Source organism: Flavobacterium phragmitis (genome assembly GCF_900112575.1).
GTDB lineage: Bacteria > Bacteroidota > Bacteroidia > Flavobacteriales > Flavobacteriaceae > Flavobacterium > Flavobacterium phragmitis.
Genome location: NZ_FOMH01000002.1, coordinates 576715 through 619666, shown reverse-complemented (window position 1 = coordinate 619666; position 42952 = coordinate 576715). Strand labels below are relative to the sequence as shown.

42 protein-coding genes (1 of these 42 cut by a window edge) are annotated in these 42952 nt (G+C 33.3%); 14 read left to right on the top strand and 28 right to left on the bottom strand.

The annotated features are described in order from the left end of the window. Positions 1–355: 355 nt before the first annotated feature. The gene (locus tag BM289_RS05585) at positions 356–1687 is read left to right on the top strand and encodes a DUF5723 family protein (protein WP_091491522.1); all 1332 of its coding nucleotides are present in this window, start codon (positions 356–358) and stop codon (positions 1685–1687) included. A 332-nt stretch (positions 1688–2019) separates the two neighbouring features. Here the strand turns inward: BM289_RS05585 and BM289_RS05580 are convergent, their stop codons facing one another. The 11 genes from BM289_RS05580 to BM289_RS05535 all read right to left on the bottom strand — a co-directional run bounded on the left by BM289_RS05580 (position 2020) and on the right by BM289_RS05535 (position 8657). Continuing rightward, positions 2020–2382 carry a hypothetical protein gene (locus BM289_RS05580; RefSeq protein ID WP_091491521.1) on the bottom strand — a complete coding sequence of 121 codons (363 nt, stop codon included), beginning with the start codon at positions 2380–2382 and terminating at the stop codon, positions 2020–2022. Between the two features lie 35 nt (positions 2383–2417). After that, positions 2418–2777, bottom strand: coding sequence for a hypothetical protein (locus BM289_RS05575; protein WP_091491519.1), 360 nt, complete (start codon positions 2775–2777; stop codon positions 2418–2420). 45 nt (positions 2778–2822) lie between these two features. Further along, positions 2823–3107: a YtxH domain-containing protein gene (locus tag BM289_RS05570; RefSeq protein ID WP_091491518.1), complete on the bottom strand. Its 285-nt coding sequence runs from the start codon at positions 3105–3107 to the stop codon at positions 2823–2825. Between the two features lie 53 nt (positions 3108–3160). Then, on the bottom strand, positions 3161–3313 hold the full coding sequence (locus BM289_RS25290) for a lmo0937 family membrane protein (RefSeq protein WP_143102046.1): 153 nt from the start codon (positions 3311–3313) through the stop codon (positions 3161–3163). A 38-nt stretch (positions 3314–3351) separates the two neighbouring features. After that, positions 3352–3996, bottom strand: a complete 645-nt coding sequence (locus BM289_RS05565; RefSeq protein WP_091491516.1) for a porin family protein — start codon at positions 3994–3996, stop codon at positions 3352–3354. A gap of 36 nt (positions 3997–4032) precedes the next feature. Then, a complete protein-coding gene (locus BM289_RS05560) occupies positions 4033–4602 on the bottom strand; it encodes a DUF4142 domain-containing protein (RefSeq protein WP_091491515.1) in 570 nt (189 codons plus the stop codon). 280 nt (positions 4603–4882) lie between these two features. Continuing rightward, on the bottom strand, positions 4883–6667 hold the full coding sequence (locus BM289_RS05555) for a sensor histidine kinase (RefSeq protein ID WP_091491513.1): 1785 nt from the start codon (positions 6665–6667) through the stop codon (positions 4883–4885). A gap of 10 nt (positions 6668–6677) precedes the next feature. Next, the gene (locus tag BM289_RS05550) at positions 6678–7127 is read right to left on the bottom strand and encodes a response regulator (protein WP_091491512.1); all 450 of its coding nucleotides are present in this window, start codon (positions 7125–7127) and stop codon (positions 6678–6680) included. A 21-nt stretch (positions 7128–7148) separates the two neighbouring features. Then, positions 7149–7700, bottom strand: a complete 552-nt coding sequence (locus BM289_RS05545; RefSeq protein WP_091491510.1) for a helix-turn-helix domain-containing protein — start codon at positions 7698–7700, stop codon at positions 7149–7151. Positions 7701–7857: 157 nt separating this feature from the next. Further along, positions 7858–8043, bottom strand: coding sequence for a CsbD family protein (locus BM289_RS05540; RefSeq protein WP_091491509.1), 186 nt, complete (start codon positions 8041–8043; stop codon positions 7858–7860). Between the two features lie 140 nt (positions 8044–8183). Beyond that, complete coding sequence (locus BM289_RS05535; RefSeq protein WP_091491507.1) at positions 8184–8657, bottom strand: Dps family protein; 474 nt, start codon at positions 8655–8657, stop codon at positions 8184–8186. A gap of 387 nt (positions 8658–9044) precedes the next feature. On the opposite strand from BM289_RS05535, the gene pyrF reads away from it, so the two are divergent. Further along, complete coding sequence (gene pyrF / locus BM289_RS05525; RefSeq protein WP_091491504.1) at positions 9045–9863, top strand: orotidine-5'-phosphate decarboxylase; 819 nt, start codon at positions 9045–9047, stop codon at positions 9861–9863. A 69-nt stretch (positions 9864–9932) separates the two neighbouring features. Beyond that, positions 9933–10733: an ABC transporter substrate-binding protein gene (locus BM289_RS05520; RefSeq protein ID WP_091491503.1), complete on the top strand. Its 801-nt coding sequence runs from the start codon at positions 9933–9935 to the stop codon at positions 10731–10733. A gap of 1027 nt (positions 10734–11760) precedes the next feature. Here BM289_RS05520 and purU read toward each other — a convergent pair. The 3 genes from purU to BM289_RS05505 form a co-directional block, all read right to left on the bottom strand. Then, on the bottom strand, positions 11761–12615 hold the full coding sequence (gene purU, locus BM289_RS05515; RefSeq protein WP_091491501.1) for a formyltetrahydrofolate deformylase: 855 nt from the start codon (positions 12613–12615) through the stop codon (positions 11761–11763). Positions 12616–12714: 99 nt separating this feature from the next. Next, positions 12715–13434, bottom strand: a complete 720-nt coding sequence (locus BM289_RS05510; RefSeq protein ID WP_091491500.1) for a DUF4197 domain-containing protein — start codon at positions 13432–13434, stop codon at positions 12715–12717. A 377-nt stretch (positions 13435–13811) separates the two neighbouring features. Continuing rightward, positions 13812–15371 (bottom strand): L,D-transpeptidase family protein, encoded by a 1560-nt coding sequence (locus tag BM289_RS05505; RefSeq protein WP_091491498.1) that lies wholly within the window; start codon positions 15369–15371, stop codon positions 13812–13814. A 294-nt stretch (positions 15372–15665) separates the two neighbouring features. Between BM289_RS05505 and BM289_RS05500 the strand changes: the two genes are divergently transcribed. After that, positions 15666–19106: a methylmalonyl-CoA mutase family protein gene (locus BM289_RS05500; protein ID WP_091491496.1), complete on the top strand. Its 3441-nt coding sequence runs from the start codon at positions 15666–15668 to the stop codon at positions 19104–19106. A 504-nt stretch (positions 19107–19610) separates the two neighbouring features. Here the strand turns inward: BM289_RS05500 and BM289_RS05495 are convergent. Next, positions 19611–19925, bottom strand: a complete 315-nt coding sequence (locus BM289_RS05495) for a hypothetical protein (RefSeq protein ID WP_091491495.1) — start codon at positions 19923–19925, stop codon at positions 19611–19613. Positions 19926–20133: 208 nt separating this feature from the next. Between BM289_RS05495 and BM289_RS05490 the strand changes: the two genes are divergently transcribed. Further along, complete coding sequence (locus tag BM289_RS05490; RefSeq protein ID WP_091491493.1) at positions 20134–20550, top strand: helix-turn-helix domain-containing protein; 417 nt, start codon at positions 20134–20136, stop codon at positions 20548–20550. Between the two features lie 268 nt (positions 20551–20818). Here the strand turns inward: BM289_RS05490 and BM289_RS05485 are convergent, their stop codons facing one another. The 4 genes from BM289_RS05485 to BM289_RS05465 form a co-directional block, all read right to left on the bottom strand. Next, the gene (locus BM289_RS05485; RefSeq protein WP_091491492.1) at positions 20819–21205 is read right to left on the bottom strand and encodes a secretion protein; all 387 of its coding nucleotides are present in this window, start codon (positions 21203–21205) and stop codon (positions 20819–20821) included. 400 nt (positions 21206–21605) lie between these two features. Next, on the bottom strand, positions 21606–22007 hold the full coding sequence (locus BM289_RS05480; RefSeq protein ID WP_091491490.1) for a secretion protein: 402 nt from the start codon (positions 22005–22007) through the stop codon (positions 21606–21608). 475 nt (positions 22008–22482) lie between these two features. Then, entirely contained in the window at positions 22483–22884 is a 402-nt protein-coding gene (locus BM289_RS05470) for a T9SS type A sorting domain-containing protein (protein ID WP_091491486.1), read from the bottom strand. A 593-nt stretch (positions 22885–23477) separates the two neighbouring features. After that, a complete protein-coding gene (locus tag BM289_RS05465) occupies positions 23478–23843 on the bottom strand; it encodes a T9SS type A sorting domain-containing protein (protein WP_091491485.1) in 366 nt (121 codons plus the stop codon). Positions 23844–24292: 449 nt separating this feature from the next. Here BM289_RS05465 and BM289_RS05460 point away from each other — a divergent pair, with 449 nt between their 5' ends. The 3 genes from BM289_RS05460 to BM289_RS05450 all read left to right on the top strand — a co-directional run bounded on the left by BM289_RS05460 (position 24293) and on the right by BM289_RS05450 (position 26816). Then, the gene (locus BM289_RS05460; RefSeq protein ID WP_091491483.1) at positions 24293–25165 is read left to right on the top strand and encodes an AraC family transcriptional regulator; all 873 of its coding nucleotides are present in this window, start codon (positions 24293–24295) and stop codon (positions 25163–25165) included. 171 nt (positions 25166–25336) lie between these two features. Then, a complete protein-coding gene (locus BM289_RS05455) occupies positions 25337–26206 on the top strand; it encodes an alpha/beta hydrolase (RefSeq protein WP_091491481.1) in 870 nt (289 codons plus the stop codon). A gap of 91 nt (positions 26207–26297) precedes the next feature. Continuing rightward, positions 26298–26816, top strand: a complete 519-nt coding sequence (locus BM289_RS05450; RefSeq protein WP_091491480.1) for a hypothetical protein — start codon at positions 26298–26300, stop codon at positions 26814–26816. Positions 26817–26886: 70 nt separating this feature from the next. On the opposite strand, the gene BM289_RS05445 is transcribed toward BM289_RS05450, so the two are convergent. After that, entirely contained in the window at positions 26887–27858 is a 972-nt protein-coding gene (locus BM289_RS05445) for a TerC family protein (protein WP_091491478.1), read from the bottom strand. Between the two features lie 342 nt (positions 27859–28200). After that, on the bottom strand, positions 28201–29217 hold the full coding sequence (locus BM289_RS05440) for a glutamine synthetase beta-grasp domain-containing protein (RefSeq protein ID WP_091491476.1): 1017 nt from the start codon (positions 29215–29217) through the stop codon (positions 28201–28203). Positions 29218–29645: 428 nt separating this feature from the next. Between BM289_RS05440 and BM289_RS05435 the strand changes: the two genes are divergently transcribed. From BM289_RS05435 to BM289_RS05420, 3 genes are all read left to right on the top strand, one after another. Further along, positions 29646–31835, top strand: coding sequence for a glutamine synthetase III family protein (locus tag BM289_RS05435; protein ID WP_091491474.1), 2190 nt, complete (start codon positions 29646–29648; stop codon positions 31833–31835). Between the two features lie 417 nt (positions 31836–32252). Beyond that, complete coding sequence (locus BM289_RS05425) at positions 32253–33431, top strand: AIR synthase related protein (protein WP_091491470.1); 1179 nt, start codon at positions 32253–32255, stop codon at positions 33429–33431. A gap of 177 nt (positions 33432–33608) precedes the next feature. Further along, complete coding sequence (locus BM289_RS05420) at positions 33609–33965, top strand: hypothetical protein (RefSeq protein ID WP_091491468.1); 357 nt, start codon at positions 33609–33611, stop codon at positions 33963–33965. Between the two features lie 93 nt (positions 33966–34058). Here the strand turns inward: BM289_RS05420 and BM289_RS05415 are convergent, their stop codons facing one another. Further along, positions 34059–34682 carry a M949_RS01915 family surface polysaccharide biosynthesis protein gene (locus tag BM289_RS05415; protein ID WP_091491467.1) on the bottom strand — a complete coding sequence of 208 codons (624 nt, stop codon included), beginning with the start codon at positions 34680–34682 and terminating at the stop codon, positions 34059–34061. Between the two features lie 128 nt (positions 34683–34810). Here BM289_RS05415 and BM289_RS05410 point away from each other — a divergent pair, with 128 nt between their 5' ends. The 3 genes from BM289_RS05410 to BM289_RS05400 all read left to right on the top strand — a co-directional run bounded on the left by BM289_RS05410 (position 34811) and on the right by BM289_RS05400 (position 38218). After that, the gene (locus BM289_RS05410) at positions 34811–37144 is read left to right on the top strand and encodes a GH92 family glycosyl hydrolase (protein WP_091491465.1); all 2334 of its coding nucleotides are present in this window, start codon (positions 34811–34813) and stop codon (positions 37142–37144) included. 51 nt (positions 37145–37195) lie between these two features. Continuing rightward, positions 37196–37558: a hypothetical protein gene (locus tag BM289_RS05405; protein ID WP_091491464.1), complete on the top strand. Its 363-nt coding sequence runs from the start codon at positions 37196–37198 to the stop codon at positions 37556–37558. A 216-nt stretch (positions 37559–37774) separates the two neighbouring features. Next, entirely contained in the window at positions 37775–38218 is a 444-nt protein-coding gene (locus BM289_RS05400; RefSeq protein WP_091491462.1) for a hypothetical protein, read from the top strand. Positions 38219–38380: 162 nt separating this feature from the next. On the opposite strand, the gene BM289_RS05395 is transcribed toward BM289_RS05400, so the two are convergent. The 6 genes from BM289_RS05395 to BM289_RS05370 all read right to left on the bottom strand — a co-directional run. After that, positions 38381–40237, bottom strand: a complete 1857-nt coding sequence (locus BM289_RS05395; protein WP_091491460.1) for a M61 family metallopeptidase — start codon at positions 40235–40237, stop codon at positions 38381–38383. Positions 40238–40349: 112 nt separating this feature from the next. Further along, positions 40350–40628, bottom strand: coding sequence for a DUF2805 domain-containing protein (locus BM289_RS05390; RefSeq protein WP_091491459.1), 279 nt, complete (start codon positions 40626–40628; stop codon positions 40350–40352). A gap of 120 nt (positions 40629–40748) precedes the next feature. Further along, positions 40749–41576, bottom strand: coding sequence for a sterol desaturase family protein (locus BM289_RS05385; RefSeq protein WP_091491457.1), 828 nt, complete (start codon positions 41574–41576; stop codon positions 40749–40751). Positions 41577–41755: 179 nt separating this feature from the next. Next, on the bottom strand, positions 41756–42463 hold the full coding sequence (gene aqpZ / locus BM289_RS05380) for an aquaporin Z (protein ID WP_091491456.1): 708 nt from the start codon (positions 42461–42463) through the stop codon (positions 41756–41758). A gap of 28 nt (positions 42464–42491) precedes the next feature. Further along, positions 42492–42848 carry a DoxX family protein gene (locus BM289_RS05375; RefSeq protein WP_091491454.1) on the bottom strand — a complete coding sequence of 119 codons (357 nt, stop codon included), beginning with the start codon at positions 42846–42848 and terminating at the stop codon, positions 42492–42494. 87 nt (positions 42849–42935) lie between these two features. Next, a protein-coding gene (locus BM289_RS05370; RefSeq protein ID WP_091491453.1) for an EamA family transporter crosses the window boundary here: on the bottom strand, positions 42936–42952 show its 3' portion. Its footprint extends 883 nt past the window's final position; the window shows 17 of its 900 coding nt (coding positions 884–900); its start codon lies beyond the right edge, outside the window; its stop codon occupies positions 42936–42938.

Genomic DNA, 42952 nt, shown 5'->3' with positions numbered 1-42952 from the left:
TTTCTAGTGTGATCTTTCCTTCGTCAAGATGACAAACAAGGACAAACCTTTGTCACTTTGTCACTTTGTCCTTTGCACCTCTCCAAAAAAAAGTTATTTCTTCAAAAAATTAATGTAAAGTTTTCAAGTAGAAAAAATCATTCATAATGTTTTTTTTCTAAATTTAAATTAAGGACAATACTACAGCTAGTATATAAGCAGTAAGATTTATAAGAGCTTTTAAGTAAAACTTAGAATCTAAGCATCTTAGTAGCTCAGTATCTCAAAAAAACTTCTCGAATCGATGGATTCGAGAAGTTTTTTTTTAACATTTTTTGTTTCATATTTGTAGACCAACCAACCTTAAAATCTAATTATGAAGAAAACTTTACTTTTCTGTTGCTTCTTTGGAAGCTTTTTTTATGCGCGATCACAGTCTTATTTTGGTTTTCGGGACGACAATTATGCCGGAATTCAAGGCGTATTGTTTAATCCGTCTGCTGTTGTAGATTCTAAGTACAGATCGGATGTTACGATTTTTTCTATGAGCGGAACTGGACAAAACGATTTATACGGAATAAACGTTTTAGACGCTTTGGACGGAAATTATGATTTAGACGTTGATGCAAGCAAAAACTTCAAAAGCAATAACAGAGGAAACCTAAACCTGGATATTCTAGGACCTTCGTTTACGCTTAACATTACACCTGTACACAGTATTGCGCTTTTTTCGCGTGTGCGTAGCATCACCAATATGGTGAATGTAAACGGGGAATTAATCGATGAGGTGAATAAAGATATTGATGCCTCAAACAGCTTTATGATTACTGGTGGTAATCCAAACGGAGTTACGAATTCGTGGGCAGAAATTGGCGCTTCTTACGGAACTGTATTGTTAGACCGCGACGATCATTTTGTAAAAGGTGGAATCACTTTAAAATACTTAATGGCAGGTGCAAACGGTTACATCAACGGAAGTGATATTAGTGTCGCATTTAATAAAAACGCTGTTAATCCGGCGTTGAGCGAGTATTATTCTACAGGAACTTTAAGAACCGCTGCAAGTTATGATTATGAAAATGGAGAGAAGATGAAATTCGATCCGTCTTCGGCTGGAGTAGGCGTAGATTTAGGTTTTACGTATGAATACCGCACGAATTGCCATACTTGTATTGGAAACCGTTATAAGTTTAAAGCAGCAGCTTCGGTAACGGATATCGGAAGTTTGAACTATAATAATATTACAGAAAACACATATAACTTAAATGGAAGAGTAACCCAGCAGGATATTGATGATGCCGAAGACATTTTCGAGTTTTTTGATCAAAATTATATTAAAACATCATCAAGAAAAGCAGTCAAAGCTAATTTGCCAACAGCATTGCACACGAATTTTGACTGGAATATCGACAATAGATTTTACCTGAATTTAAGCTGTGATTTCAGTTTAGTGAATGCAAATAAAGTCAACGGAACTACAATTGCTAATTCGGTTACATTTACGCCAAGATATGAGACAAGACAATTTAGTTTTTATCTTCCAGTAACCTATATGGAATACAGCGGAACTCAGATTGGAACTGGTTTTAGAGCAGGTCCAATTTTTGTTGGTTCTGGAACTTTGGTTTCAAACCTGTTTTCAAACAACTCAAAAGGTGCGAACGTATATGTTGGATTGAAATTACCGATTTATCAAAATTATAATTAGAGATGCTAAGTTGCAAAGTAACAAAGTTTTTTAAAACCTATTGTCACTTTGAACCTTTGTCACTTTGAACCTTTGTTACTTTGTTACTAAAAAAAAGGCCAATTATACTCAAAGTATATTTGGCCTTTTTTTAAAAATATATAGTGAAGGTCAAATCTTCATTAACCGCTTCCCCCAAAAGCGTATAATGAAAGTTAGACACCTAAAAATACTCTTGTGTATTCAAAACATTTATATAGGTTCGAGTAAACGTATACACCATTTTTTAATACTATTTCGCTTAACTTTTCCATAATACATAAATTTAGTTTGACAAATTACTCTTGCGATGTTTAATACTGTGATGAATCTTCCTCTTCTTCAGAAGTTTCATTTTGTGGTTTAGAAACCAGATTGGTAACGATAAGCTGAACAATTGAGCCTAAAATGCCTTTGAACATGGTATCGCCTTTTCCGACTATAAATCGTTTGGCGAGATAACCAATTCCGATACTAATGGCCGATTGTGCTAAATGACTTTTAAAACCTACTGTTTCGTTTATTTCTTCGACAGTATTTCTAATCAGATTAATTGGTTTCAAATTCTCTTTAATGTCATCGATATGATCTTTGACAGCACACCATTCTGTATCTTGACGAACTTCTAATTCCTGAATTTTACGATTTAATTGATCAATAGTGTATATAGCCTCCATAGGTTAGTCTTTTATAAGTATTAATAAATTAAATCTCAGTTTTTAGTTTCTTTTAAAATGCTTGAGATTATAGTGTTACCAATAGGCGTTTTGATTAATCTATGATGCGATTTGACCACGATAACGGCAAGGATTAAATAAAACAATGCCATAACAAAAAAACCGTAGTAATACTCTCCCAGCATTTGTCCAACCCATAAACTGATTCCTATATTTAAAAACAGAGTAAAAAATGCAACAACAATCCCGATTGCTATCTTTGATGCCAATGATGAAACACCGTCAGCAACTGAACATACTGTTTTTAGTTTTAGTAATTCTAAACTTGTTTTAGCATAATTTTCAGCTTTTTCATAAAGATTAAGTTCCTCGTTTGTTGTTGCATTTGGTTCCATGATATAGGGTTTTATGGTTTGAAATATTCACTAATTTGATAGCTTTTAGTAGTTTGATTTTACTGCTTTAGCATCGTCTTTTAGTGTATTAAAATCATCTTTAACTTGAGCTAGTTTAGATTTTCCATCTTCGATAATTTCTTTACCGTTTGATTTAATTGTACTAACAATACCGTCAAATTTTGTTTTAATATTATCTCCGTAATCTTTCGATTTATCTTTGATTTTTTTTCTTGTGTTAGAACCTTTGTCTGGTGCAAATAAAACACCTATTGCTGCTCCCGCCGCTGCGGCTCCTAAAATTCCTAAAATTGTTGTGCTAGTTTTCATAATAATTAATTTTAAATTGGATTAATATTTATAATTTGTTGATTTTAAAAGTTTTAAATTTCTCGACCTTTAATAAGTCTAAGAAGAATGGCAATGATGGCAATTACTAAAAGGATATGGATAATGCTTCCAAAGCTGTAAACAAAGAACCCTAAAGCCCAAAGTATAACCAGAATCACTGCGATTGTATATAATAAATTAGACATGGTTTCTTATTTTAATGGTTAATAATTAATTCTCTTTTTTAATTTAACTTATACGAAAGGTATAAAGTCAAATTGCTGTTTTTGGCATCTGGAAAGGTGTAAGTTGTACCAGCAATCGTTCTTTCTTTCCCAACAGTTGTTAAACCGTAATTGTATCGTAAGCCAATGCTAATTGGATTAAAATCTACTCCAATACCTGCAGATACACCTGCATCAAATTTCGCTAGATCATCTGTATCAATGTCTTCATTAAAGTCTATAGAACCGCTTCCAGTAACTTTAGAACTTACCAAGTAAGAAGCATATCCACCGGCATGTATATTAAAGTTTTTAGTCACATTCACTCTCACTAATAAAGGAACCTCGATATAGTTTAATTTGAATTTTGTGTTTCCACTTCCAAAAGCGTTATTGTATTCGTATTCAGTACCTTTTGTTGTAAACAGAATCTCTGGCTGAATGGCTACGAAATCTGAAATAGGAAGTGTAGCGTAAAGTCCGGCATTAAAACCGTATAAAATATTGTTATCATCAACGTTGTCGTCTTTGGTTAGATTCGACATATTGAATCCCCCCTTTACACCGAACTCGGTATTTACATTATTGTCCTGAGCGTGCAGCGTTCCAAATGTTGCTGCTAAAAAAAGTGTTAAGGCGCATAAAAAATTGGCTTGTAATTTCATAGTAAAAAATTTAGTTAATTGATAGATAATAGGCTTTTATACATTTTGTTTTCGTATTCTTTCGGTTTCCCTTAAAAGCTTGTATTGTTCAGGCAAAAATCTCAAGACTAGTTCCAGAATCTGTTTGTCGTTTGTTTCTCTAGAAATGGTTTCGAATAATTCAATCTGGTCGCTTAAAGCTTCTTTCATGGCGTTTAAATAGACATCGTTAAAATCGTTGCCTTTTGCATCAATGAGATTGTACAGGTCTCTTTTGTGTGTGGCGTTTATTTCAGTAATGACAATGAGCTTCATGGCGGCCATTTTTGATACTTCGTCCAAAACTTGATTTTCTTGGATTTCGATTCTTTTTCCTAATTCTTGGACGATGGCGTCTGAACTTTTTTGTTGTGCAATTTGACTTTTAGAAATAATTGACTTACTCGCATTTGCCGTCGAAATAAAGAAATAGGTTTCTGTCTCTTCTTTTTCTGTTATCACAAAAGCTTGGTTTTTAAAAGAATTTTCAATCGGATTAATTTTTCTGCATGACGTAATGCATAGTACTAATACGATTAAGAAAAAGACTTTAAATATTGAAGCTTTTAAGGGGATAATTGCTTTCATTGTTATTTCCTCAAGTATTACATTACAAAGATGCTAACGAATGAAAGATTTTGCTTTACAGCATAAAAACGAAACGTTATATAATTCCCATAGCCGAATTATTTTTATCCTTTATCCTTTATAATTCAACGGTTTAATCCGTTTTGGTTTGGGGCAAAAAAAAAGAAACCATAGTTTTTTCTATGATTTCTTTTATATGTTAATTAAAAAGGCAGGGATTTTTTTTCTTACAATTCCTTAAACTCCTGTTTCTATTTTATGTGATGTGTTTTTTCAATCTTTAATCTGGAAGAAAAACGGTGAATTGAGAACCTTTTCCAAGTGTGCTGTCGGCAATGATATGACCTTTGTGATTTTCGACAATTTTTTTACAAATCGCCAATCCGATTCCAGTTCCGGGATAATCTGTTTTAGAATGCAGTCTTTGGAAAAGAATAAAAATCGTTTCCTTAAACTGAGGGTCAAATCCCATTCCGTTATCTGTGAAAGTGATTTTGTGAAATTTCTTTATCGATTGTTCTAATATTTCTGGATAATCTGATGAATTTACTTTTTCGCTTATAATTGATATTTCAGGTTCTATTTCTGGCCGACTGTATTTTAATGAATTTCCAATTAAATTAATAAATAGTTGTTCGATCTGATACGGAATTACGGAAAGTTTCGGGAGTTTATTGGTTTTAATAACCGCTTTCTTTTCTTCGATAATTTCTGCTAGTTCAGATTCGGCATTGTCCAAAAGTTCGTTTAGATTGATTTTGATGAACTCTTTTTTAGTCGTATTGGTTCTTGAAAATAAAAGAAGATCATCAATCAAAACACGCATTCTTTTTGCCGAGCTTTCAATTTTAGAAATATAATTTTTCGCACTGTCGGACATTACGGCTTTATCGGCATCCGAAACTCTCGAGATAAAAGTCTGGATTTTTCTAAGTGGTTCCTGTAAATCGTGACTGGCCACATGATTGAAAGAAGCCAGTTCTTTATTGCTTTTTTCCAATTCCTTATTTCTTTCCTGAAGTTCGATATTTAATAAATGTTCATCTGTGATGTCAAAATTAATTCCAAGCAAAATTTTACTTCCCTGCTGATCGGTTACGATTTTAGCAGTTGTTTTGAAATAACGGACTTCGTAATTAGGACGGACAATTTTATAATAAACAAACGGAAGTTGTTTTCTTTCCACAATTCCGTCCATATAAGAGGCAAAAGTTTCTTTATCGTCGGGATGAACAAATTTTAAAAGTGTCGCTTTATTGGGAACAAAAGAATTTGGTTCGTGACCCAAAAGACGGTATTGATTGTCTGAATAATCAATTTTATCGGCATCCAAATCCCATTGCCAAGTACTGAAATTACCAATGCTTTCTGATTCTGCAATTAAACCGCTGGAAATTAAAAGTCTTTTATTAAACACTTTCAAGCGTTCAAAATCTCGACTGATTTGTCTGTAAGCCAATAAAATAAAACATAATGCCACCAAGAATAACGAAATCGAAAAAAGCGGACTTAAAGAAATTTCCGAATCGTATATTTTAAGTCTGGTTTTTAGAAAAGTTTTTTCGATATCATTCATTTCATCCACTTTAAAGCGGATGTTTTCCATCAAAATTCGACCGCCAAACATATGATTGTCGAGTTTTCTTTTATCGTAAGTTTTGGGATCACTGTATTTTAAACAGTTTTCAAAAGAAACAAAACGCTGGGTAATGAGTTTGAATAATTTTTGAAGATTTTCCTGTTGTTGCGGATTATCAGCAGTCAGTTTTTTTAAAGTAATAAAAGAAGTATTTACTTTATCTCGCGAGTAAATATAAGGTGTAAGAAAACGGGCGTTGCGAGTTATGATATAACCTCGCTGGCCCGTTTCTGCATCTTTAATCGCCGACATTAGTCGTTCGAGCTGGATGTTTATTTCATAAGTATGCATAACCACTTTACTTGATTCATTCAAGTCCTGATTATGCTTGTAAGCAATTGAAGAAAGAAATAACAGAATGAAAACTGCGATTACAAAAATAACTCTCAAAGAGTTTGAAGAATTAAAATTTGGTATCCACTTCATTTATGTGTGCTTATTTTAGTCGCAGCAAGAAATTATCACGGTTTAGTCCAGAAGTATGATAATGCCAGTTTACAGTCACGACCTCATTAATTATTTTTTTAAGCGTGTTGAAATCGCTTGGTTTTTTGATATAGATATTGGCTCCTTGGATAAAGGTATCTTCGATATCCTCTTCAGACGAGGAAGTAGAGTAGATAGCAATGATGATATCTTTTAAATGCTCTGTTTTCTTGATTTCAATCAAACATTCCTTACCTGTTTTTTTAGGCATGTTCAAATCTAGAAACAAAATATCTGGAAGTTTATTATCTGTGTTCATTAAATGATCCATCAGCTGCATTCCGTCATGAACAAAATTTACATTTGTCTGAATTTTGATTTCTTCAAAAGCATCTTTAAAGAAAAGACGGTCATCTTCATCATCGTCGGCTAATAAAATGTGTAATGCGTTTTTTTGCATTTGATCGCGGTATTTGGGTTTTTATTTTAAATTTTCTCTTCTCTTTTTAATAATTCTCTGAAAAGCAGACGGAGTAATTCCGGTCGTGTTTTTAAACTGTGTACTCAAATGCGCAACACTGGAGTAATTCAGTAAAAAAGCAATTTCGGTCAAACTCATTTCATTGATAATAATCAATTGTTTTGCTCTTTCAATTTTCTGTAAAATAATAAAGTTTTCAATAGAAGAGTATGTTACTTCTGAGAAAACATTCGATAAATATCCGTAACTGTGGTTCAGCTTTTCAGCTAAAAATACAGAACTTTTATAATTATTGCTGTCATCCATAAAAACAAGTTCGATAATTGCATCTTTAATCTTTTGGACCAAAACACTTTTTTGATTTTCAACTACTTCGAAACCGCATGGAGCTAATTTAGTTTTTAAATTATCCAGTGCTTCGGCATCTATATTGTCTTCAATCTCGATTTCTCCAAATCCTAGAGTGGTAAAATTGATATTATTTTGTTCCAGATTTTGTTTTAAATAAAGAGAGCAAATTGTATTTATGTCGAACTTTATAAATAGTTTCATTTTATAGAAATTTGGTTAAAGATACTTATTTTATTTGGTGTTTTTGCTTAAAAAAAGCTTAGAATTACAAGTTAAATGTATTTTAAAATAAAATTATCAAAAAAATACCGTCTAATATTTTTACTAGACGGTATTTTCCCGGTTGAGTTGTAAGGATTTACAAATCTGACAGGATTTTGTGGAATTCTTCTTTAGTTTTCCCCAATTTTTGCTGAAGTCTTCCGTACATTTCGTCTTCTTTTCCTTCAGCAAACATCAAATCATCATCTGTTAATTCAGCATATTTTTGCTTCAATTTTCCTTTTAACTCGTTCCAGTTTCCTTTTATTTCAGTAGTATTCATGGCGCTTTTTGTTTGAAATTATTGTAATGTAAAATTGCAAATTAAAAAACAGGATCATGTTACATTTATTTTAATGACTGTTGTATAATTTTCATTTCAATTAAAAATTGAGAATTAAAAATTAAAACCGAAATTGAAGATTAAACCTGATAACGTCTTAGAATCCATGCCATTTTTTCGTGTTTCTGCAACAGTCCAGTTACAAAATCAGCAGATCCGGCATCATTGGTTTCGTTTTCAAAAACGGGAATATAACCTCTGAATTCGGTTACCAGTTGTTCGTGGTTTTCTAAAAGTTCAGATAACATATGTTTTTGTGAAGCGTATTCTTTTGGAGATTCTTTAAGAGTAGAGTTCTCGATAAATTCTTTCATTGTACCAATTGTTTTTTCGCCCAATTGATTGATTCTTTCAGCAACTTCGTCGATTTGGGCTTCAAGAATTCTGTATTGTTCCTCAAACAGTTTGTGTAATTCCATAAAACTATTTCCTGAAATATTCCAGTGAAATTTTCTGGTTTTTACATATAAAGTCATTTCGTTAGATAAAATCGTGGCTAATATTGCAGCGCTCTTTTTTAGGTTTTTTGGTGTAATTCCAATATTTGGGCTCATAATTGTCTGTATTAAAGGTTATTTTCAAAGATACCTTTCAGACCCAATTTTCTTTTACACAATTTTTAATAGAAGTTACAGAAATTCAATGTTATTGACATGTTTTGACTAAATTATTGATATTGCCCTGATCGAGGTAGAAGGGGAAAAAAAAAGTATGCAAGAGGCTTCTCCCGAAGCCTCGGAACCGCTCAGCCCGAAAGCTTGAAGATAAAATGAAACTGAATTAAACCCACAGGTTTTCAAAACCTGTCGGGTTTACAAGAAACCTGAAACCTGAAACCTGAAACCTGAAACCTGAAACCTGAAACCACCAACAATTAACCCTCAACCATTGACCATAAACCATTATAATTTGTAATTTTGCCGCACAAGCAAAAAGACAATATGACAACACAGCAACTACACGAACAAATTCTTCAAAAAAAATCATTTTTATGCGTAGGCTTAGATCCAGATCTTTCAAAGATGCCAGAGCATTTATTAGAAACAGAAGATCCAATTTTTGAATTTAATAAAGCAATAATTGATGCGACTCATGATTTGACTGTTGGTTATAAACCGAATACAGCATTTTTTGAGGCATACGGAATAAAAGGATGGATGTCTTTGCAGAAAACAATTAATTATATCAATGAGAATTATCCAAACATCTTCACGATTGCAGATGCAAAACGAGGTGATATTGGAAATACTTCTAGCATGTATGCAAAAGCATTTTTTGAAGATTTGAATTTTGATAGTGTAACAGTTGCTCCTTATATGGGAAAAGATTCTGTTGAGCCTTTCTTAGCTTTCGAAAACAAACACACCATTATGCTGGCCCTGACTTCAAACGAAGGCGCTTTCGATTTCCAGACTTTAAATACAAACGGAAAAGAATTGTACAAACAGGTTCTAGAAACTTCTAAAACTTGGAAAAACAGCGAAAACCTAATGTATGTGGTAGGTGCAACAAAAGCAGAATATTTTACAGAAATCAGAAAAATTGTTCCAGATAGTTTCTTATTAGTTCCAGGAATTGGGGCTCAAGGTGGCAGTTTGTCTGAAGTATGCAAATATGGAATGAATGATAAAGTAGGGCTATTAGTAAATTCTGCAAGAGCCATTATCTACGCTTCTAAAGGAACTGATTTTGCTGAAAAGGCCAGAGAAGAGGCTTTGAAAGTGCAGAAAGAAATGGAAGAGATTATTGCTAATAAATAAAAGTTTTCAGTCTCGGTTTTCAGTCACAGTTTAGACCGAGACTGCGACTGAAAACTGCGACTAAATAAAATGAAACAATTAACCGACCAACTGGGAACAATACATTCTTTTGAAAACACTCCAAAACGTATTATTTCGCTCGTTCCTTCTCAAACCGAATTATTGTACGATTTAGGTTTGGAAGATAAAATCATCGGAATAACGAAGTTTTGTGTGCATCCGTTTCATTTTAAGTCTACCAAAAAGATTGTTGGCGGTACGAAGAAGATTCATTTTGAAAAAATAAAGCTTCTAGAACCAGATATCATCATTTGTAATAAAGAAGAAAACACCGAAGAAATTGTAAATCAGCTAAAAGAAATTTGTCCAGTCTGGGTTACGAATATTGTTTCTATTGAAGATAATTTCCAAATGATTTCAGATTTCGGACAATTGTTCAATTGCAGAACTGAAGCTCAAAAGTGGAACAACAAATTGACTTTCGCTTTAAGCGATTTCAAAAATTATATAAAAGAGATTAAGGAAAAGAAAGTGGCTTATTTTATCTGGAAAGACCCTTATATGGTTGCCGGAAAGGATACGTATATAAATGAGTTATTAAAACTAAATCATTTTAAAAACATCTACGAAGATAAAGGCCGTTATCCCGAAATAGAATTAAAGAAAATGCGATTGGAAGGCGATCCGGATATTGTTTTCCTGTCATCAGAACCTTATCCGTTTAAAGAAGAAGATGCTTTCGAAATTGGAAGATTTACACACCACGCCAAAACAATCTTTGTCGATGGCGAAATGTTCTCTTGGCATGGAAGCCGATTACTAAAGGCTTTCTCTTATTTCAAACTATTACAAGAAAGACTTAAAAATTAGTTTCAGGTTAGTTATAGAATACGTTGATTTAACCGCAAAGAGCGCTAAGGCATACGCAAAGTTCGCAAAGTTTTTAGACAAAGCTTTGCGAACTTTGCGTTTTTATAAAACCTCTTAAATAAAAAACTTTGCGCTCTTTGCAGTTAAATTATCTTCAAAGTAAGACAACCCTAATCCTCAAACAAAATATTATAAAAAAAATGCCGACATCTCGAAGACGCCGGCATTATTTAACTAACCAAAACCAAAATAATAAATAACCAGTTTATTACATTACAAATGTCCGACATAAATCAATGTAATGCTGTTAAGATCTTGTTATTACTTTGTTGGATATAAGTTAATGTCTTATCGTTTCAGGTTTAAAGTTGTTGGGAGGCTTAACCGCAAAGTTCGCAAAGTTTTTTACACGAAGCTTTGCGAACTTTGCGCTTTTTTAAAGCCTTTGAATAAAAAACTTTGCGAACTTTGCGGTTAAATTATGTTCAAATTAAGGTAACCTGAAACAAATGAAACTTGAAACTTGAAACAAAAACAGATATAAAAAAGAATGCCGGCATCTCGAAGACGCCGGCATCATTTAACTAACCAAAACCAAAATAATAAATAACCAGTTTATTACATTACAAAGGTCAGACATAAATCGATGTAATGCTGTTAAGGTTTTGTTATTACTTTGTTGGACATACGTTAAGATTTTTAAATACCCGATTTTGAGCTTTTTACAACAAAAAATAATATTTGATTATTAAAATACAACACCTGCCAATTTTGTTTGTGAATGTAGTAGAGATACTTGAAAGTGTTTGATAAAAAACTAAAAATCAATAAGATGTAAAACGTAAAAAAAATGACAACGGATGTAAAAAACTCGCATTTCAAACTACCAAATGAAACTTTTTTTGAGAAATTATTCTTTTAGTTTTAAGTGCGAATTACCGTTGTTTAAAAAAAGACCCGACAGATTTTTAAAATCTGTCGGGTCTTTTTTGGTTAGTTGCAAAGTTGCAAAGGTCTCTTTGAACCTTTAAGAAAAAACTACTGTTTTATTACTATAAACCATCGTTTTTCTTTCAGCATGCAATTTTATAGCTCTTGCTAAAACGATTCTTTCCAAATCACGTCCTTTCATGATAAAATCTTCTACGGAGTGAATGTGAGAAACTCTTGCGATATCCTGCTCGATAATCGGACCTTCATCTAGTTCTTCGGTCACGTAATGACTTGTGGCACCAATAATTTTTACACCGCGTTTAAAAGCCGAATGATACGGTTTTGCTCCCGGAAAAGCAGGTAAAAAAGAGTGGTGGATATTGATGATTCTGTTTTCGTAAAGGGAAATCAATTTTGGCGTTATGATTTGCATATAGCGGGCTAAAACAATAAAATCAATTTCATATTCTTTTAATAACTCAATCTGTTTTGCTTCGCCTTCGTCTTTATTATCTTTTGTAAAAGGAACAAGGTGAAACGGAATGTCAAAACGCTCTGCAATCCATCTCAAATCATTATGATTACTGATAATTACCGGAATCTCAATATTCAATTCCCCAGCGCTGTAACGTCCTAAAATATCAAAAAGGCAGTGATCGTATTTAGAAACAAACAATGCCATTTTAGGTTTTTGCTCCTGACTGTACAAATCCCAAGACATATCAAATTTTGAAGCAAGTGTTTTGTCAAAGTCAGCTTTAAAGCTTTCAATGGTAATTTCAGAATTGGCAAATTCACATTCCAATCGCATAAAAAATACATTCTGTTCTACGTCAACATGCTGGTCGATATAGGTAATGTTTCCGCCTACTTGAGCAATAAAAGTAGTAACAGATGCAATAATGTTTTTTTGGTCTTTACAGTGAATTAAAATGGTTATTTTTTGCATTTTGGTTTATTTTGGTTAGTGACAAAGTTGCAAAGGTTCAAAGTTGCAAAGGTCGCTTTGAACCTTTGTAACTCTGTCTCTTTGTACCTTAGGAAAAAATTATTTTCCATCCTGCAGAGCGAAAACCTTTTGTAACAAAGGCGTTGTTCTTGCAGAAATGTCATTTCTTATTTCTTTTTCTTCAACAGCAATCATTTTGAAAACACCAGATAACGCTTGATTGGTTGTGTAATCTGTCAAATCTGGATTTACTTTTTTCACTAATGGAATAGTGTTGTATTTTGTGATAATATTTTTCCAAACCACATCAGCTCCAACTTTTTCAAAAGAGCTTTTAATTACAGGATTAAATTTTCCGTACAAAGCTGTTGTTGTGCTGTTTTGCAAGTAGCTTGTTGCCGCACTGTCATTTCCTAAAAGGATGTTTTTAGCGTCTGTAAAACTCATGTTTTTAACTGCTGAAACAAAGATCGGAGTTGCCTCTTTAACCGCATCTTCAGCAGCACGGTTCAGCATTTTGATTCCTTCATCGGCAAGTGAACTTAAACCTACTTTTCTTAAAGTTGCATCTACTTTTTGTAATTCTTCCGGCATTAATATTTTTACGGCTTCATTTTTGTAAAACCCATCAACGGCAGTTAATTTGCTTACTTGTTCTGTAATTCCTTTATTTAAAGCTTCTTTTAATCCCGAAGCAATATCTACAGTTCCTGTTGTTGGAAGCTGAGATGCTATTTGAGGCAATTGATTTAAAGTCTGTTGTACTTGTGCGCAAGACGTTAGAGAAAATGTAACGGCTAATAGTAAAATCTTTTTCATTATTGGGGTTTTATTTAAGGTTCAAAAATAGTACTTATTCAAAAATAAAGCCACAATTTTATATGTTAGACTGCAACATTTTGTGTTAGAATTAACAAAATATTCCTAGTCTCAAAGATAAGTAGGTCAGTGGGATAGTATAAGATTGATTTTAGGACAATATTTCCTGATTAGTATCATTTTTTATACAATCGTTGATGTTGTTTTAGAGAAGTTTTTATTTGTAGGATAATTGGGTTTTCGGGTTGTAAACGGGTTTGTTTGTGTTTAAATCCTTTAAAATAATATGGGTATAATCTTTACCACCTTTAATTAGAAAAACAAAGTGAGAATTTATCATTTTTGATAAATTCTCACTACACTTGAAGGGAATTATTTTATTGAGCTGCAACGGCACTTTGGCTAGTTAACTCTTTATCTTTTTCGTATACATCCTGAAAGAAACCAATTTCTCCATTTTCATTTACTAAAGAAGTGAAATAAGTAATGTATATAGGCACTTTTTTAGATAATTTGAAACTGCTTTCTACTTTTCCTTCCATTGCTTTATCAATTTTAGCTTGTGTCCATTCAGGATAATCTTTAAGCATAGCAACAGCTAATTCTTTTGCCATTTTTACATTAATACAACCATGGCTGAAGGTTCTTTTTTCAAAATCGAATAATGTTTTTGATGGAGTATCGTGCATGTAAATATCATCAGAATTTGGGAACATGAATTTTACCAAACCTAGAGAGTTGTCTGGACCTGGTTTTTGTCTTACTTGTCCGTTTACCATTTCCATATTTTTCTCTGCTAAATAATTTGGATCTGATGCAATTTTAGATCGTAATTCATTTTGAACGATGCTTTGTGGAACTGTCCAATAAGGACTGAAAACGATTCTGTCAATTTCTCCATTGAAAATGGTAGTTTTAGTTAAAGGAGCTCCAACAAAAACAGGTGAAGTCAACTGTATTTTTCCATTTTTAACGTATACCATTTCATACGAAGGCACATTGACCAAAACATATTCATCGCTTGCTGCAATTTGAGCCGCAATGGCACGGCATCTTTCCATATTCAATTTTAAAGTTTCCATTTTCTCAGAAAGTGGAATATTCATTTCTTTAATATGTTCTTCTGCAAGAATATAATTCGGTTTGAATCCGTTACGAACTTTGTATTTCATTACAGCGTCCATCAGTTCACGGTCGTAAACATCACTTTTAGAATCCTCTTTTAAATCGCCCAATAAGTACAAACGAGTTCTAACTTGTGCAATAGTACTGGAAACAGCATCTGGACGTAAATCTTTATAAGGAGATTCAGCGGGAACAATTGGTTTCCATTTATGTGAACGATCTAATTTTTTGTATTTTTTTAATACATCTTCCAATTTATAATATTGGTCATATTCTACTTTGGCATCAAGGTTCGCAGTTGCAGATGATTCTTCGATAGTACTATAGTTCAAGAAATCTTTAAGCATGTCATTGTATGACAATTTTTTCTTGTCTGCGTTATTTTTTTTAGTGTACAAAACATACATTGAACTTAAAAGCATGTCAGCATCCGTTTTAGATGGATTGTTTTCTAATGAATCATCAAAAAGTTTGTCAATTTCATTTTGGTAAGGAATTACTAAATCATTAGTTTTTTTTGCTTTTTCATATAAAACAGAACCAAATTCGTTGATTTCGTCTTCATCAAACCAAATCGTTCCTAGAGTTCTGGTCTTGTATAATGACATTACATCCGATTTATATTTCTTTAAATCTGAATACCTTTTAAAGAAGTCATTAGCTTTTTCTGCGTTTGCAAGATCAGAATCATTGTTAACAGTTAAAGTGGCTGGAGTTTTTTTATATGTAGGTGTATTGTTTTCAATTCTGTTATAAGAAGATACAAAGAAACTCAAACCTAAAATCACGGTGAATGAATAAAATGTTCTCATTTTTTTAAATTTTTACGTTTTTACTTTTTTATGGTAAGCTTTGGTAAAAATTTGGGGGCTTTTCTACATTGCTAAATTACTTTAGAAGGCCTTAAAACATGTTTATTGATTTTATTTAAATGTTGCGAAATTGCCATGTCTTTAAGCTTTCTTTAACTATATCAACTATTTACGTAAATTGTTACCCTCATAGTTCACGAAATCGATTTATTTTTTGTTAAGATAAGCTTATAGAAAGAATCGAATATTAAAATATTTTGTAAATTGCCTCCATAAAATTATCATATTCATAAAATGGAACAACAAATACCATATATTCCTAAAAATAAAGTAAGAATTGTCACTGCGGCTTCACTTTTTGACGGACATGATGCTGCCATCAATATTATGCGCCGTATCATCCAGTCAACGGGAGTTGAAGTGATTCATCTTGGTCATGATAGAAGCGTTGAAGAAGTGGTCAATACCGCAATTCAGGAAGATGCAAATGCCATTGCGATGACTTCCTACCAAGGTGGGCACAATGAATACTTTAAATATATGTATGATCTGCTTCGCGAAAAAGGAGCAGGACACATTAAAATCTTTGGAGGTGGAGGCGGTGTAATTCTGCCAAGTGAAATTGAAGAATTGCATGAATATGGTATTACCAGAATTTATTCTCCAGATGACGGCCGTTCTCTTGGTTTACAGGGAATGATTAATGATTTGGTGCAACGTGCCGATTTTCCTATTGGAGACAAATTAAATGGAGAAGTCGATCATATCGAAAGCAAAACACCTACGGCCATTGCACGTTTGATTTCTTCAGCAGAAAATTTCCCTGAAATTGCAAAAACAGCTTTTGATAAAATCCACGAAATTAATTCTAGTTCTAAAATTCCGGTTTTAGGAATTACAGGAACGGGCGGTGCCGGAAAATCTTCTTTAGTAGATGAATTAGTGCGTCGTTTTCTAATTGATTTCCCAGAAAAAACAATCGGATTGATTTCTGTCGATCCTTCTAAAAGAAAAACAGGAGGAGCACTTTTGGGAGACAGAATTCGTATGAATGCCATTAATAATCCTCGTGTATACATGCGTTCACTGGCAACACGTCAATCGAATTTGGCTTTGTCAAAATATGTAGCCGAAGCGATTCAGGTTTTGAAAGCAGCAAAATACGATTTGATTATTTTGGAAACTTCAGGAATTGGTCAGTCAGATACGGAAATAATGGATCATTCTGATGTATCCTTATATGTAATGACACCAGAATTTGGAGCAGCAACACAATTGGAGAAAATCGACATGCTTGATTTTGCCGATTTAGTGGCGTTGAACAAATTTGATAAACGTGGAGCGCTTGATGCGTTGCGCGATGTAAAAAAACAATATCAAAGAAACCATAATCTTTGGGATAAAAGCCCAGACGAAATGCCAGTTTTCGGAACGATTGCTTCGCAGTTCAATGATCCGGGAATGAACACGCTTTACAAAGCGATTATGGATAAAGTGGTAGAAAAAACCGATTCAGATTTGAAATCGACTTTTGAAATCACTAAAGAAATGAGCGAAAAAATCTTCGTTATTCCGCCGGGAAGAACACGTTATTTATCTGAAATTGCTGAGAATAATAGAAGCTATGATGAAACAGCCATTTCGCAGCAAAAAGTAGCTCAAAAATTATACGGAATTTTCAAAACCATTGAATCTGTTTCTGGAAAAGTTCCTCAAATTACAAAAGCAGGAATTGACGATTCGACTGTTTTGCCAAGCGGCATTGTTGAACATGACGAAAATAGAATCTTCTTAAATCTGTTGCTGAATCAATTCGATAAGGTAAAAATGGATTTAGATCCGTACAATTGGGAAATTATCCTGAATTGGGATGAAAAAGTTGCCAAATATAAAAATCCGGTTTACTCGTTTAAAGTTCGTGATAAAGAAATCAAGATTGCGACGCATTCTGAAAGTTTATCCCATTTACAGATTCCAAAAATTGCTTTGCCTAAATATGAAGGTTGGGGCGATATTCTGCGTTGGAATTTACAGGAAAATGTTCCAGGCGAGTTTCCGTTTGCTTCGGGATTATATCCGTTTAAACGTGAAGGCGAAGATCCATCAAGAATGTTTGCGGGCGAGGGTGGACCGGAAAGAACCAACAAGCGTTTTCATTATGTAAGCGCAGGAATGCCTGCAAAACGTCTTTCAACAGCTTTTGACAGCGTAACTTTATACGGAAACGATCCAGATTTGCGTCCGGATATTTATGGAAAAATTGGAAATGCAGGAGTTTCGATCTGCTGTTTGGACGATGCCAAAAAATTGTATTCAGGTTTCGATTTGGTGCATGCTTTAACTTCGGTAAGCATGACGATAAATGGGCCTGCGCCAATGTTGTTAGGTTTCTTTATGAATGCCGCAATCGATCAGCAATGTGAGATTTACATCAAAGCAAACGAATTAGAAAAAGAAGTTGAAGCCAAAATCAACAAATTATATAAAGACAAAGGAATCGAAAGACCAAAATACCAAGGCGAACTTCCTGCTGGAAACAACGGTTTAGGATTAATGCTTTTGGGTGTTACGGGAGATCAGGTTTTGCCTTTAGATGTTTATAATGATATAAAAGCCAAAACGTTATCGCAAGTTCGTGGAACGGTTCAGGCTGATATTCTAAAAGAAGATCAGGCGCAGAATACTTGTATTTTCTCAACTGAATTTGCGCTTCGATTAATGGGTGACGTTCAGGAATATTTTATTAATAAAAACGTTCGTAATTTCTATTCGGTTTCGATTTCTGGATATCATATTGCAGAGGCGGGAGCAAACCCAATTACGCAATTGGCGTTTACGCTTTCAAATGGTTTCACTTACGTAGAATATTATTTGAGCCGAGGCATGAACATCAACGATTTTGGTCCGAATTTATCGTTCTTCTTCTCAAACGGAGTAGATCCAGAATACTCAGTTATTGGTCGTGTGGCACGTAAAATTTGGGCAAAAGCCATGAAAAACAAATACGGAGCCAACGAAAGAGCCCAAATGCTGAAATACCATATTCAGACTTCTGGGCGTTCGTTACACGCACAGGAAATTGATTTCAACGATATTAGAACAACTCTGCAAGCTTTGTATGCGATTTACGACAACTGTAATTCATTGCACACTAACGCTTACGATGAAGCGATTACAACACCAACAGAAGAATCTGTACGTCGTGCCATGGCCATTCAACTGATTATTAATAAAGAATTAGGTTTGGCGAAAAACGAAAACCCAATTCAAGGTTCCTTCATCATTGAAGAATTAACTGATTTGGTTGAAGAAGCCGTTTTACAAGAATTCGATAGAATTACAGAAAGAGGCGGAGTTCTCGGCGCAATGGAAACCATGTACCAACGTTCTAAAATTCAGGAAGAAAGTTTGTATTACGAAACCTTAAAACACAATGGAGATTTCCCAATTGTGGGTGTAAATACTTTCCTGAGTTCAAAAGGTTCGCCAACGGTAATTCCGGCTGAGGTTATTCGTGCTACAGAGGAAGAAAAACAATATCAGATTACGATGTTGGATAACTTGCATAATTTCCACGAAGCAAAAGTAAACGAGCACTTAAATACGTTACAGCAAGCCGCTATTAAAAACGAAAACTTATTCGATCATTTAATGGAAGCGACAAAGGTTTGTTCTTTAGGTCAGATTACTTCAGCGTTGTTTGAGGTTGGTGGGCAGTATAGAAGGAATATGTAAATGATACATTTTTGAATGTCCGAAATTATCGGACGTTTGCTCAATATGTAGAGCCTCTCAGAAATGAGAGGCTTTTTGTTTGAATGAATATTTAAATAAGGCCGAAGGCCTATAATCATCCAGCATTGGGCAACGCCCAATGTCTATCACAGGTTTTGATAAGAAAGCCCTGAAGGGGCGTAAGCCATTACATAACGAGCATAGCTATCGCCCTTTTAGGGCTTCGAGTTGCATTGAGTTTTATGTAATAGGGGAGCTGGAGCGGGGTGTTCTCTAATAGGGCGTTGCCCTATTTTGGAGCTGGTAGCCTTTCAGGCTTTTTGTACGAGATTTTTTGGCACTAGACCTTTCGTTCGCTCGCGCTAGGAAATAACAAAAATCCAATTATCAAATATAGCCCGTGGTTTCAACCACGGGTACACAATGCGAGTAACACAATATGACGTTCCCGTGGTTGAAACCACGGGCTATGTTTATACCATTTGGGATTATCAAAAAAGAAAATCATTCAACAACCTCCCCAACAAACCCCAAGAACTCCATTTCATCCATAGGAAACAAATGCAAAACCGTTTCTAAAACCAGAGAAACATTAATAGCAGCACTATTATCTTTCTTCGAAAAGTTATGCATATCATTATCAAGTGCGAGAATACATAATTTCAGTAAATCGGTAATAAGACAGCCGAGTTCTAAATAATTGACCACTTTAAATTGAATGGTATAAGAATTGGGTTCATTTGTAGGTTTTAGTGTTGTAAAATACATAGCGGTTAATTGTTGTAGTTTTTGCAAAGTTTCGGTTTCGTTGGCTTTCATGGCAATGTGGTTTTAGTTAGTATCTTGTTTTTTACTTCACAATTTGGCTTTTATAAAAATATTATAAGAAAAATTGTACTTTTGTTTGGTTTGGCGAAGAAAGAAATAGAATTTCACTGTACCAAATCATTTTTAGCTGTATCGTACGGCAAAAAAATCTGTTTTTTACATTTTACGAATTTTGACACTTTATTATTATCTTTGAATTATGAGCACACTAACAAAACCAAATCATATAGGGCGAAAAATAAGCCGTATCCGTGAACTTCGTGATATGAAGCAGGAAGCTTTGGCGCAGGCTTTAGGAACAAATCAGCAGGCGATTTCGGCTATGGAAAACAGCGAAACCATTGACGATGAAAAATTGGTTGAGGTTGCAAAAGCGCTTGGTGTAACAGTTGAAGCCATCAAGAATTTTTCAGACGAAGCGGCAATTAATTACTTTAATACTTTTAATGATACTAAAGCGAGTCAGGTTAATTTTGGAAATAGTAACAATTGTACTTTCAATCCACTAGATAAATTAATGGAAACGGTAGAAGAAAATAAAAAGCTTTACGAGCGTTTGCTTCAGTCGGAAAAAGACAAAATCGAATATTTGGAAAAATTGCTTAAAGAGAAATAGTAGTTTTACAATATAGGAAAACCTCTCAGAAACGAGAGGTTTTTTACTATAAATGGTACATAAAAAAATCTGCTGAATCTGCTAAATCTGCGTGAAACAAAAATACGCAATCTTTGTAGAGTTTCGAGTGTGATCTTTCCTTCGTCAAGATGACAAAACCAGGCGCTTATTTAAATGGGGAGTAGAAAACTATACAAAACAAAAAAAGCAGTTCTCCTGGTAAAAGAACTGCTTTTTAAAAACTTTTTTCTTTGGGGACAAAAAAGGCTTAGCGACGGAAAGATGGACTGTGGTTAACAGTTTCTTCTAACTTCACTGCCTTTACTTTTTTTGCAGCAACTTTAATTTCGTGTTTCGAAACTTTGTCGTTTGCTTTCACTTCTAGAACATAAGTTCCAGCAGGAAAACTTTCTAAACTAATAGTTTTAGAAACTTCCAATTTGTTTGCTGCAGACTCTCCAGCATAAAGTAAATTGTGATTCTCATCAAAGATAGAGAAAGATGAATTTTCAACAGTGTCTAAAGTAAAGCTCATTACTTTTCCGTTTCCTGTTTTAATGTTTAGAATAAAGTCACCTTTTCCATCAAGGGCATAGGTAAAAACAGTCGCTAAAAAAAAGGCAGCAACTAAACCGGCTTTGGTAAATTTTGTCATGTTTTTTTTAAATGTTAATTACTAAATGTGGAACGAGCAAAACTACAAATACAAATTCAATTTTTAGCAATAAAAAGCCGTTTTCAAACACTTAAGTTGCTGAATTTTAAACTTTTTTGAGTTTTGTTTGAACTAATGTACGTAAATACTGGGCTCTCGGTTTTTTGATTTTTGATGTTTTTTACTATTTTTTTTAAACTTTTTTACGCTTTAAAACGCAATCGTTTGAATTAGTAAGAATATATTTTCAGGATATTATTTTGTGTAAAAAATACATTTTATATAAAAACAAAAAAAACAGCTCCATAACCAACAATGAGCTGTTTTTCTTTTCTTCAAACAATAAAATACTTTAATCTTTTTAACCTTATTTTATACCTTTTATATGGAGTATAAAATTTTAACGTGCAGCCACGCTTGAATTTTTAGCAAAACCTGCTTTGTAAACAGATGAAATTGCAGTTCTAGATAATGAAGCATTATCATCGATTTTAATTTCATATTTTGCTTTTTTGATGCTGTCTTCAACTTCTAAAAAGTAAGTTCCTTCTGGAAATTCTTCTAAGCTGAAAGTTCTTAAAATTCCTTCTTTACCAGTAGCATTTTCAGAATATATAAGAGTTCCTTCTTTGTCATAAATGGCTAAGTTCGCTTTCTGTGTTCTGTTAAGTGCGAAAGTGATCTTTTTTCCATTAGCTTTCAATACATGAAGATTAAATTCTTCCTTTCCATCAATTGCGTAAGTGCTAATTCCTGTGAAAAGCAACGCCGCTGCTAAACTCAATTTTGCAATCTTTTTCATGGTACTTAGTTTTTAAATTAATAGTTCTAATTCTCTGATGCTAAATTACTTATGATATACATGAAAAAGCGCAACTGTATTTTCCAATTTCTATGCTATATTCTCATTTACGAAACCGTTATAGGTTAAAACTTGAATTATTTTTAACGTTTTTGTTAATTCAGTTATTATTTTTTAATGTTTTACTTGATTTTGAATTTGCTTTGGGTTAAGAATTTATTTACATATAAGATTGTGGCTATTCCGCAAAGATTCACAGAAGAAAACGCAAAGATTCGCAAAGTTCTAAAAAAAACTCTGCGAATCTCTGCGATAAAACTTTGTGAATCTCTGTGTGTGATAACTCTAAAAAGTAAAAAGCAAAAAAAAACAGCTCAGTAACCACAAAGAGCTGTTTTTAAAACTTTTGAAAGTTTTTTAACTTACTAACTATCTAACCTCACTTTTTATACTGTATGAGAGTATAAAAACTTTTTTAGCGTACTGCTACGCTAGTACTTTTAAAATCTGATTTGTAAACAGAAGAAACTGCTTTTTGAGATAAAACAGTAACAGTTTCTGTTACAGCGATTTCATATTTTGCTTTTTTTGTATTGTCTTCAATTTCTAAAAAGTAAATTCCTTCTGGGAATTCCTCCAAGCTGAAAGTTCTTAAGATTCCTTCTTTACCTGAAGCAGTTTCAGAATAAATAAGAGATCCGTCTTTATCATATATAGATAAGTAGGCTTTCTGAGTCTGATTAAGACCAAAACTGATTAATTTTCCATTAGATTTGATCACGTGAAGATTAAAATCTTCCGCTCCATCAATTGCGTAAGTGCTTATTCCAGAAAAAAGCAACGCAGCTACTAAACTCATTTTTGCAATCTTTTTCATAATACTTAGTTTTTAAATTAATTAGTTCTAATTCTCTGATGCTAAATTACTTCTGTTGTAAGTAAAAAAACGCAACTATATTTTCCTATTTATATGCTATATTTTCATTTACGAAACCGTTATATGTTAAAATTTGATTTATTTTTTACCGTTTTTACTGATTTGGTTATTATTTTTCAACGTTTTCTTGATTTTTAGTTTACATTGAGTTAAAGATTTATTTGCAAATTGTAGGAAATTTTTAAGTTGCTGAGATTCTAAGATACTAAGGTTCTAAATTTTTAATTGTATTTTGTGTTTATACCACAAAGATGCGCAAAGAAAAAAACGCAGAGATTTGCAAAGCTTAAAATAACTTTGCGAATCTCTGTGAAAAAACTTTGTGAATCTTTGTGAAAAAACTTTGTGAATCTTTGTGTAATAAACTCTAAAAAACTTTAGAGCAAAAAAAAACGGCTCAGTAACCACAAAGAGCCGTTTTTAAAACTTTTGAAAGTTTTTAACTTACTAACTATCTAACCTCACTTTTTATACTGTATTAGAGTATAAAATTTTAAGTGCCGTGAAGAATTGCACTTAACCTTACTATTTTCTTAGTTTAGAGAAGTAGTTCCTTTTGAAGACAAAACAGAACTTTTCGCATCTACCGTAATATCGTATTTTACTTTTTTGTAATTATCAGCAACTTCTAAAATGTATTTTCCTTGTGGAAATTCTTCTAAACTGAAAGTTCTTAAAATTCCATCTTTACCAGATGCATTTTCAGTATAGATTAAGCTACCATTTGTATCATATATACTGATAACTGCTTTTTGAAGTTGGTTAATACCAAAAGCAATTACCTTGCCATTTCCTTTTAACACATGAAGATTTAATGCTTCATTTCCATCAATTGCATAAGTACTAATTCCTGTTAGAAGTACTGCACATACTAAACTTAATTTCATAATCTTTTTCATATTCTGTAGTATTTAAATTCTTAGTTCATTTCTCTGAGGCAAAGTTAGAGCAGCAGTTGTGTTATTTTAACAACTATATTTTCCAATTTATGTGCTATATTCTCATTTACGAAACCGTTATAGGTTAAAATTTGATTTAAATCTTATGTTTTTGTTAATTTGATTGTTTTTCTTCAAAGTTTTGCAATAATTGAATACTTCTTAAATTTTCCGTTTTTCTTACAAAAATTAACGTATTTGTATTTATTCAGGTTTTAAATACGATTATTGAAAAAAATATGGAGAAAAAAAATGAGACGTGAAAAAAAAGTCGGTTTTGGTGTGAATTTTTCAGTGTTAATAACGTTATTTTAATGTAAAATTCTCATTTACGAAACCGTTGTAGGTTAAAAATTAGATTATTTTAGGTGTTTTTGTTAATTTTGCTATTATTTTTTAAAGAAATTATCATGAAGACAATTGCCCCAGCTCTTGAAGTGATAACTAATTCATACGGAAGTTCTTTTACCTATACCAAACACGCCGAAAAGACCAATAGTAAAGCTCATTTATGGCATTATCATCCAGAGATTGAGTTGGTTTATGTAAATGGCGGGGCAGGAAAAAGACAAATAGGAAGCCATGTTTCTTATTATACCAATGGTAGTTTACTTTTAATAGGAGCCAATTTGCCCCATTGTGGATTTACAAATGAAAATACGGGAAATACAAATGAAACCGTTATTCATATTAAACCTGAATTTTTAGGGAACGATTTTTTTATCGCTCCAGAAATGAAAAAAGTTCAGAATATTTTAAAACAGGCTAAAGGCGGTATCGCTTTTGGAGGTGAAACGAAAAAAAGAATCGGAAAGAAAATCGAAATGATGGAAAATGAACCGCCATTTCAGAGATTGCTTACCCTTTTAGGAATATTGGACGAATTAGATTCTTCTACAGAATCAACGATATTAAATGCTGATGGTTTTTCATTAGAATTGCAGACTCAGGATAACGATCGTATGAATGTGGTTTTCAATTTTGTGAAAGATCATTTTCAGGAATCTATTTCGATAGACGAGGTTTCGAGTCTGGTAAGTATGACTACGCCTTCTTTTTGCCGTTATTTTAAAAAGATTTCCAACAAAACATTTACGGAGTTTGTAAATGAATATCGTTTGGTTCATGCTTCCAAACTTTTGGCAGAACAGCCAATGAGTATTAACGAAGTGTGCTACGAAAGCGGATTTAATAATTTCAGTCACTTTAGTAAATCGTTTAAACAATATACAGGTAAAAGCGCATCGCAATACCGTCATGAGCATAAGATAATAATTAGCTAATTTTTTAAGCTTAGAATTTTTTTTAGCCACGAATTCACGAATTTTTATTTAATATAAATTCGTGAATTCGTGGCTATCTTTTTTGAACTCAAAAGCAGGTCGGATTTTTCATATATTCTATTCTAAAAAAAAGGTATATTTACAAACCCTAATCAGAAAAAAAAGATCAAAATGAAGAAATTTAAAATGCTCTTGTCTGCATTTTTGCTTTGTCTTACCACCATGACATATGCGGCAAAAGTAGACACTTTACAAGTTGCGAGTACCGCCATGGGTAAAACTTACAAAGCGGCGGTAGTTTTACCAAATTCTTATGCTAAAAGCAAAACGGCATTTCCGGTAATGTATTTATTACACGGCGCTTACGGACATTTTAGCGACTGGTTGAAAAATACGCCAAACAAAAAACTGGTTCATAATCTGGCAGACCAATATAATATGATTATTGTAATGCCGGAAGGAGAGACGTTTAGTTTTTATTTGGATAGTCCGGTAAACAAAGAAAGTCAGTTTGAGACTTTTATTACTCAAGAAGTAATTCAGAAAGTAGATAAAACCTATAAGACAATTGCCAATAAAAACGGAAGAGTCATTACAGGTCTTTCTATGGGTGGACACGGCGCTTTGTATTTATCAGCCAGACATCCAGAATTATTTTGTGCGGCCGGAAGTATGAGCGGTGCAGTGGATATGAGTACAATGCTGAACAGAGATTCGTCTGCTCAGGTTGTGAAATTGATGCAGCCCGTTTTTGGAGATAAAAGCGGTAACACCGAATTGTATGAGCAGAATTCTGTGTTAAGAATGGCAGATAAATTGAAAGCAAACAAACTGCCTCTGATTATAGATTGTGGTGTTGATGATTTTTTAATTGAACCAAACCGAGAATTACATAGAAGATTAGTTTATAATAAGGTCGATCACGATTATACAGAACGTCCAGGAGCGCATACGTGGGATTATTGGGAAAATTCACTTCCGTATCATGTATTATTTTTCAATAAAATACTGCTTAAGAATCAGGGAATTCTAAAAAAATAAAGACTTTTTTATTCTAAAATAAACCGAATTACTTTTTTTGGTTTAATTTTTGGAATATCTTTATAGTATAATCCTTTAAAAAATAAAAATTATGAAAAAGATACTTACACTATTCGCTGTTGTTGGAATGATGGCGTTTTCGAGTTGTGAAGGGCCAGAAGGGCCTCCGGGACAAGATGGTTTAATTGCAGAAGTGTTTGAACTTCAAAATATAAATTTTGATTATAATAATGCAGATGGTTATAATATTTATAGAAAATTAACGCCTAATATTTTTAATTCTGATGTTGTTTTAATTTATAGATTAGCGGGAACAATTGATGCAACAACTCCTGTTTGGCAACAGATTCCAAGAACGCTTTATTTGAATCAAGGAGAGCTTGACTATGATTTCGATTTTAGTAGAGAAGATTTTACAATCTATGCAAGAGGAACTTATGATTTGGCTTTAACGCCTGATTTAATTAGAAATCAGACCTTTAGAATTGTAATTGTTCCAGGTGCTTTTTCTACCACAAGTAAATCGGTTAGTAAACCTGATTATTCTGATTATTATCAAGTTATAAAACAGTATAATATTGATGATAGTAATATTAAGGTGTTAAAATGATAAAAAAAACATAAAAAAAAAAGGAAATCGAAAGATTTCCTTTTTTTATGAATATATGTTTCAAGAATAATTATTCTTCGCTTGACGAATCATTTAAAACTTTTTCTTCTCCAAATTTTAAAGAAACTAAAATTCCAACTAAAAGAGAAAGTGCAATAAATCCTAAAGAAGCCCATTCTGGAACGTGGAAGAAATCATGTAATAACATTTTTAATCCAACGAAAGCTAAAATCGCTACTAAGCTGTATTCTAAATAACTGAATTTTGCTAACATATTGGCCAAGAAGAAATACATAGAACGCAATCCAAGAATCGCAAAAATATTAGAACTAAATACTAAAAACGGATCTTTGGTTATGGCAAGAATTGCCGGAACACTATCCACAGCAAATAAAACGTCCATCACTTCAATAACAATTAAAGCTACAAATAATGGAGTAGCAGCTTTCTTTGCAGTTTTGGTCGAAATGAAAAATTTCTCTCCATCCATTTCAGATGTAATCGGCATCACTTTTCCTAGTGTTTTGTAAACAAAAGAATCTTTCGGGTGAAAATCTTCTTCTTCTCCTGAAAATAACATTTTCACGGCCGTAAATATTAAGAAGATTCCAAAAACATAAGTGGTCCATGCGAATTTGTTAATCAGCATCACACCAAAGAAAATCATTAAACCGCGGAAAACAATGGCGCCTAAGATTCCCCAGAACAATACACGGTGCTGGTATTTCTGCGGAATTTTGAACGAAGCAAAAATAATGGCAATGACAAAAATGTTATCAACGCTTAATGAAAGTTCTATAAGGTAACCTGTTATAAATTTCATTGAAGCGGCCATTGGCAACAGTTTGTCTGGATTTTCGATATAATCCGTTGTGTACAGCCAGTAAATTACTCCTGAGAATAAAAAAGATAAAGTAACCCAAACGAGAGTCCATTTGCTGGCTTCTTTAGTACTAATAATATGTGGCGTTTTGTTAAAGACACCAAGGTCTAAAGCAAGGATAAAAATTACAGCAAGTAAAAAGAGTGACCAGACTATCATAAATTGTTTTTTTAAATGATATACAAAGATAAGTTTTGAACTTTAACTTAAAAATTAAATTTAGTTTTAAAGTTAAGTAATGTTTGTTATTTGTAAAATGTTAAGTGTTATAAAGTTATGAGGTTTTTTAAGTTGAAATTGATAGGTTTGGCGTTTAAATGAGATATGTTTTCTGTTATTGTAGAACTTTGTCAAAGTTTCAAACTTTGACAAAGTTGGTATCGTTGGACTTTTTAAACCCGACAGGTTTCTAAAACCTGTCGGGTTTGATTTGATATAGCTAAAAAAAAGTGCCAACAAGTAATGCTGGCACTTTTTGAATAATATATTGTAAGCTTAAAATTATAGCGCTGATTTAACAGTTTTGATAATTCTAGCAGCAATTTTGTAAGGGTCTCCGTTTGAAGCTGGTCTTCTGTCTTCCAACCAACCTTTCCATCCTTTTTGAACAGTCATCAAAGGAATTCTGATAGAACATCCTCTGTCTGAAACTCCATAAGAGAAATCGTGGATTGAAGCAGTTTCGTGCTTACCAGTTAAACGTTGATCGTTGTAAGCTCCGTAAACAGCGATGTGCTCAGCTGTAACAGGACGGAAAGCTTCACAGATTCTTTCGTAAGTTGCTTGGTCTCCACATGTTCTTAATACAGTGTTAGAGAAGTTAGCGTGCATTCCAGAACCATTCCAGTCAGTATCTCCTAGAGGTTTTGGGTGATATTCGATGTAGTAACCATATTTCTCAGTCAAACGGTCTAATAGGTAACGAGCAACCCAGATTTCATCTCCAGCTTTTTTAGCTCCTTTAGCGAATAATTGGAATTCCCATTGTCCGCAAGCAACCTCTTGGTTGATTCCTTCAAAGTTGATTCCAGCAGCGATACATAAATCAGCATGCTCTTCAACTAATTTTCTACCGTGAGTGTTTTTTCCACCTACTGAACAGTAGTACATCCCTTGTGGAGCAGGGTATCCTCCAACTGGGAAACCAAGTGGAAGTTGTGTTTTAGTATCCATGATGAAATACTCTTGCTCGAATCCGAACCAGAAATCATCATTATCATCATCAATTGTGGCTCTACCGTTAGATGGGTGCGGCGTTCCATCAGCATACATAACTTCAGACATTACTAACCATCCGTTAATACGTGTTGGATCTGGATAGATTGCAACAGGAACTAATAAACAGTCAGAAGATCCACCTTCAGCTTGTTTCGTTGACGAACCGTCAAATGACCAATTTCCAAGTTCTTCTAATGTTCCTTTGAAATTTTCGTGCTCTTCAACTTTAGTTTTACTTCTAAGATTTTGAGTTGGTTCATATCCGTCTAACCAAATGTACTCTAACTTAATTTTAGCCATAATAATATAAATTTATTTTTTTTGTTTTTTCGCTGGGTCAAATATAGATTTATTTTTTTAGTCCTAAAAATTAGGGGGCTATTTTGTTTTAGGAAGTACTATTTTTTAGAGAAGCGCAATTTTGTCGGGGGTATATTTTTAAAAAAGTAATTTTTGACGCTGTAAAAAAATAAATTCGTAAAAAAAACGTACTGTTTTTGAATTTTTGGGTTAAGGAATTGTCAAAAAATGTTTATTTAATGGATAGTATTGAGGTATTTTGTTATATTTCTTTACAACGACTTCATTATTCTTTAAAAAAGGGGATTTCTGTTGAAAAATCCTTTTGTTAAATTCTCTGTTTTTAGTTTAAAACAGGGATTTTATTTCTTTATATTTGCAGATCATTTTTTATATGAAAAATAATACGAATTTTTAAAATTATAATCATGTCAACATTACGTTTCCAAGCCCTAAAAGAAGCTTCAAACAGAAAGCCGGTACATTTTGAAGAAATCGACAGAAAGTCTAGTCTATTTGGTTCAAATGTGTTTAATGAAAAAGCAATGAAGCAATACTTAACTTCTGACGCCTTTAAAGGGGTTAGAGATGCTATTCAACACGGAACTAAAATTGACAGAAAGCTGGCAGACTACATTGCGATGGGTATGAAAGAATGGGCTCTTGCAAAAGGAGTTACACATTATACACACTGGTTTCAGCCTTTAACAGGAACAACTGCAGAGAAGCACGATGCTTTTTTCGAAACTTCTTATGACGGAAGTGATCCTGTAGAAAAATTTGGCGGTGCACAATTAGTACAACAGGAACCAGATGCATCTAGTTTCCCGAACGGAGGAATCAGAAATACATTCGAAGCAAGAGGTTATACAGCTTGGGATCCAACTTCACCAGCTTTTATATATGGTACAACTTTATGTATTCCAACTGTTTTTATCGCTTACACAGGTGAAGCTTTAGATAATAAAATACCTTTATTAAGAGCATTATCTGCAATTGATGAAGCAGCTACAGAAGTTTGCCGTTATTTTGATAAAAATGTAAAAAAGGTAACTGCTACTTTAGGTTGGGAACAGGAATATTTTTTGATTGATAAAGCATTGGCAAATTCCCGTCCTGACTTGATGATGACAGGAAGAACTTTGTTGGGACATACTTCTGCAAAAGGACAGCAGTTAGATGATCACTATTTCGGATCGATTCCTACGCGTGCGCTTACTTATATGAGAGATTTAGAACAGGAATGTATGTTGTTGGGAATTCCAGTAAAAACACGCCATAATGAAGTTGCACCAAATCAGTTTGAGTTGGCTCCGATTTTTGAAGAGACAAACTTAGCGGTTGATCACAACTCTTTATTAATGGATGTAATGCAGAGAGTAGCAGAGCGTCATGATTTTAAAGTATTATTCCATGAAAAACCATTTAAAGGGGTAAACGGATCCGGAAAACACAATAACTGGTCGTTGGCAACAGATACGGGAGTTAACTTATTAAGTCCAAGCAAAACGCCAATGAGTAACTTACAGTTTTTGACTTTCTTTATTAATACGATTAAAGCGGTTAATGATAACGAAACTTTATTAAGAGCTTCTATTGCAACTGCAAGTAACGATCATAGGTTAGGAGCAAACGAAGCGCCACCAGCGATTATGTCTGTTTTCATCGGAGCGCAGTTAACAAAAGTTTTGTCTGAGTTAGAAAGTGTAACCACTGGAAAACTTTCACCAGAAGAAAAAACGGATCTTAAATTAAATGTTGTTGGAAAAATTCCAGACGTATTATTAGATAATACAGATCGTAACAGAACTTCACCTTTTGCTTTCACAGGAAATAAATGGGAATTTAGAGCTGTTGGATCCAATTCAAACTGTTCCAATGCAATGACAACTTTAAATGCTATTGTTGCCAAACAGTTAATTGACTTTAAAAACGAAGTAGAGAACTTGATTGAAAATAAAGACATGAAAAAAGACGATGCGATTTTTAATGTCTTAAGAGAATATATCAAACAATCTAAAAAAATCCTTTTTGAAGGCGACGGTTACAGCGAAGCTTGGGAAAAAGAAGCAGCGAAAAGAGGTTTAAGCAACTTTAAAACAACTCCCGAAGCGATTAAAGCTAAGGTTTCTAAACAAGCTTTGGACTTATTTGAACAGTTAGGAATCTTTAATCACGTTGAAGCGGAAGCACGTTACGAAATTGAATTAGAAGAATACACTAAAAAAATTCAGATTGAAGGAAGAGTTTTAGGAGATATTTCTAGAAACCACGTAATCCCAACTGCGATTCGTTACCAAAATACATTAATTGAAAATGTAAAAGGATTAAAAGAAATCTTCGGAAAAGAGTTTGAAACTCTTGCAAGAGAGCAGATCGTTTTAATAAAAGAAATTTCTGGCCATATTGAAGGAATCAATTCGAAAGTATTGGCAATGACTAATGAAAGAAAGAAAGCCAATCAATTGACAGATGCTCAAAAAATGGCAGAAGCGTATTGCAATAAAGTGAAACCGTATTTTGATGAAATCCGTAATCACTGTGATAAATTGGAATTATTAGTAGATGATGAAAGCTGGACATTAACTAAATACAGAGAGTTATTGTTTATGAAATAATTTTCTATTTCATTGTATTAAAGCCTGTTTCCATGCGAGACAGGCTTTTTGTTTTTAGTAATTTGAAAAAATAGAAAGTAAATTCCTGTTTTTATTTTTTGTGAATTTCGAAGTTCATCGGGATAGTCTTACAGTTTGTCGAAAAGATGCTAAGTTGTTGAAAATATGTGGGTTTGCTTAGTTGCTGTTTTAATAAGTTTTCTAATTTTGGTTATGATTTTGAGACTAAATCAATTATTTCAAAGAAGTTTTGAAAAGATAAAAATAGCAAGCCAAAAGCTTCATAACCAATTTTATTTAGGGAAATCGGCGGAAGAACCCATTCTGCCGATTTTTTTTATGAATCAAATAATCGAATAAGTCAAAGAATTAAAAAAAGGGATTATCTTTGCACCACATCAACACAAACTAATTTTCATGAGTTCAGATTCTAGCAAAAGGTACGCGCAAAGAGGTGTTTCGGCATCAAAAGAAGATGTACACAACGCCATTAAAAATATTGACAAAGGTTTATTTCCGCAGGCTTTCTGCAAAATTGTTCCCGATTATTTAACGCAAGATGCAGAACACTGTTTGATCATGCATGCTGATGGAGCAGGAACAAAATCATCTTTGGCTTATATGTATTGGAAAGAAACTGGAGATCTTTCTGTTTGGAAAGGAATCGCTCAGGATGCCTTAATCATGAATATTGATGATTTATTATGTGTTGGAGCAACTGATAATATCTTGCTTTCTTCAACTATTGGTAGAAATAAAAATTTAATTCCAGCTGAAGTTATCTCAGCAATCATCAACGGAACAGAAGAATTAATCAACGAATTAAAATCTTTTGGTGTAACCATTCATTCAACAGGGGGTGAAACGGCAGATGTTGGAGATGTGGTTCGTACTATCATTGTAGATTCTACCGTAACTGCTCGTATGAAACGTTCTGATGTTGTAGATAATGCTAATATCAAAGCAGGTGACGTAATTGTAGGTTTGGCTTCTTTCGGACAGGCAACTTACGAGAAAAGCTATAACGGTGGAATGGGAAGTAACGGATTAACATCGGCACGTCATGATGTTTTCGGGAAATATTTGGCTAAAAAATACCCAGAAAGTTATGATGCCGCTGTTCCAGAAGAATTGATTTATTCAGGACAGGTAAACTTAACTGATGAAGTTGAAAACAGCCCAATCAATGCAGGTCAATTAGTCCTTTCTCCAACCAGAACTTACGCGCCAATTATCAAGAAAATTTTAGATAAATATACTCCAGAAGATATTCACGGAATGGTACACTGCAGTGGTGGTGCACAAACTAAAATTTTACATTTTGTAAAAGACTTACATGTTATAAAAGATAATTTATTTCCAGTACCGCCATTGTTCAAATTAATCCAAGAGCAATCTAAAACCGATTGGAAAGAAATGTATCAGGTTTTTAACTGTGGTCACAGAATGGAATTATATGTTCCTGAAAATATCGCGCAAGATATTATTCAAATTTCAAAATCATTCAATGTAGATGCTCAAATCGTAGGTAGAGTAGAAGCTTCTGATTCTAAAAAACTTACTATTACTAGCGAATACGGAACATTCAATTATTAAAATAAATTAACCATATAAGTGATATAAGTTCATTTTAAGTAGGTTGGTTTTATTGTCAGGCTGAGCGAAGTCGAAGCCTTTTTTTGATTTGACCGCCTTCAATTTTGTTCAGGATGGAATTGATTTTGAAAGCACTTATATTTTCTTATATCTCTTATATGGTTTAAAAATATTACTATGTACGAATTACTTTTTTGGAGATATCTAGACGAAATTTACCTGAACAATCAGGAAGTTTATGAAGCGCTTATTGAAAAACAAGAAGTAGAAGGTTTAGCCATTCTTCAAACAGAAGTAATTGTAAATAGAATCAATTCTGTTTTTTCAGACTGGGAAAGAGTGGACGAAAACAGCTGGAAAAATCAAAAAGGAAAAGGAGCTTTCCAAGTCATCACAACACCGCAAAGCGTAAAAATTGACTGTTACGGCACAGAAGGAAAAACCATGAATAAACTAGTAGAGATCATGGAAGAATTCAAATGTCCACTTTACGATCCGCAAGTTCCGGAACGTTACGATGAAATGAGTGAGTAGGTTTTTGTTTCAGGTTTCAAGTTTGAAGTTTTTTGGTATTTGGACTCTAGCGATAGCGAACAGACGAAGTAATTTTTAAATTTGGAATTTAATCTAACCGTCTTTCAATAGTAAATTCTGTTCTTTTCTAAGTTTTACCACTAACTGATCAATAGATGTTTTGATTTTCTGCGGGAGCGTATTCCAATTCTGGTCTTTTTTGAAACTTCTGCAATAATCTAAGTCACATTCGACTGCGCGGATTACATATTTTTTGTTTTTGTAAACCGTAATAATTTTTACACGTCTTATTTCTCCGTATTCCGTTTTACTTCCATATACAATAACGGGATCGATATAACCATCTCCATCAAGATCTGTAGTAGTGCAGTATTTTGTCCAAAACCAAATATTTGTTTCTTTCGGATCGTAATCTTCTAATAAATCATTAATTCGCCATTTTTCAAGAAAACCGCCGTGATCATTTACTACACAAATAGCTTGTATTTTGGTATTTAAAGTATCTTTTTCAGAGATTTTTTTTTGATTTTCGCCTAAGACCAATTCAAAAACACCGCCTTTATCCTGAAATTCAATAGCTCTGTAAATAGGAAAATCAGTTGTGTTTTCCAATTCTCTTTCATGGATTTCTGTTTTGGTAAGTTTACGGCTTTCTGTTTTTTGAGAAAAAACAAAGGTAGAATACAAAGAAAACAGAAGTAAAATATACTTTTTCATTTTAGGGCTATACTTTTAATATATCAAAGATATTTAAAACCTTTTGAGCGGCATTAAAATTATATTTTTTAAAAACAGTTTTTGTTGTATTTTTCTGAATTAAAACAAAAAATAAGAAGAACGATAAAATGATTACAATTATCCACAGAAATTTTCTTTTTGGAATATCTCTTTTAATGCTTGGTTTTGCGCCTAATATAAGTGCACAGAAGAAAGTAAATGAAAAAAGAAACCTGATTCAGTACGTTGATCCAATGATTGGAACAGCGAGAATGGGACATACTTATCCTGGTGCAACCGTACCTTTTGGAAGCGTTCAGTTAAGCCCGGAAACCGATACGATTGCTTACAGCTTAAACGGAAAATATAATGGAGAAGTTTATAAATATTGTGCCGGATATCAATATGAAGATAAAACAATCGTAGGATTCAGCCACACGCATTTCAGCGGAACGGGGCATTCTGATTTAGGTGATTTTTTAATCATGCCTACAACAGGAAAACTACAATTAAATCCGGGTGTTGCTTCAAAACCTTTATCGGGTTATAGATCGGCATTTTCGCATGCAACAGAAAAAGCAGAACCAGCATATTACAGCGTTTTTTTAGAAGATCATAAAATCAAAGCAGAATTGACGGCAACAACACGGGTTGGAATGCATCAATATACTTTTCCAAAGTCAGATGAAGCACATATCATTTTGGATTTAACTTCTGGAATTTACAATTATGATAAGAAGAACGTTTGGACTTTTGTGCGAGTAGAAAACGATACTTTGATTACAGGCTATCGCCAAACCAATGGATGGGCGAGGACCCGAACTGTTTATTTTGCCATGTCTTTCAGCAAACCAATCAAAAGCTACGGACAAGCGGCACAAGAAAAAAGCGTTTACAGAGGTTTTTGGGGAAGATTTGATCAAACCAAGAATTTCCCTGAAATGGCAGGACAAAACTTAAAATTGTTCTTTGATTTTGATACCAATGAAGGAGAAAAAATTAAAATCAAGATGGCTTTGTCTCCAGTGAGTTCTGCAGGTGCTTTAGAAAATATGAAAAAAGAAACTCCTGACTGGGATTTTGAAAAAGTAAAAAAACAAAGTCAGGAAATCTGGAACAAAGAATTGAATAAAATTCAGGTAGAAACGATTCAAAAAGAAGATTTGGTTAATTTCTATACTGCGATGTATCATGCCTTTCTTGGGCCAACAGAATACATGGATTTAGACCGAAATTATAAAGGTTTGGACATGAATGTTCACAAAGCAGAAAACTTTACCAATTACACCAGTTATTCGCTTTGGGATACTTATCGCGCTTTGCATCCTTTCTTTAATATTGTCCAGCCAAAACGAAATGCGGATATGGTTAGTTCCATGCTGGCACATTCTGATCAGAGCGTACATAAAATGCTGCCAATCTGGTCACATTATGCCAATGAAAACTGGTGTATGATTGGCTATCATTCGGTTTCTGTTGTCGCAGATGCAATCGTAAAAGGTAATATTAGTTTTGATGCAGAAAAGGCACTTCAAGCTTGTGTCAATACTGCAAAAGTTCCATATTACGACGGATTAGAATATTATATGAAACAAGGTTACGTTCCTGAAGATAAAAACGGAGCTTCGGTTTCTAAAACTTTGGAATATGCTTACGATGACTGGGCAATTGCTCAAGCGGCAAAGAAACTTGGAAAAACAGATGTTTATAATGAATTTATTAAGAGATCTGAAAACTATAAAAATGTTTATGACGCGAAAATCGGTTTTATGCGCCCAAAATTAGCTGATGGAACTTTTAAAAAAGAGTTCGATCCTTTGGATACCCATGGACAAGGTTTTATTGAGGGAAATTCGTGGAATTACAGTTTGTACGTTCCTCATAATCCATTAGAAATGATTAAAATGATGGGAGGAAACGATCAGTTTAAAGTTCGTTTAGATTCGTTGTTCAATATGCATCTTCCAGACAAATATTTTGAAAATACAGAAGACATTACCAGAGACGGAATCATTGGAAATTACGTTCACGGAAATGAACCTTCTCACCATGTTGTGTATTTGTACAATTGGACAGATTCGCCTTGGAAAGCACAGGATAAAATCAGAATGATTTTGAAAAAGATGTATCGTAACGGAGCAGATGGTTTAGGAGGAAATGATGATTTCGGACAAATGAGTGTCTGGTATATTTTCAGCAGTTTAGGCTTTTATCCTGTTGCACCAGGTTCTGATGAATATGCTTTGGGAAGCCCGCTGGTAAAGAAAGGAACTTTCAATTTAGAAAACGGAAAAAGCTTTGAAGTCGAAACAGTGAACCAATCCGATAAAAATGTATTTGTGAGCAAAGTTCTTTTGAACGGAAAACCTTTAGACAGACCATTTTTAAAACATGAAGATGTGATGAATGGAGGAAAAATTACGTTTTATATGAGTAATAAGCCTAATAAAAGTAAATATTAGTGGCTAAGATACTAAGGCGCTAAGTTTTTTACCAAATAAAGAATTCTTAAAATGGAAGAAATAATAATCGAAGATGTATTTTCTTGGATGGATGGCGGGACGATAACTTTGAAAATGAGAAAACAACAATCAGAGTTGTATGAAATTGAATTTGTTCAAAAAATGATATTGGAGAAAGGAAAAAGAGACCCTGATAGACGGGCCCCAGGTAGTCTTTTACTGGACAATGAAGAAGTTGAAATTAGGTCACCGCTAGAAAGACAGCTTCTTTTAGAAATTAAAATTGCTGAATTTGGAGCGGGGATTAATGTAAAAGAAAGAGATTCTATTAAAAAAACAATATTAGAGGCTATAGATTTTGTGGAATCGGAAGATTATATAATCGTTGCAAAAAAAGTAGGACGTATAAAGTGAAAAATAAATATGACAAACCTAACAGGTTTTTATAACCTGTTAGGTCTTTATATTAAATGTCACCCTGAGCGAAGTCGAAGGGCTTTTATAACTTAAAAAGGACTTCGACTTCGCTCAGCCTGACAAAAGGATACATTAATTAATATAATTTGTGAATTCGTAGCGAATAACAAAAAAACTTCACGAAATTTGCACTTCAAATAAAGACAATCCAATATGAAAATAAATTTAAAATCAGGAATTGATAAACTGCTTTTCGGAATGAAGCAGCATGATGTAACAGCGGTTTTAGGAAAACCTGATAAAAACTATAAAGACGAAGATGAAAACGTGATTTTTGTGTACAATGCACTTAAAGCACGATTGACATTTTATCAGGAAGAAGATTTTAGATTAGGTTATATCGTAGCTTCAAGTAATAATCTGGAAGTTTTTGGATTCAAATTAATCGGAAGAAAAATTGAAGATGTAAAGAAAGATCTGGCAACAAAAGGAATCACAAAATACAATCAGGAAACTTTTGATACTTTCGAAAACTACTTCAACGAAGACAATTGGTTTATTCTGCAGACAGAATTTAATGAGGTTGTAAAATTCGAAATTGGAGCAATCATAAATGATAAAGATGAATTTGACTGGAGATTTCCCGTAAAGAAATAATCTCAATTTTGTCATCCTGACGAAGGAAGGATCACACAAGAAACTCCACAAAGTATAGCGGATAATCTTTGTCGATTTGCGAGTGTGATCCTTCCTTCGTCAGGATGACAAACAAAAAAACCGACAATCACTTGTCGGTTTTTTTTATGTCTTTAAAAGAAATTATCCTTTTAACCATGCATTTTTAAGTTTCTCTTTTGAAGCATCAGTAGCTTTAAAAGTTTCAGCTTCTTCGTAAGGTAATTTTACAGTTCCTTTTATAGTTTCTTCTTTTGTACCACGCTTAATTTTTAAAGTGATTGGATCATTTTCTTTCCAGTTTTCACTTTCAGTAATCAAATCATAAATATTGTCCAAATTGTATGATTTGTTATTCACAGTTAGAATTTTATCACCGCCTTTTAAGTTAAGATTTTTGAAGAATTCAATTGATTCTGATTCCGGACGAACAGCAATTTCTTTTGTCGCTTTGTCTATAGTAATATTTGGAATCTGTCCTTTAATAAATGGATTTCCAGTTTTTTTCGTAGTTGTTTTTGTAACACCTACTTTTGCTAAATAGAAATCGTAAGGAATTGGAGTTGTTCCAGCAACATATTTGTTTAAGAATTCTCCAACTTCAGGATATGTTAATGAAGTGATTTTTGCAAAAAGCTCATCATCGTTAAATGGTTTTTCAACACCATATTCGTTAGATAATTTGTGCATTAAATCCAAAATACCTCTTTCTCCGTTGCTTTTCTCTCTGATGATGATATCAATGCACATTCCAATTAAAGCTCCTTTTTGATATACATTTAAGTATTGATCTTTATAAGGTTGTTCCAATACATTTTTACTCATAACAGTAAATGACATTGTATCATTTAATTGTTTAGCCTGCTCAATTTTATCGGCAATACGATTGTAGAAATCAGCTTCATCAATCAAACCTTGATTGATTTGGAAAAGGTTTGCAAAATATTCTGTAACTCCTTCATACATCCATAAATGCTCAGACATTTTTGGCGCATTATAATCAAAATACTGAATTTCTTTAGAGTGAATAGTCAATGGCGTAACAATATGGAAGAATTCGTGAGACACTACATCTTTCATTGTTTCTACCAATTTTTCTTTAGGCATAGATTCCGGTAAAACTACCGTTGTAGCAGTTGGGTGCTCTAAAGCTCCAAAACCATGAGCATCGTCTTTTGCCATACTAGATAAATATACTAAAACACTGTATTTTTTAGTAGCATTTACCGGGCCCAAGAAGTTTTTCTGAGCAGTCATCATGGTTTTCATTTCCGGAGTAATGCTTTCTGCGGTATATTTTCCTGTTGGAGAATAAACAGCAATCAAGATGTCCATTCCGTTTACATTAAATGTAGTGTAATCCGGTTTAGAATACATAATCGGATTTTCTACTAAAACTGCATAACGAGGAGTTTTAAATACGTCAGATGTATTGCTTGCATCTTCGTCTGTCATAGAAGTTGCTCCCCAAAGTGTTTCAGGATGCGTAATAGTAACTTTGTAAGGAACATCTAATTTATCTTGGAAATAACCTACAAAACCATGTGTATTTACCATGAAGTTTTTGCCAGCATCAATGTTTGTTCCCGCAGGAGAGAAAACATCGTCGTTTCCAAATCCCGTTCCCTTTTCAGTATCGAATGTATCGTTTACTAAATAAGTAATTTTTTTTAAAGTTTTTGCATTTGAGATTGACCAAGAATTATCGTCAATTCTTTTAACGGTAAGTGGATTTCCTTTGGCATCAAAAGCTTTGAAATCTTCAGAGTATTTACCGTAGTTATCTGTCGAATAAGTTCCAGGAACAGTTTTAGGAATACTGTAAACAATTTCGTCTGTCTTAATGGCTGGCGGAGTAACAGTAACTAAAACTTTGTCGTCTTTTACGTCAGTTAAATTAATGTTCACTTCTACTGTATTGCTTTTAGCGGCTCCAGTGCTACCTGTTTTACAGCTCCAAAAGGTTACCGCTAGAGCTAAGGCGTAAAGTATTTTCTTCATTTGTCTATGTTTAGTTAATTGTATTTGACACAAAAAGTATCGAAAAGTTACTAAAAAATTACATTAAATTTAAAAAATAAAAAAAGCTCCTGAAAAACAGGAGCTTTACATCTTAGTCGAATTTATTTTTTATATAATACTTTCCATCCAAATCTTCATCAAAATCATCTATTTTTATTGGTTTTGGTTTTGGTTTGTTTGCAATTGCCTTCTTTTTCCACATCTCAAATTTTTCAAGAGGCATTTTCTTCTTCATGATTTCCAAGACTTCTTTTTCGGCTAATCCAAATTCTTTTTTTATAATTTCAAATGGATTTCTTTCTTCTAAAGCTAACGAAACAAGTTTTTCAGTTTGTTCCGGAGTCAATTCTTTGCGGCTACTCTTTTTCATCTCGTGAAAATTAATTCAAAATAGGGTGTTAATTATTAATAGATTGATTTTCAATTTCTGTATCAATATTAAAAAAAAAAATAATATGTTGGTTCAGTAAAGTCTATTTTTTTTACTGATTTAACTGTTTTTGAAAGATCTTGATTTTTGAAATGGTATTTTTAGCAGATTCTTTAATTCGTTGTTTTCCTCAGGCTTCATATGAGTATCTACGCCATAAACAAGTTGTTCTTTGGGTAATGATGTAAAAGTTCCAAAGAGCCTGTCCCAAATAGAGAAAATATTTCCATAATTACTGTCTGTATAAGGCACAACGTAATGATGATGTACCTTATGCATATTGGGCGATACAATGAAATAACTCAGGAACGTATCTAATTTTTCGGGAAGCGAAATATTAGCATGATTAAACTGTGAAGCCACTACAGATAATGATTGATATAGAAAAACCATCCACATTGGTGCGCCAACGATTAAAACCCCTAAAGTGGTAAATACAAATCGGATCACGCTTTCCCCGGGATGATGTCTGTTTGCGGTTGTAGTGTCAATCCAAGTATCGGTATGATGTACTAAATGAAACTGCCACAAATATTTGAATTTATGTTCTACATAATGTGCCAGATAAGCGCCAATTAAATCAAGAAGTAATAAACCTAATATGGTGTAAAGCCATATTGGTATTGGAGAAATCCATTGTAAAAGGCCAAAATGGTTTTCGATTGTCCAATTGGCTGTTCTGATTAGAATAAAGGCTAAAATGAAATTGACCACAATCGTAGTGAAAGTAAAAAAGAAGTTTATTCCAGCATGCGGCCATTTTTTGTACTGCATTCTAAACAATGGAAAAGCGTTTTCAATCAGCCAGAAAATGGTAATACCGCCAACAAGAATCAAGCTTCTATGCATAGACGGAATTGTACTGAAATAATCAATAATATCATTCATAATACAATAGTGTTTTTATTCAAAAATAAATATTTTGATGACACTATATCGATATCGTTGAGGATTTTTTATAGAAAAGTTTGTTGTACTAGAGATGCTCAATTTCAAAAAACAAATAAGGCATAGTAGATTTGCTATGCCTTATTTAATACTGTTATTTAGGTGAGAGTATTTTTTAGTTATGCTTCTGCATGATTCTGTAATAACGTTTTATAAATAAAACCAGCTACTACCGCACCAAGAATAGGGGCGACCCAAAACAGCCAGACTTGTGATAATGGTTCTCCGCCAACAAAAATAGCTTGAGATAAAGATCTAGCTGGATTTACAGAAGTATTAGTAATTGGAATGCTAATTAAGTGAATTAACGTTAAGGCTGAACCAATGGCGATTCCTGCAAATCTCCCATTGGCAAATTTATCAGTGGCACCAAGAATGACAATAAGAAAAAATAAAGTAAGGACAAACTCAGCAATGAAAGCCGCTTGTAAAGAATAACCATCAGGAGAGAAGGCCCCAAAACCATTCGATGCAAAAGCTCCTGCTTTAGTATTATCAATTACAAAACCAGCTTTTCCAGAGGCTATTGTATATAAAGTTCCTGCGGCTGCAGCGGCTCCAATACATTGAGCGATGATATAGGGAATAAGATCTTTGGCTGAAAATCGGCCTCCTGCCCATAAACCAAAAGAAACTGCAGGATTAAAGTGACCACCTGAAATATGCCCAACAGCATAAGCCATTGTAAGTACAGTTAAACCAAATGCTAATGCAACACCAGCAAATCCAATTCCTAAATCTGGAATGCCAGCTGCAAAAATGGCACTTCCGCAACCACCAAAAACGAGCCAATAAGTTCCAAAAAACTCTGCAAATAATTTTTTCATAATAAAATAATTTAATGGTTAATGAATGTTAGTAAATATATTGGTATGCCCAATAAATCAAAACCAATTGTAAGGGCAAACGTACAAATAAAATCCATATTGGTAAACCAAAACCTGCTTTTTTATTTTGAAACATGTATACATTTGCAGGAAATACAGCTATTAATAAGGCTATAATTCCCCAAGCAGCAAAACTTTTCGTAAAAGGCAGGGTGAGGAGTATGCCTAAAATTATTTCGGCAGCACCACTTAAAATATTTATTAATTTGGGGTTCTTAAATGCGGGCGGAATGATTTTTATATACATTCCAGGTTTTCTAAAATGATTGATTCCTGCCAATATATAAAGCATAGCCATTAAATATAAATGCCAGGGTAAAATCATGATATATAATTGTTTATCACGAAATTATAAAAAAATTAACAATTATTGCATTACAGGAAAGCTTTTTTTGAGAATGTAAATTTAAGGTTACTTTTTTCGTTTAA

Excerpts from the sequence above, each read along its gene's own strand:
- BM289_RS05585 (WP_091491522.1), top strand. The coding sequence starts at position 356 with ATGAAGAAAACTTTACTTTTCTGTTGCTTCTTTGGAAGCTTTTTTTAT.
- BM289_RS05580 (WP_091491521.1), bottom strand. The coding sequence starts at position 2,382 with ATGGAGGCTATATACACTATTGATCAATTAAATCGTAAAATTCAGGAA.
- BM289_RS05575 (WP_091491519.1), bottom strand. The coding sequence starts at position 2,777 with ATGGAACCAAATGCAACAACAAACGAGGAACTTAATCTTTATGAAAAA.
- BM289_RS05570 (WP_091491518.1), bottom strand. The coding sequence starts at position 3,107 with ATGAAAACTAGCACAACAATTTTAGGAATTTTAGGAGCCGCAGCGGCG.
- BM289_RS25290 (WP_143102046.1), bottom strand. The coding sequence starts at position 3,313 with ATGTCTAATTTATTATATACAATCGCAGTGATTCTGGTTATACTTTGG.
- BM289_RS05565 (WP_091491516.1), bottom strand. The coding sequence starts at position 3,996 with ATGAAATTACAAGCCAATTTTTTATGCGCCTTAACACTTTTTTTAGCA.
- BM289_RS05560 (WP_091491515.1), bottom strand. The coding sequence starts at position 4,602 with ATGAAAGCAATTATCCCCTTAAAAGCTTCAATATTTAAAGTCTTTTTC.
- BM289_RS05555 (WP_091491513.1), bottom strand. The coding sequence starts at position 6,667 with ATGAAGTGGATACCAAATTTTAATTCTTCAAACTCTTTGAGAGTTATT.
- BM289_RS05550 (WP_091491512.1), bottom strand. The coding sequence starts at position 7,127 with ATGCAAAAAAACGCATTACACATTTTATTAGCCGACGATGATGAAGAT.
- BM289_RS05545 (WP_091491510.1), bottom strand. The coding sequence starts at position 7,700 with ATGAAACTATTTATAAAGTTCGACATAAATACAATTTGCTCTCTTTAT.
- BM289_RS05540 (WP_091491509.1), bottom strand. The coding sequence starts at position 8,043 with ATGAATACTACTGAAATAAAAGGAAACTGGAACGAGTTAAAAGGAAAA.
- BM289_RS05535 (WP_091491507.1), bottom strand. The coding sequence starts at position 8,657 with ATGAGCCCAAATATTGGAATTACACCAAAAAACCTAAAAAAGAGCGCT.
- pyrF (WP_091491504.1), top strand. The coding sequence starts at position 9,045 with ATGACAACACAGCAACTACACGAACAAATTCTTCAAAAAAAATCATTT.
- BM289_RS05520 (WP_091491503.1), top strand. The coding sequence starts at position 9,933 with ATGAAACAATTAACCGACCAACTGGGAACAATACATTCTTTTGAAAAC.
- purU (WP_091491501.1), bottom strand. The coding sequence starts at position 12,615 with ATGCAAAAAATAACCATTTTAATTCACTGTAAAGACCAAAAAAACATT.
- BM289_RS05510 (WP_091491500.1), bottom strand. The coding sequence starts at position 13,434 with ATGAAAAAGATTTTACTATTAGCCGTTACATTTTCTCTAACGTCTTGC.
- BM289_RS05505 (WP_091491498.1), bottom strand. The coding sequence starts at position 15,371 with ATGAGAACATTTTATTCATTCACCGTGATTTTAGGTTTGAGTTTCTTT.
- BM289_RS05500 (WP_091491496.1), top strand. The coding sequence starts at position 15,666 with ATGGAACAACAAATACCATATATTCCTAAAAATAAAGTAAGAATTGTC.
- BM289_RS05495 (WP_091491495.1), bottom strand. The coding sequence starts at position 19,925 with ATGAAAGCCAACGAAACCGAAACTTTGCAAAAACTACAACAATTAACC.
- BM289_RS05490 (WP_091491493.1), top strand. The coding sequence starts at position 20,134 with ATGAGCACACTAACAAAACCAAATCATATAGGGCGAAAAATAAGCCGT.
- BM289_RS05485 (WP_091491492.1), bottom strand. The coding sequence starts at position 21,205 with ATGACAAAATTTACCAAAGCCGGTTTAGTTGCTGCCTTTTTTTTAGCG.
- BM289_RS05480 (WP_091491490.1), bottom strand. The coding sequence starts at position 22,007 with ATGAAAAAGATTGCAAAATTGAGTTTAGCAGCGGCGTTGCTTTTCACA.
- BM289_RS05470 (WP_091491486.1), bottom strand. The coding sequence starts at position 22,884 with ATGAAAAAGATTGCAAAAATGAGTTTAGTAGCTGCGTTGCTTTTTTCT.
- BM289_RS05465 (WP_091491485.1), bottom strand. The coding sequence starts at position 23,843 with ATGAAAAAGATTATGAAATTAAGTTTAGTATGTGCAGTACTTCTAACA.
- BM289_RS05460 (WP_091491483.1), top strand. The coding sequence starts at position 24,293 with ATGAAGACAATTGCCCCAGCTCTTGAAGTGATAACTAATTCATACGGA.
- BM289_RS05455 (WP_091491481.1), top strand. The coding sequence starts at position 25,337 with ATGAAGAAATTTAAAATGCTCTTGTCTGCATTTTTGCTTTGTCTTACC.
- BM289_RS05450 (WP_091491480.1), top strand. The coding sequence starts at position 26,298 with ATGAAAAAGATACTTACACTATTCGCTGTTGTTGGAATGATGGCGTTT.
- BM289_RS05445 (WP_091491478.1), bottom strand. The coding sequence starts at position 27,858 with ATGATAGTCTGGTCACTCTTTTTACTTGCTGTAATTTTTATCCTTGCT.
- BM289_RS05440 (WP_091491476.1), bottom strand. The coding sequence starts at position 29,217 with ATGGCTAAAATTAAGTTAGAGTACATTTGGTTAGACGGATATGAACCA.
- BM289_RS05435 (WP_091491474.1), top strand. The coding sequence starts at position 29,646 with ATGTCAACATTACGTTTCCAAGCCCTAAAAGAAGCTTCAAACAGAAAG.
- BM289_RS05425 (WP_091491470.1), top strand. The coding sequence starts at position 32,253 with ATGAGTTCAGATTCTAGCAAAAGGTACGCGCAAAGAGGTGTTTCGGCA.
- BM289_RS05420 (WP_091491468.1), top strand. The coding sequence starts at position 33,609 with ATGTACGAATTACTTTTTTGGAGATATCTAGACGAAATTTACCTGAAC.
- BM289_RS05415 (WP_091491467.1), bottom strand. The coding sequence starts at position 34,682 with ATGAAAAAGTATATTTTACTTCTGTTTTCTTTGTATTCTACCTTTGTT.
- BM289_RS05410 (WP_091491465.1), top strand. The coding sequence starts at position 34,811 with ATGATTACAATTATCCACAGAAATTTTCTTTTTGGAATATCTCTTTTA.
- BM289_RS05405 (WP_091491464.1), top strand. The coding sequence starts at position 37,196 with ATGGAAGAAATAATAATCGAAGATGTATTTTCTTGGATGGATGGCGGG.
- BM289_RS05400 (WP_091491462.1), top strand. The coding sequence starts at position 37,775 with ATGAAAATAAATTTAAAATCAGGAATTGATAAACTGCTTTTCGGAATG.
- BM289_RS05395 (WP_091491460.1), bottom strand. The coding sequence starts at position 40,237 with ATGAAGAAAATACTTTACGCCTTAGCTCTAGCGGTAACCTTTTGGAGC.
- BM289_RS05390 (WP_091491459.1), bottom strand. The coding sequence starts at position 40,628 with ATGAAAAAGAGTAGCCGCAAAGAATTGACTCCGGAACAAACTGAAAAA.
- BM289_RS05385 (WP_091491457.1), bottom strand. The coding sequence starts at position 41,576 with ATGAATGATATTATTGATTATTTCAGTACAATTCCGTCTATGCATAGA.
- aqpZ (WP_091491456.1), bottom strand. The coding sequence starts at position 42,463 with ATGAAAAAATTATTTGCAGAGTTTTTTGGAACTTATTGGCTCGTTTTT.
- BM289_RS05375 (WP_091491454.1), bottom strand. The coding sequence starts at position 42,848 with ATGATTTTACCCTGGCATTTATATTTAATGGCTATGCTTTATATATTG.